Origin of the sequence: Polaribacter sp. IC073, from assembly GCF_007997075.1 — a bacterium.
Classification (GTDB): domain Bacteria; phylum Bacteroidota; class Bacteroidia; order Flavobacteriales; family Flavobacteriaceae; genus Polaribacter.
This window is the reverse complement of sequence record NZ_VORS01000009.1, coordinates 173,014-221,906: the sequence shown is the minus strand read 5'-3', so window position 1 is coordinate 221,906 and position 48,893 is coordinate 173,014. Positions and strand designations below refer to the sequence as shown.

41 protein-coding genes and 1 other RNA gene (1 of these 42 running past the window's edge) are annotated in these 48,893 nt (G+C 30.5%); 20 read left to right on the top strand and 22 right to left on the bottom strand.

Annotated features, from left to right (window positions below):
* Positions 1-119 precede the first annotated feature (119 nt).
* Positions 120-518, bottom strand: a complete 399-nt coding sequence (locus tag ES045_RS14155; protein WP_147116928.1) for a hypothetical protein — start codon at positions 516-518, stop codon at positions 120-122.
* Between the two features lie 187 nt (positions 519-705).
* Positions 706-2,550, bottom strand: a complete 1,845-nt coding sequence (locus tag ES045_RS14150; protein WP_147116927.1) for a leucine-rich repeat domain-containing protein — start codon at positions 2,548-2,550, stop codon at positions 706-708.
* 431 nt (positions 2,551-2,981) lie between these two features.
* On the opposite strand from ES045_RS14150, the gene ES045_RS14145 reads away from it, so the two are divergent.
* The 9 genes from ES045_RS14145 (at position 2,982) to trpA (ending at position 10,868) form a co-directional block, all read left to right on the top strand.
* Positions 2,982-4,373 (top strand): anthranilate synthase component I family protein, encoded by a 1,392-nt coding sequence (locus ES045_RS14145; protein ID WP_147116926.1) that lies wholly within the window; start codon positions 2,982-2,984, stop codon positions 4,371-4,373.
* Positions 4,374-4,581: 208 nt separating this feature from the next.
* The gene (locus ES045_RS14140) at positions 4,582-5,157 is read left to right on the top strand and encodes an anthranilate synthase component II (protein WP_147116925.1); all 576 of its coding nucleotides are present in this window, start codon (positions 4,582-4,584) and stop codon (positions 5,155-5,157) included.
* A 73-nt stretch (positions 5,158-5,230) separates the two neighbouring features.
* Positions 5,231-6,220, top strand: a complete 990-nt coding sequence (gene trpD, locus ES045_RS14135; protein WP_147116924.1) for an anthranilate phosphoribosyltransferase — start codon at positions 5,231-5,233, stop codon at positions 6,218-6,220.
* A gap of 1 nt (position 6,221) precedes the next feature.
* Positions 6,222-6,395, top strand: a complete 174-nt coding sequence (locus ES045_RS16465; RefSeq protein ID WP_189663113.1) for a hypothetical protein — start codon at positions 6,222-6,224, stop codon at positions 6,393-6,395.
* Positions 6,396-6,488: 93 nt separating this feature from the next.
* A complete protein-coding gene (gene trpC / locus ES045_RS14130) occupies positions 6,489-7,277 on the top strand; it encodes an indole-3-glycerol phosphate synthase TrpC (protein ID WP_147116923.1) in 789 nt (262 codons plus the stop codon).
* Between the two features lie 87 nt (positions 7,278-7,364).
* Positions 7,365-8,072, top strand: a complete 708-nt coding sequence (locus ES045_RS14125) for a phosphoribosylanthranilate isomerase (RefSeq protein ID WP_147116922.1) — start codon at positions 7,365-7,367, stop codon at positions 8,070-8,072.
* A 57-nt stretch (positions 8,073-8,129) separates the two neighbouring features.
* The gene (trpB, locus tag ES045_RS14120; RefSeq protein ID WP_147116921.1) at positions 8,130-9,314 is read left to right on the top strand and encodes a tryptophan synthase subunit beta; all 1,185 of its coding nucleotides are present in this window, start codon (positions 8,130-8,132) and stop codon (positions 9,312-9,314) included.
* A complete protein-coding gene (locus ES045_RS14115) occupies positions 9,314-10,090 on the top strand; it encodes a DUF3050 domain-containing protein (protein WP_147116920.1) in 777 nt (258 codons plus the stop codon). The genes trpB and ES045_RS14115 overlap by 1 nt, the downstream gene beginning before the upstream one ends.
* A 10-nt stretch (positions 10,091-10,100) precedes the next feature.
* On the top strand, positions 10,101-10,868 hold the full coding sequence (trpA, locus tag ES045_RS14110) for a tryptophan synthase subunit alpha (RefSeq protein WP_147116919.1): 768 nt from the start codon (positions 10,101-10,103) through the stop codon (positions 10,866-10,868).
* A 14-nt stretch (positions 10,869-10,882) separates the two neighbouring features.
* Here the strand turns inward: trpA and ES045_RS14105 are convergent, their stop codons facing one another.
* From ES045_RS14105 to ES045_RS14075, 7 genes are all read right to left on the bottom strand, one after another.
* Positions 10,883-11,521, bottom strand: coding sequence for a TonB-dependent receptor plug domain-containing protein (locus ES045_RS14105; protein ID WP_147116918.1), 639 nt, complete (start codon positions 11,519-11,521; stop codon positions 10,883-10,885).
* Positions 11,522-11,650: 129 nt separating this feature from the next.
* Complete coding sequence (locus ES045_RS14100) at positions 11,651-12,100, bottom strand: FKBP-type peptidyl-prolyl cis-trans isomerase (protein ID WP_147116917.1); 450 nt, start codon at positions 12,098-12,100, stop codon at positions 11,651-11,653.
* Between the two features lie 36 nt (positions 12,101-12,136).
* Positions 12,137-13,753, bottom strand: coding sequence for an amidohydrolase (locus ES045_RS14095; RefSeq protein ID WP_147116916.1), 1,617 nt, complete (start codon positions 13,751-13,753; stop codon positions 12,137-12,139).
* A 17-nt stretch (positions 13,754-13,770) separates the two neighbouring features.
* The gene (locus ES045_RS14090; protein WP_147116915.1) at positions 13,771-14,133 is read right to left on the bottom strand and encodes a MauE/DoxX family redox-associated membrane protein; all 363 of its coding nucleotides are present in this window, start codon (positions 14,131-14,133) and stop codon (positions 13,771-13,773) included.
* Between the two features lie 190 nt (positions 14,134-14,323).
* Positions 14,324-15,040, bottom strand: coding sequence for a hypothetical protein (locus tag ES045_RS14085; RefSeq protein ID WP_147116914.1), 717 nt, complete (start codon positions 15,038-15,040; stop codon positions 14,324-14,326).
* 38 nt (positions 15,041-15,078) lie between these two features.
* Positions 15,079-16,827, bottom strand: a complete 1,749-nt coding sequence (locus tag ES045_RS14080) for a TonB-dependent receptor (RefSeq protein ID WP_189663112.1) — start codon at positions 16,825-16,827, stop codon at positions 15,079-15,081.
* Complete coding sequence (locus ES045_RS14075) at positions 16,827-19,865, bottom strand: tetratricopeptide repeat protein (RefSeq protein ID WP_223267262.1); 3,039 nt, start codon at positions 19,863-19,865, stop codon at positions 16,827-16,829. Before ES045_RS14075 ends, ES045_RS14080 begins: the two co-directional genes overlap by 1 nt.
* A gap of 162 nt (positions 19,866-20,027) precedes the next feature.
* Here ES045_RS14075 and ES045_RS14070 point away from each other — a divergent pair, with 162 nt between their 5' ends.
* Genes ES045_RS14070 through ES045_RS14060 form a run of 3 tightly spaced genes read left to right on the top strand, consistent with a single transcriptional unit; the run spans position 20,028 to position 22,397 of the window.
* On the top strand, positions 20,028-20,714 hold the full coding sequence (locus ES045_RS14070) for a cell division ATP-binding protein FtsE (RefSeq protein WP_147116913.1): 687 nt from the start codon (positions 20,028-20,030) through the stop codon (positions 20,712-20,714).
* Positions 20,714-21,592, top strand: coding sequence for a glycosyltransferase family 2 protein (locus ES045_RS14065; protein ID WP_147116912.1), 879 nt, complete (start codon positions 20,714-20,716; stop codon positions 21,590-21,592). The genes ES045_RS14070 and ES045_RS14065 overlap by 1 nt, the downstream gene beginning before the upstream one ends.
* Positions 21,585-22,397: a 2OG-Fe(II) oxygenase gene (locus ES045_RS14060; RefSeq protein ID WP_147116911.1), complete on the top strand. Its 813-nt coding sequence runs from the start codon at positions 21,585-21,587 to the stop codon at positions 22,395-22,397. The genes ES045_RS14065 and ES045_RS14060 overlap by 8 nt, the downstream gene beginning before the upstream one ends.
* Here ES045_RS14060 and ES045_RS14055 read toward each other — a convergent pair whose 3' ends face one another.
* The gene (locus ES045_RS14055; protein ID WP_147116910.1) at positions 22,398-23,483 is read right to left on the bottom strand and encodes a glycosyltransferase; all 1,086 of its coding nucleotides are present in this window, start codon (positions 23,481-23,483) and stop codon (positions 22,398-22,400) included.
* 699 nt (positions 23,484-24,182) lie between these two features.
* Positions 24,183-24,576: a transfer-messenger RNA gene (gene ssrA / locus ES045_RS14050) on the bottom strand.
* Positions 24,577-24,734: 158 nt separating this feature from the next.
* On the opposite strand from ssrA, the gene ES045_RS14045 reads away from it, so the two are divergent.
* The 3 genes from ES045_RS14045 to ES045_RS14035 all read left to right on the top strand — a co-directional run bounded on the left by ES045_RS14045 (position 24,735) and on the right by ES045_RS14035 (position 27,115).
* Positions 24,735-25,940 (top strand): NAD(P)-dependent oxidoreductase, encoded by a 1,206-nt coding sequence (locus ES045_RS14045; protein ID WP_147116909.1) that lies wholly within the window; start codon positions 24,735-24,737, stop codon positions 25,938-25,940.
* Positions 25,940-26,164, top strand: a complete 225-nt coding sequence (locus ES045_RS14040; protein WP_147116908.1) for a DUF3820 family protein — start codon at positions 25,940-25,942, stop codon at positions 26,162-26,164. Before ES045_RS14045 ends, ES045_RS14040 begins: the two co-directional genes overlap by 1 nt.
* A gap of 75 nt (positions 26,165-26,239) precedes the next feature.
* Complete coding sequence (locus tag ES045_RS14035; protein WP_147116907.1) at positions 26,240-27,115, top strand: mechanosensitive ion channel family protein; 876 nt, start codon at positions 26,240-26,242, stop codon at positions 27,113-27,115.
* A gap of 534 nt (positions 27,116-27,649) precedes the next feature.
* Here ES045_RS14035 and ES045_RS14030 read toward each other — a convergent pair.
* Positions 27,650-28,222: a hypothetical protein gene (locus ES045_RS14030; protein WP_147116906.1), complete on the bottom strand. Its 573-nt coding sequence runs from the start codon at positions 28,220-28,222 to the stop codon at positions 27,650-27,652.
* A gap of 232 nt (positions 28,223-28,454) precedes the next feature.
* Here ES045_RS14030 and ES045_RS16695 point away from each other — a divergent pair, with 232 nt between their 5' ends.
* Complete coding sequence (locus ES045_RS16695) at positions 28,455-28,637, top strand: hypothetical protein (protein WP_223267261.1); 183 nt, start codon at positions 28,455-28,457, stop codon at positions 28,635-28,637.
* On the opposite strand, the gene ES045_RS14020 is transcribed toward ES045_RS16695, so the two are convergent.
* Together ES045_RS14020 and kdsA are read right to left on the bottom strand one after the other, a co-directional pair.
* The gene (locus ES045_RS14020) at positions 28,624-29,580 is read right to left on the bottom strand and encodes a transglutaminase domain-containing protein (protein ID WP_223267260.1); all 957 of its coding nucleotides are present in this window, start codon (positions 29,578-29,580) and stop codon (positions 28,624-28,626) included. The two genes, ES045_RS16695 and ES045_RS14020, sit on opposite strands and share 14 nt — an antisense overlap.
* A 116-nt stretch (positions 29,581-29,696) precedes the next feature.
* Positions 29,697-30,515, bottom strand: coding sequence for a 3-deoxy-8-phosphooctulonate synthase (kdsA, locus tag ES045_RS14015; RefSeq protein WP_147116905.1), 819 nt, complete (start codon positions 30,513-30,515; stop codon positions 29,697-29,699).
* A gap of 68 nt (positions 30,516-30,583) precedes the next feature.
* Between kdsA and ES045_RS14010 the strand changes: the two genes are divergently transcribed.
* Entirely contained in the window at positions 30,584-31,591 is a 1,008-nt protein-coding gene (locus ES045_RS14010; protein WP_147116904.1) for a M28 family peptidase, read from the top strand.
* Between the two features lie 4 nt (positions 31,592-31,595).
* A complete protein-coding gene (locus ES045_RS14005; RefSeq protein ID WP_147116903.1) occupies positions 31,596-32,105 on the top strand; it encodes a DUF4136 domain-containing protein in 510 nt (169 codons plus the stop codon).
* A gap of 55 nt (positions 32,106-32,160) precedes the next feature.
* Here the strand turns inward: ES045_RS14005 and ES045_RS14000 are convergent, their stop codons facing one another.
* Together ES045_RS14000 and ES045_RS13995 are read right to left on the bottom strand one after the other, a co-directional pair.
* Positions 32,161-32,640, bottom strand: coding sequence for a hypothetical protein (locus ES045_RS14000; RefSeq protein WP_147116902.1), 480 nt, complete (start codon positions 32,638-32,640; stop codon positions 32,161-32,163).
* Between the two features lie 108 nt (positions 32,641-32,748).
* Positions 32,749-39,201: an MG2 domain-containing protein gene (locus ES045_RS13995; RefSeq protein WP_147116901.1), complete on the bottom strand. Its 6,453-nt coding sequence runs from the start codon at positions 39,199-39,201 to the stop codon at positions 32,749-32,751.
* Between the two features lie 172 nt (positions 39,202-39,373).
* On the opposite strand from ES045_RS13995, the gene ES045_RS13990 reads away from it, so the two are divergent.
* Positions 39,374-40,726, top strand: coding sequence for a UDP-N-acetylmuramate--L-alanine ligase (locus ES045_RS13990; protein ID WP_147116900.1), 1,353 nt, complete (start codon positions 39,374-39,376; stop codon positions 40,724-40,726).
* Here the strand turns inward: ES045_RS13990 and ES045_RS13985 are convergent.
* The 6 genes from ES045_RS13985 to trkA form a co-directional block, all read right to left on the bottom strand.
* Positions 40,716-41,822 (bottom strand): nucleotidyltransferase family protein, encoded by a 1,107-nt coding sequence (locus ES045_RS13985; RefSeq protein WP_147116899.1) that lies wholly within the window; start codon positions 41,820-41,822, stop codon positions 40,716-40,718. The two genes, ES045_RS13990 and ES045_RS13985, sit on opposite strands and share 11 nt — an antisense overlap.
* The gene (locus tag ES045_RS13980; protein ID WP_147116898.1) at positions 41,812-42,951 is read right to left on the bottom strand and encodes a hypothetical protein; all 1,140 of its coding nucleotides are present in this window, start codon (positions 42,949-42,951) and stop codon (positions 41,812-41,814) included. Before ES045_RS13980 ends, ES045_RS13985 begins: the two co-directional genes overlap by 11 nt.
* Before the next feature lie 83 nt (positions 42,952-43,034).
* Positions 43,035-43,223, bottom strand: coding sequence for a hypothetical protein (locus ES045_RS13975; protein WP_147116897.1), 189 nt, complete (start codon positions 43,221-43,223; stop codon positions 43,035-43,037).
* A 28-nt stretch (positions 43,224-43,251) separates the two neighbouring features.
* The gene (locus ES045_RS13970; protein WP_147116896.1) at positions 43,252-45,345 is read right to left on the bottom strand and encodes a T9SS type A sorting domain-containing protein; all 2,094 of its coding nucleotides are present in this window, start codon (positions 45,343-45,345) and stop codon (positions 43,252-43,254) included.
* An 86-nt stretch (positions 45,346-45,431) separates the two neighbouring features.
* Positions 45,432-46,931 carry a TrkH family potassium uptake protein gene (locus ES045_RS13965; protein WP_147116895.1) on the bottom strand — a complete coding sequence of 500 codons (1,500 nt, stop codon included), beginning with the start codon at positions 46,929-46,931 and terminating at the stop codon, positions 45,432-45,434.
* Positions 46,932-48,278: a Trk system potassium transporter TrkA gene (gene trkA / locus ES045_RS13960; RefSeq protein WP_147116894.1), complete on the bottom strand. Its 1,347-nt coding sequence runs from the start codon at positions 48,276-48,278 to the stop codon at positions 46,932-46,934.
* Between the two features lie 151 nt (positions 48,279-48,429).
* Here trkA and radC point away from each other — a divergent pair, with 151 nt between their 5' ends.
* Positions 48,430-48,893 carry the 5' portion of a RadC family protein gene (radC, locus tag ES045_RS13955; RefSeq protein WP_147116893.1) on the top strand. It continues 223 nt past the right edge of the window, so only the first 464 of its 687 coding nucleotides appear in the window; its start codon is at positions 48,430-48,432; its stop codon lies off the right edge, out of view.

Below are 48,893 nucleotides of genomic sequence, written 5' to 3'. Positions count from 1 at the left end.
TGGTATAATACCCAAAGATTACATTCTAGTTTAGGATATCTCTCACCGCTAGAAATGGAAATAAAATTGAGAGGAATTATTAAAAAAGTAGCTTAAGAAAATAGTCACAAATTTATTAGCTACTCCACTACCTTAATTATTGATAAAAAATCTTCTTGATTAAGAGAGTTGTATTTAGGGTTATTATAAAGAATTCTCGTGTTTTCAATAATTTTTAGTTGTAGGTCAAATATTTCATCAGGAATTTCAATATTTTCATTTTTTAAACTAAGTTTTAAATCTGAAGTTTTTTCTGATTTATTTTGCAATTTTGTTAATTTATCAATAACATCATAATCAACTGAATTCTTTAATTCAGCCATTTTCGATGTTAGTTCAATATGCTTAGCAAAATACTCTTCTAATGTTTGTGTTACTAAATCTTCTGATATGTTATCTTGGCTACAAGATGCAAATAACATTAGTGAAGCAAGAAACATTGCAAAATATGGTTTTCTTAAAGTTTTTAAAACATTCATAATTTTTAGTCAACCTATTTCAGGAAAGTACATCTGTCAAATGGCTACCAACGTTGTTGTATAAGGTTAGTTGCGTGTTTTAAGCAACTAATTTAGTATATAAACCACGAACCAATAAAGTCCGTTTGGACTTTCGTAAATAGGGCTAAAACCAGCAATTAATTTTATAAGGTGTTAGCTGTAGTTTTTAATTCGTTATTATTCTTGTTGATGGCAACATTTGCTTAAGAGAGTTTAACTCATCATCGGAATAGTCATTTCCTCGTATTGTCAAATCGTTTAGAGTATCCGATAAGTTGATCATAGTTGACGGAAATAGACTAATATTATTATAGCTCAAATCTATTTCAGAAATTTTAGGCAAATCACCAAAGCTGTCTGGGATTGTAGTTATATCATTTTGGTATGCTTTAAAAGTTTTTAAGCTTTCCAAGTTTCCAAAACTGTCAGGTATTTCTTTTAGGTTCATACTATTTATCGATAACCATTCTAAATTTTTCAAATTTCCAAAATCTGTAGGAAGGTATTCTAAACTTCCATGTAATTGTAGGCTTTTTAAATTTGTAAGGTTAGTAAAGGAATTTGGCAAAGTCAAAAAACTTCCAGCAATCCTGACCTTTTCGAGACTGATTAAATTACCGAAGTTATCTGGCAACTGATTTATTGCACTTCCTCCAGTAATTTCCAAATCTTTGAGGCTAGCCAAATCTGCAAAGCTATTTGGTAAAGATTGATAATTTCCAAATAACCATAAAGTTTCTAAATTAGTAAGTTTCCCAAAATCATCAGGTAATGCTGCCTGCCCAGAATTTATAAAGAAAAAACAAAATTTTAGGCTTTCTAAATTAGAAAATGACTCAGGAATATTTTGGAGCAATGCAGGACCTCTTAAAGTTTCAAGTTTTTTCAAATTCCCAAAATTGTCAGGTAATTTATTTAGTATATTGCCTTCGAGGTCTAAATAATTCAGTTCGGTTAGATTGCTAAAACTTTCAGGAATATTATTTATTCCCATACTTGATAGCTTTAAATATCTCATTTTTGTTAAGTTACCAAAACTATCTGGTAAAGAAGGTAGTACTTTGCTATCTTGATTGTTGTAAATAATTAAAGTTTCAAGTTTTGATAAGTTACCAAAATTTTCAGGCAAACTACTTATTGCATTATGAGCCATGTCAAGTACTTCTAAATCATGATATTTTGAGGTTATAACTTCTGGAAAAACATAAAAACCATCTCCAGAAAGGTCTAGTTTTTTTAGATGTATAAGTGATTGTAATGCAGGGAAAAGATTTATGTCTCTAAATATCCACCCTCTACCATCTGCACTCATGTTTAATTCAATAACGTTACCATTATTATCTTTTTTATATCTCCATTCACTAGCATTTAAATCCTCAAGAGCTTCATCTTGTTGATACTCACCAGCGTTAAATGTGATTGTTGTTGATGCTGATTTACTTCCATACCAAGTTGTCCAAGTTAGTTTACAAGTTTTATTTTCTAAACCATAGAATCTTATTGCAGGAGAATTTATATCTTCCCATCCTGAATTATAGTAAAATGGATAAAATGAATGATAATCGCCCTCAAAAGTCCATTCTCCTTTGTCATAATATTTTGCTTCAAGTAATAATCTAGACTTATAAAATTCAGGACTAGTATTTATGATTTCTGTTTTTAAAGGAGCAAAGGTAACTGTTGTGGTATCAGTAGCTGTTTTTCCTAAACTTGTTAAACTCCAAACCAATTTATATTCTTCATCAGGAAGTCCGTGGAAAATAGTTTTTGGATTCTTATCATCATCGAAGAAAACTTTTTCATCAACTAATCCACTGTAAATTGTCCAAATACCACTTTCATTTGATTTCAATATATCTGCATTTAAATCGACCTCAAATTCATCTACATTAAAAAAATCGCTTCCAGCGTTAGTTAAAAAAGGAGGCTCTTGATTCTCAATGTTTTCGTCATCTTTTTGACAACTTCCAAAAAATATAATTGTGATAAATAATAATATGAATTTTCTCATTTTGTTTAAATTACAGCCAACACAAGTATATCATCATTGTAGATATACCACATATAGTTTATAACTCATAAGTTACTCTTTTCACTTAAGTTACACAAATCACTTTCTATCTATAAATAGTTGTATTTTCAAAAAGGTACTTCAGTAAATTATAAATAAATTCAAATTAAAGGTTGCTCAATTTAAAAATCTACCTTATTTTTGTAACTCAATGAAAAATACACAAAACATATCTTGGTGGTGGAACTCTCTTAATTTATAAGTGAGAATTAAACCTATATGTAATAAATATAAAAAAGGCTTATCTCACGATAAGCCTTTTCGTTTTTTAATAAACGTCATTACAAGGAGTTTACAACAAAGTAATCTCTTTATATAAACAGATTGTCGCAGCAAACGTAAAACTTGCTTCGCAATGAGATAATAGCATCATGAAAAAAATAAATTTCAAAACAATTCATAAAACAAAGATTGCAGACACAGTTACACCAGTAGGTTTGTACTTGCGTTTTAGAGACAAATACGCCAACACTTTATTACTAGAAAGTTCAGATTATCATAGTAAAGAAGAAAGTTTCTCATATATTGCTGTAGAACCAATTGTTACGATGAAAGTAGATGATGATCAGTTTTCTGTTACTCATAAAGGGGCAGAAATTGATGCACAGGCCATTAACAAAAACTTTTATCAGTTATTCGATAAGTTTACAAATTCTATTGATTTAGACTGTCCTGCGGAATTAAAGTCATTCAACGGTTTGTATGGTTATTCAACATTTGATGCTGTTCAATATTTCGAAAACATTAAATTCACAAACAAGAAAGCACCTTCTGCGATTCCGGAAATGCAATACAGTTTCTACCGATTTATTATTGCGATCAATCATTTTAATGATGAAATGACCTTGATAGAGAATATTGAAGAAGGAACGGAATCTCGCATTAAAGAGGTGCAAACAATTATTGATGCACAAGCATTCAATACACAAAAGTTTGAAACCGTAGGAGAGGAAACTTCAAATGTTACAGGAGAAGAGTTTAAAGAATATGTAAGACAAGCAAAAACGCATTGTAAAAGAGGAGACGTCTTTCAGTTGGTATTATCACGCCAATTTCAACAAAAATTTAAAGGAGATGAGTTCAATGTGTATAGAGCGTTGCGTTCTATCAATCCGTCGCCTTATTTATTTTATTTCGATTACGGTTCTTTCAAATTAATGGGTTCTTCACCAGAAGCACAGATTAAAATATCAGGCGGAAAAGCGACTATCAACCCGATTGCTGGTACGTTTCGAAGAACGGGTGATACAGCAGAAGATCTAAAGTTGGGTAAAAAATTATCCGAAGATAAAAAGGAAACGGCAGAACACGTAATGTTGGTAGATTTGGCGCGAAATGATTTAAGCAAACATGCCGATAAAGTTACGGTAGAAGTATTTAAAGAAGTGCAATATTTTAGCCACGTTATTCATTTGGTTTCTACGGTTAGAGGAAAAATTAAAGGAAATCCGATTGCCATTGTTGGAGACACTTTTCCTGCCGGAACGTTAAGTGGTGCACCAAAATACAAAGCAATGGAACTAATTAACAAATACGAAAATCAAACCCGTGGCTTTTACGGTGGTGCCGTCGGAATTATCGGTTTAGATGGTTCTGTAAATTTAGCGATTGCCATCCGTTCGTTTGTTAGTAAAAACAACGTTTTGTATTCGCAAGCAGGTGCAGGAATCGTAATTCATTCCGACGAAGCAAAAGAATTACAAGAAGTAAATAATAAGTTAGCAGCATTAAATAAAGCGTTAATTTTAGCAGAGAATATTTAGGGCGTTCGAGCGGGCTTTCCACTATATCTTTTTTCCGAAAAAGAAAAAAGTATGCCGTTTCAATCCCTAACGCAAAAGTGAGTATTAAGTCATTATTAGGAGTTTACAGAGTTTGTGCAGAGTTTGTCAAAGTAAAGTAATCTCTCATTTAATAACAGATTGCCACAGCAAATGAAAAATTTGCTTCGCAATGACAATTAGAAAAAAAATGAAAATATTAATTTTAGATAATTACGATTCTTTTACCTATAATTTGGTGCACATGGTAGAGAAAATTACAGGAAATTTTCCTGCAGTTTTTAGAAACGATGAAATCAGTATTGCAGCTGTAGGAAACTATGATATGATTATGTTATCTCCAGGACCAGGAATTCCTGAAGAAGCAGGAATCTTAAAAGAGGTAATTAAAACCTATGCAGGTGTAAAACCAATTTTTGGAGTTTGTTTAGGTTTACAAGCAATTACAGAAGTTTTCGGAGGAAAAATAATCAATTTAGAAGATGTTTTTCATGGTGTTGCTACAGAAATGCAAGTAACAGATAAAAACGCAATTATTTTTAAAGAGGTTCCAGAAACATTTTTAGCAGCACGTTACCATTCTTGGGTAGCAACAGACGAGGGTTTTCCAGAAGAAATACAAGTAACCGCAAGAGATGAAGATGGATTAATTCAAGCCATTCAGCATAAAATATTTCCAATTTCTGCAGTTCAGTTTCATCCAGAATCTATTTTAACAGATGTTGGAGAGCAATTGGTAAGGAATTTTATTAATGCGAATAAATAAACGTCAGTACGAGGTACGAAGCCATCTTTTAATGATGAGATTGCTTCTTGCCTCACAATGATAAGTAAGAATTATGAAAACAATTTTAAACAAATTATATAAGCACGAAAGATTGTCTAAACCTGAAGCAAAACAAATCTTAAAAGATATTGCTGCAGAGAAATACAATGACGCACATTTAGCGTCATTTATGACTGTTTTTATGATGCGTCCTATTACAGCAGAAGAACTGGCTGGTTTTAGAGATGCGTTAATGGAATTGGCTATAAAAATAGACGTATCAGATTATAACACCATTGATATTGTTGGCACTGGTGGTGATGGAAAAGATACTTTCAATATCTCAACCTTAACCTCTTTTATCGTGGCAGGAACCGGACAAAAAGTAGCAAAACACGGTAATTATTCGGTGTCTTCTCAGTCTGGTTCTTCAGATATGTTAGAAAGTTTCGGGTACAACTTTACCAATGATGAAGGCGTTTTAAGAGAACATTTAGAGAAAGCAAATATTTGCTTTTTACATGCTCCTAAATTTCACCCAGCAATGAAAGCTGTTAGTGGTACAAGAAAAGCATTGGCGTTAAAAACATTCTTTAATATGTTAGGTCCTTTGGTAAACCCAAGTTCACCCCAAAACCACATGTTAGGAACTTTTAATTTGGAAATTGCACGTTTGTACAATTACATTTTACAAGAAGAAGATAGCAATTACGGAATTATTCATGCATTAGATGGGTATGATGAAATCTCCCTAACAGGCGGGTTCAAGTTCTTTACTAAAAACGGAGAACAAATTATAAATCCAGAAGATTTAGGACAGAAAAGAATTCAGCAATCAGAAATTTTTGGAGGAAACTCTGTTGCAGATGCCGCGAAGATTTTTAAATCGATTTTAGAAGGAAAAGGTACAGAAGCACAAAACAATGTGGTGTTAACAAATGCTGCGTTTGCGTTAACTATTGTAAACGAAACAAAAAGTTTTGATGTTGCTTTTGAAGAAGCAAAAGAGTCACTTTTTGGGTTGAAAGCGAAACAAACATTAGATAAATTAGTAAGTCTTTAAGATGGCAAAAAAGAAAAGTAATTTAATTTCAATCATACCTGCATTCTTTTTTATGGGAACAGCAATTGGAGTTCAAGTAGGGGATATTATTAAATATTCTATTGTTGGATTAATCGTTGGAGTTATCGTTTACTTTTTTTTGAGCTATAGAAATAAAAGAATAAATAATAAATAAAAAGTTGTCATTCCGAAGAATTAACGACTGAAGAAATCTTTAAGTTAAAAGAACAGATGGCTTCGTTCCTCGCAATGACAGAATATATAAGAAATGACAATACTAGATAAAATAATCGCGTTTAAAAAGAAGGAAATAGCAAAGATAAAGGCAGAAGTTCCTATCAAAAAATTAGTTGAAAGTCCGAATTTTGCAAGAGAAGTTTTTTCACTAAAGAAATCTTTATTAGAAGTTGGTTCTACAGGTATTATTGCAGAGTTTAAGCGTCAATCACCTTCCAAAGGTATCATTAACGACAAGGCAACTATTGCGGAGGTTACTAACGGATATTTAGATGCAAACGTTGCTGCACAATCAATCTTAACAGATACTTCTTTTTTTGGAGGCTCGATGGCAGATTTGATGGAGGCGAGAATCATCAATCAACAAAAACCAATTTTAAGAAAAGATTTTATTGTTGACGGTTTTCAAATTGTAGAAGCAAAAGCAATCGGAGCAGATGTTATTTTATTAATTGCTTCTTGTTTAACTTCCGAAGAATTAAAAAACTACGGAAACTTGGCAGCAGATTTAGGTTTGGAGGTTTTGTATGAAGTGCACACGCAGCAAGATTTAGATAAAATTAATAATTTAGATAATAAAATTATTGGAATTAATAATAGAAATTTAAACACTTTTGAAGTTGATTTAGAAAACTCTATTAAGTTAGCTGGTCAAATACCAGATACTTGTATAAAAGTTTCTGAAAGTGGAATTTCTGACCCGAAAATTATTACAGGATTAAAAGAGTTTGGTTTTCAAGGTTTTTTAATTGGAGAAAATTTTATGAAAACGGAAAATCCAGGAGAAGCTTGTCAGGAATTTATAAGTCAGATTAGATAAAAGTGTAACTGTGTACTTGTTAAATTGTGTAAAAGGCAGTTTCTAAAGATTGAGTAAAAAGAGTTAAACGATTAAATCATTTTCGGTATGAAACTAAAGGTTTGCGGAATGAAATATGTAGAAAATATCCAAGAAGTTGCAGCACTGCAGCCAGATTATTTGGGATTTATTTTCTATGAAAAGTCAAAACGAAATTTTGAAGGAATTATTCCAGAGCTTTCAAAAGCTATCAAAAAAATGGGTGTTTTTGTAAACGAATATCCAGAGATTGTAATTTCTTTAGTAGAGGAGTACAGTTTAGATGCCGTTCAATTACATGGCGATGAGTCTGTGGAGTATGTGAGAGATTTAAAAAAGCAGCTAGCAGAAAGAAGGGCTTTATTTATTGAAGAAAATAAACAGATACAGAAGAAAAAGAACCAGCATTATATTGCTGATAACGAAGTTGAAATTATTAAAGTTTTCGGAATTAAAGATGAATTCAATTTTGATGATTTAAAGCCTTATTTAGCGCATGTAGATTTCTTTTTGTTCGACACGAAAGGAGAAGAAAGAGGAGGGAACGGAACAAAATTTGATTGGACAGTTTTAGAAAAATATCCTTTTGAAAAACCATTTTTTCTAAGTGGAGGAATTGGATTGGAAGCCGTTGAGGAAGTACAAAAAATAATGAAATTAAATTTACCAATTTATGCTTTAGATGTAAATAGTAAATTTGAAACTGCACCAGGCAAAAAGAATATAGAAGAATTAAAGAAGTTTAAAATTAACGTCATTAAGAACAGCGTGAAGTAACCTGCTAATTTATTAAGAGATTGCTTCGTTCCTCGCAATGACAGAATTATATAAAATATGAAATCAAAATTTCACCCAGACAAAAATGGCTATTTCGGACAATTTGGAGGTGCATTTATCCCTGAATTATTGTATCCAAACGTGAAAGAATTAGCGGATAATTACATTCAAATTATCGAGTCAGACGAGTTTCAAAAAGAATACAAATCTTTATTAAAAGATTATGTTGGCAGACCCACACCGTTGTATTTGGCCAAACGTTTATCAGAAAAATATGGCGCTACTATTTATTTAAAACGAGAAGATTTAAATCATACAGGAGCGCACAAAGTAAATAATACGGTAGGTCAAATTCTAATTGCTCAGAAATTAGGAAAAACGAAGATTATTGCAGAAACAGGAGCAGGCCAGCATGGTGTTGCAACGGCAACAGTTTGTGCTTTAATGGGGTTAGAATGTACTGTTTTTATGGGAGAAAAAGACATTGTTCGTCAGGCACCAAATGTTGCTAGAATGAAAATGTTAGGGGCAAAAGTAGTTCCTGCTACAAGTGGTTCTAAAACCTTAAAAGATGCTACGAATGAAGCGATAAGATATTGGATTCAGAATCCAGATACTTTTTATTTAATAGGTTCTGTGGTAGGTCCACATCCACACCCAGACATGGTTGCTCGCTTACAAGCTATCATTTCAGAAGAAATGAAATGGCAATTAAAGGAGAAAACAGGAAAAGAAAATCCGGATACAATTATAGCTTGTGTTGGTGGAGGTAGCAATGCTGCTGGTGCTTTTTATCATTATTTAGATGATGAAGATGTAGAGTTAATTGCTGTAGAAGCTGCTGGTTTAGGAGTAAATTCTGGTGAAAGTGCTGCAACTTCTCAATTGGGAGAGGTTGGAATTATTCACGGAAGTAAAACCATTTTAATGCAAGATGAATACGGCCAAATAGTAGAACCTTATTCTATCTCTGCTGGTTTAGATTATCCTGGAGTTGGACCTTTGCATGCATTTTTATATGAAAGTAAACGTGCCAAGTTTATGAATGCAACAGATGAAGAAGCTTTAGCAGCAGCTTATGAATTAACAAAAATAGAAGGAATTATTCCTGCTTTAGAAACAGCACATGCGTTGGCTGTTTTATCAAAAATAAAGTTTAAGAAAGACCAAGTTGTGGTAGTGAATTTATCTGGAAGAGGAGATAAAGATTTAGAAACGTATATTAAACATTTAGACGAATAATGAATCGTAATATCGTACATATTGAAAAAGAATTATTTGGTTTAAGAAACGAATTAAAAAACCATTCCTTATATAAGAAGCTACATACTTTAGAAGATGTGCAGCTTTTTATGGAGCTTCATGTTTTTGCCGTATGGGACTTTATGTCGCTTTTAAAAGCTTTACAAATTAATTTAACCTGCGTTTCTATTCCATGGGTTCCTGTTAAAAACGCGGAATTAGCTCGTTTTATTAATGAAATTACTGTTGCAGAAGAAAGTGACTATGACGCTAATGGAGTGATTAAAAGTCATTATGAAATGTATTTAACAGCAATGTTTGAGGTGGGAGCAAAAACAGCTAATATTAATAACTTCATTAATGAGCTAAGGGGAAATGGTTCAATTGAAAAGCCCCTAGAAAACTTAGAAGTTCCAACGGCAGTAAAAGAATTTTTAAACTTTACATTTGAGACTATAAAAACAAATAAAAATCATTTAATTGCTGCTGCATTTACCTTTGGTAGAGAAGATGTAATACCAGATATGTTTATTAATATTATTGAGAAAGCATCCTTAGAAAACAGAAAATCGTACGATAGCTTTACGTATTATTTAAAGAGACACATTGAATTAGACGGAGATGAGCATGGACCTTTATCACTAAAAATGATTGAAGAATTATGTGGAAGTGATGCAGAAAAGTGGAACGAAGTTTTAGAAACGGCTAAAAAAGCGTTGCAAGTTAGAATGAACTTATGGAGTTCAATTGAGCGACAAATAATGAATAGAAATTAAAATTATTGATATGAATTCAATCCAAGAATTATTTCAGAAAAAAGATAAAGATTTATTATCCATTTATTTTACTAGTGGATATCCTAAGTTAGAAGATACAACTAAAGTAATTTCATCCTTAGAAAAAAACGGGGTCGATTTTATTGAGGTTGGCTTGCCGTACTCAGATCCTATAGCAGATGGACCAACCATTCAAGAAAGTAGTCAGATAGCCTTAGAAAACGGAATTAATTTAGATATAATCTTTGAGCAGTTAAGTACTATCAAAGAAACGAATACAACTCCTTTAGTTTTAATGGGGTATTTAAATCAGTTGTTAAAGTATGGTGAAGATAAATTCTGTAAAGCATGTGTAGCTTGTGGTATTGATACTGTAATCATTCCAGATTTACCAATGGTAGAATTTGAGAATCATTATCGAGCGTTATTTGATAGCTACGGAATTACAAACGTATTTCTAATTACACCTCACACATCTGAAGAGAGAATTAGAAAGATAGATTCTTTTACGAAAGCATTTATTTATGTTGTTGCTTCTGCGTCTATAACTGGCGCTAAGGGAGAAATTTCTAATCAGCAAATTGCATATTTTGAAAGAATAAAAGGAATGAATCTAGAAAGTAAACTAATTATAGGTTTTGGTATTTCTGATAAGCAAACGTTTAACACCGCTTGTAAGTATGCTAACGGAGCCATTATAGGATCCGCTTTTATAAAATACTTAGGAAGCAATGGCGTTGATAAAATTAATAATTTTATAAAGCCAATTATTTCCTAAGCATAAAATTGCAATTAATAAGTTGTAATTTTTATAACTCCAGCGGCACCTCTAACTCCGTATAAAGAAGCTTCAGAACCTTTTAAAACTCTGACGCTTTTAATGTCGCTTGGGTTAATAGATTCTATATTGTTTTTACTAATAACAGCATTGTTTAATACAAATAAAGGTTCACTTGAGCCTAATAAACTAGATGTGCCTCTAATTATTATTGTATTGTTAGGAAATACTTGTACACCTGAAACGCGACCTCTTAAATAGGCATATATATTAGCATATCTAAATCTATTCGGGTTTTCTTTTTCTTCTTTATTTAAAGCAGCAAATTTAACTTTTAACTTAGAACTCATTTTATTAAAAGTAACATCTATGTTTCTTGAGTTGTTGTAATCTACCTCAGTAAGCCCATAGTTAGGTGCATAAAAAGTAATTACTTTAGGTGTTTTTCTTAGCTTTAAAGAGTAATAACCTTTTCTATTTGTTTGTTTATTTTGTTTTTTATTGTCGATAAATATCACACAATCTTCAATAGGTCTATTTAATGAATCTTTAACAAAACCAGAAATTTTTATTTTTACTTTTTTCTGAGCAAATGAAGAACTTGCAGCAGTCACAGTAAATAATACTAGCATTACTTTTAAAATATTTTTCATAGTAAGTTTTTGTTTGAGTTTAAAAAGAATCAATAATTATACCAAATTTAATGTATTATTACTCTAATTGTTGAACGGTTCTGTGTTAAAAAAAAGTAAATATTATTTTCAAGTGATGATACTTTCGGTTTAATTAACACTAATTAATTTGATATCAAAAACTAAAACGGCTCCTCCAGGAATACTTCCACGCCCATTTATTCCATAGCCTAAATTAGACGGAACTAATAAAATGCCTTCTCCACCTTCTTTAAAATAAGGAATACCTTCTGTCCAACCACGAATAACTTGATTCAACCCGAAAGCAATGCCATTTGCACTACTTTGATCAAAAGTAGTTCCATCTAAAAAATATCCTTTGTATGCTACGGTAACATTAGAGGCACTGCTTGGTCTAGTTCCTGTACCTTCGTTGTTAATTACATAATACAAGCCAGAATTGGTTCTGGTTGCGTTAAGGTCATTGTCTTCTATATATTTAACAATATCAGCTTCTGTTTGTGGATTGAAATTTGAATTATCACTAGCACAAGAAGCGAACATTAGTAAAGAGAAAAAAGCAAATAGGTACGATTTCATTTGAGTTTTTTTTAATTTTAAGCGAATATACTCAGGTTATTTAGAATAAACCATTTCTCCATTTAAATAAGTTGAAACGGCTGTTGTTTTATGAATTTCTTTTCCTTTAACTTGCATAATATCTTGATTTAAAATCACAAAATCGGCAAACTTACCAACTTCAATAGAGCCTTTTTCATCTTCTTCGAAATTAGAATATGCAGCCCAAATTGTCATTCCTTTTAAGGTTTCTTCTCTTGTTAAAGCGTTTTTCATTTGAAATCCGCCTTCGGGATAATTGTCAACGTCTTTTCTAATAGTTGCTGCGTAAAATGTTAAAAACGGATTTACTTTCTCTACAGGGAAGTCTGTTCCCAAAGCAATTTTACCATATTTATTTAATAAATCTTTAAAAGCATACGCACCTTTCATTCTTTTTTCACCAATTCTATCTGCTGCCCAATACATGTCTGAAGTTGCGTGTGTTGGTTGCACAGAGGGTAGAATATTATTAAAATGATCAAAATCTTCTTCGGAAATTATTTGTGCATGTTCAATTCTCCAGCGTCTGTTTTTAGCATCTTTTAAAACCTCTTTGTAGGTTTTTAGCATCCAAGTATTTGCAGAATCTCCAATTGCATGCGTATTCATTTGGTATTCTGAAGCGGCAATTTGTTTTGCAATTTCTTGATATCTCTCTGGAGCATAAATGAAAGCACCAAAATGATTTTCTCTATCTGAATATGAAGTACGCATTGCAGCTCCTCTAGAACCCAATGCGCCATCACCATAAACTTTAAAAGAACGCACATTTAACCTGTCTGTTTTTATAATTCCTTTATTTATATAGTAATCTAGGTTTTTTTGTGTTGCAGAAACCATTGCATATACTCTCATTTTTAAAGCACTTGCTTGCTGTAAACTATCAATTAGCTCTATAGTGTTTTGTCCTAGACCAGCATCATCAACAGTAGTTAAGCCATAAGAAAAAGCTGTTTTTTCGGCATCTAATAAACCTTGAATTGCTTCTTTTTTTGTCTCGTTAGGTACTTTTATAAACCCCATAGCAGCATCAATTAAAACACCAGTCATTTCTCCGTTCTTAACAATAATTTCGCCACCAGAAACCTTGGTGTCTTTTGTAATACCAGCCAAATCAATTGCAGCCTGATTCACTAAATACGCATGCCCATCGACTCTTCTTACCGCCACAGGAATTGTAGGAAATAAAATATCTAACTTTTCTTTAGTAGGGAATTCTTTAACCTCCCAATCGTTTTGATCCCAACCACGACCTGTAATAAAAGTAGTATTTTTCTCTTTCTGAAAAGCAACAAGTCTTTCTAAGACTTCATCATAACTTTTAGTGCCTTCTAAAGAAACTTTTTGTTGTTGCATTCCCATACCATAAAAATGACAATGAGCATCAATCAAACCAGGAACAATAGTTTGCTTATTGGCATCTACTGTTGAGGTAGCGTTATATTTTCCTGTAATTTCTTCATTTTTACCAACAGCAACAAAAACCCCGTTTTTTACAGCAAAAGCTTCTGCTTTATCAAAATTATTGTTTACTGTGTAAGTGTTCGCATTAATTACAATTAAATCTACTTTTTCTTTACTACATGAAAGAAGTGAAAGTATAATGGTTGAGTATAAAAGTATTTTATTCATTTTTTAAGATTCTTTATTTATGAGTTTTTGTAAATAATATAAGCGCAATACATTAATAAAAATTGAAGTGGAACTCTAATAAAAGCAATTTTTTTAGAGCCAATTGCAGGTCTAATTTTAGTAGCATCCCAAATATGAATTGGTAGAAAAATAATCATTAAAATAAAAATTCCCGTTGCGGCATTTTGTACTGTTCCAGAGAAAAATAAACCCAATCCTAAAAAGAATTCAATAGCACCAAAGATATAGTTAATAGTACGTTTTGGTAGGAATTCAGGAATAAAGTGCTTAAATATCTTTGGTTTTATAAGATGCATAATTCCTGCAAAGCAGAAAAGTATTCCGAATAAAACTCTTAAAAAAAGTATGGTGGTTTCCATGAAGTTAAGATATCATCAAATTAAAATTGAAAGCCTTATTATATAATGTATCTGTTTTTACTTCGGAAGAAAGTCGCTTAATTTTACTTTTTGTTTTAGTAGTATAAAAATATGGAAGTAGAAATACATTCATGCGTGAAGCGTTTAGTTCGCTTTAAATTTACAAAAAGGAAATGAGAAAGACTATTTTTTACATTTCATTTAATTTTTTGGTAGCTTCATTATATAAAGAGCTGTGTTTTCTATAGTTTTCTTTAGACATCGATTTTAATTCATCAATAATTTCTAGTAAGAGTTCTTTCGCTTTCTCTTTTTTATTATTGCGAATGTAAAATTCAGAAAAAGAAAGTCTTTCTTTATAATTAGAATACCTTTTATCAATTTTTAAAAGTTCATTTTCTGCTTTTTCGGAAAAACCTTTTTGTTCTAGTGCTAGTCCGTAAAAATAGATCGTGTCTTTAAAATCTTTTTCTAAATTTATTTTTTCCGAATATGAAATTACTTTGTCATAGTTCTTCGTTTTAAAATAACAGAGAATTAATTTATTTAGCGTATAAGGTTCGTCTTTAAAGTTACCTTCTAAAGCTTTTTCATATTGAAGAATTGCATTTTCGAAATCTTTGTTTGCTAGATATGCATCTGCTAAATTTATTTTATTCTGAAAGGTATTAGAAAAGGTCAACTCCTTTTGTAAAGTGTTAATTCTCTTGGTAGGATTTACAATATTTGTAATTTCAGAAGCTACAGAACTCACCTCTTTTTTATTGATAACTTGGGTAATTAAGTATACAATACAACCTAGTATCGGAATAAAAAAGATGATAAAATACCAATAATAACTATTTCTGTTTTTATACGCATGGAATAGGCAGTATGCTTGTAAGCCAATAATGAAGTAGTATAACATAAGTAATTTAATTAAAATGTTTAATTATTGATAGCTTGTTAAAAATCAAACTTATAAGTAACTCCTCCTAGAACTTGAAAACCTTGCATATCAAAATTAGCGAAACGTTGGTATTTTGTATTCAATATATTATTTAGTCTTAAAAAAGCAGAAAACTTATCATTAAAATGATAACCTCCATTTAAGTTTACGTCTGCAAAAGAATCTAAAGTTTCTACACCTTGTAAACTTGATGGAAACGTTGCATTATATAAAACATCTTTACGTTCATCTTCATAAAAAATAGCAGCGGTTGCATACCATTTTTCTACTTTATATTTTGCCGAAAGTGCTCCTTGTAAACTTGGTAAATTATAGCTTTCTAACGCATTTGTAGTGCTGTAATTGTCATATTTAATTTGTGTAGAGAAGGTTAGGTTTTTATCAAAAATATATTCAACTTCTGTAAAAATTGAAGTTGAGTTCACATCATCATAATAAATGCTGAAAGAATTTCCGTATTCATACCCTTTAAAACCGGTAATATTTCCATTAGATTTAGAATTATTTCTTAAAAAAAGTGGTTTGTCTTCTTCTTTTTTTGTACTTACTTTAATATTATAACTAAGATCTCTTGAAATATTTCCTCTTACACCAATAAAAAAGTTTGACGTCTCTGCCGTTTGTGTGATAAACAAAGTTGGTGAAACATACGGATTCTCTTCTGTGAATTTTTTATAAGTATTGGTTTCTAAATTCCCTGTAAAACCACCATAAGCGTTTATATAATCTTTTAAGACGGTTGTCTGCAAAAATAAATCTGGAAACAGGAAGAAATTAGTAGCATCATTTTCTGGGTCTAATGAAACAAAAGTTCTTAAACTGGCTTTCATTGAGAAGTCTAAATATTCGAGCGTGTATTCTGGTATTATCTTTACAGTAATTTGATTGTAGTTTATTTCACCAGCATTGTCATAGCTTTTCTTAAAAGAGCCTTGCAAGAACTCTACTCCGGTTTCTACAGAAATTTCGTTTAGATTGTTACTTAAGAAATCTAAAGGAAAAACTAATTTCGAATCAAAATTTACGATTACTTCTGAACTGTTATATTTGTCTGTAAAATAAGAGGCAGAAACCTCGCCAAAATCAATGTAAGAATCTAAAAACTCTAACTTTCCGGCTAATTTAAAATAGTTGTAATTCTGTTCTTCATCAATTGCATTGATTACATTTTCTAAGAAAATTTTATCTTGAGGCAAACCATACCAATTGTAATTATTTCTTTCGGTGTCTAAACTTACTTTCCAATCAAAACTTCTTGTTTCTTGTTTGTAAAAAGCAGTAGCATTAAAATTTAAAAAACTACTATTTAGAAGGGTGTTTTTAACATTCTCATCTGAAGCGTTATATTTAGCATGCAAACCAAATTCATTGTCAAAACGAGTGTTATTATAGATGAATAACTCTGCATAAGGACTTGCATAATTACCAAAACCAGCAGCCAAGTAATTATTGTAAATCCTTTCTTTTACACCAGCATTAATCTCTTTTGCAACCCCTGTTTGAGGTGTAAATGTAGAAGCCACGGGCGCAGAGGAAATAGTGTATTTTAATTTTTTCTTTTCACTTTTTTTTAGCAACTTAATTGCGGGATTATTTTTTATCTTTTTAGCATCTGCAATTTCAGGATTGTATTTTGTTACCACGTTTACAACCGCTGTTTTTACAATAGTATCTCTCTTTTTTTCTTGCGCATTGGCAGAAAAAATACCGATTAAAATAATGTAAATAAGAAAACCTTTTTTCATTAGTACTGTTTTTCTGGAGTTACCGAATTGTTTGTTTTTGCTTCGTTTTTCTTGATACTGTCTAGCTCTATTTGTGCACTTTGTATAATGTCTTTAAACTCCTTAAAGTTTTTTATTACATTTTCTAACACAAAAGTTGCTTGATATACATCATCTAAACCGTAGTAGTTTTTACCCATTACCACATAACTTTTTACAGCCCAATATTTATAAGTAGCATTTTCTGCAATTAATTTCTGAACCACTTTATTAGACGCTTCATATTCTTTTTGCTGATTTTTAAAATAGGCGTTGTAATACAAAGCCTCTGCTTTTAATTCTTCGTTTGCCGTTTTTTCTATTTCAGAATAATATGCTTCTGCAGTATTAAAATCTGCTGTTTTAATAGAAGACCTCGCAATAATTGTTTTGGCATCATTTTCTATTGTAGTATCAATTTTATCCCTTTGTAATATTTTTTTAGCGTATACTATAGCAGGTTCGTAAGCTTCTGTCTCATAATAGCCTTTCATTAAATTACTTTGCGCAAAAAGGATATTTTCTGAAACGTAAGCTTCTTGTTCTAATCGATCTAAAAGCGGAAGTGCTTCATTAAAGTTGCCCTCTTTTAAATAGATTTGAGACAATTTGTTTAGAGATTCTTCAGTATATTCAGAGAGATCTCCATTAATTATAAAATCATAATAAGTTATTGCTTTTTTAAATTCCTTAACCTTAAAGAAAACATCTCCTAAATAATAATTTGCTTTTATTTGATGCAATCCTTCAGGAAATTCTCTAAGATATTTTTGAAGGCTTGCAATTATTTCTTCACCAACTTTAGAGGTTATATATTTTTTTTCTGCAATTGCAAAAGTGGTGTTGTCTAATTCGGAATTGGTAACATTTATAAATTTTAAAGTAGCAATCCAATTTACGTAATCTTCTAAACTTCCTTCTTCTATATAAACATTTCTTGCATTGGCAACAGCTTCCAAAGCATCTGGAGAATTAGGAAACCTTGCTGCCACATCTTTATATTTCATTAAAGATTGCATGTTTTCATTATCATTAAAATATAACAAACCTTGTCTTAATAAAGAACGCGATAAGAATACACTTTTAGGATGTTTCTCTACCAATCTATCATAAGCAATATGTGCGTTTTTATGATCTTTTAATTTCGAGTATGTATTACCAAGTTGGTATAAAGCATCATCTTTTAAGTTAGAAACTTGGTGCTCATTAAGTACTTTTTTAAGAAAAACTATTTTTGCCTCATTGTCATCTATAAAACCATAACTCATTGCTATTTGATATGCCGCATAATCTGCACCGAAATTCAAATGATTGCTTACTATTTTATAGGTAGTAATGGCATCTCTATAATTTGTTGTTGCAAAATAACTATCTCCTAAACGAATTAAAGCATCATATTTTATGGGATCTGAAAGCGCATTGTTTTGTAGAAATTTAGAAAAAGCAGCAACCGCTTTTTCATACTCTTTTAATTTAAAATGACTGTAACCAATATTATAATCGATAAAAACAAAATCATCTGTTCTATCTAATTTTAGAGATGAGTTTAAAAGGATAAATTTTGCTAATGCCTCTCTATAATTTTCTAATCTATAAGTAGTTTCAGCTTCCCAATAGTGCGATTTTTGTTTAATTTCTAAATATTCAGATTTCTTACCCTCTGTAAAATAAGAAAGCGCATCTTGGTATTCATTTTTATTAAATAATTGAATTCCTCTGTAAAAAGAAACTTCTAAACTTAACGCTATATTTTCTTCGGATTTTTTTTCTGATAAAAACGTTAAAGCTCCTTCATAATTTTTCTGATTTAAGAATGATGAAACCACCAATTCATTTATTTCTTTATATGCTTTAGATTTCGGATAGGCTTTTAAGTAGTTTTGTAAAACCTCTGAAACGGGTTGAAAAGGATTGCCTTCTTCATAACTTAATTTCGCATAACTTAAGGCAGCATCTTCTTGTATGTTTTTATCAAAATTCATTTCAGCAGCAGATTTAAATGCATTCAAAGCAGCTGCTTTCTTATCTAAATTTATATAGCATTCGGCTAAATGATAGTAGGCATTTTGAGAAACTTTATTCTTTTCATCAATAATTTTATTGAAACTATTAATCGCAGTTTCATAATCGTTTTGTTTGTAATATGCGTATCCTAATTGATAAAAATCGGTGTTATTCCATTTTCCTTTTGTGCCTTTGTAGCCTTTTAAATAAGGAATGGCTTCAGTATATTTTTTAAGATTAAAGTAACTCTCTCCAATAATTTTAGAAACGTCTGAAGTAAATTTTTTATCTAATGTTGGCAATAATTCTAGACCAACAGCGATACAGCGCTCAAATTTACCCGCTTTAAAGCTTATGTCTAACAAATAGTAAGAAATTTCTGCTCGGTAAGACTCGTTATCTGCAATTTCTTTTAAAGTGGATTCTGCAACACCATAATCTTCTAATTTGTAAGAAATAAAGCCAAAATAATACCTAGAATCGTTTCCATATTTAGCATCATTAATTAAAGGAAGAAAACGCGCTTTGGCTAAAGTTAAGTTTTTGGTAACTAAAAAACAATATCCCATTTTAAAGTTGAGTTCTTTTTGATCTTTTTTAGAAAGCTCATCTGCAGCTACTTTTTGAAACCACTTTAAAGCATAAGCAGCTTTTTTATTTGCAAAATAATAATTTGCTACAGTAAAAAAAGCAGTGTTTTTTTTATTGCTGTTAGGGTTTTCTTCAACAAAAGAAAGTATTTTGCTGTCTGCATCTGGTTGATTTAGCTTTACAGCACACAAAGCGTCATAATAAGAAGCATCGGCTTTTAAATTAGAACCAGTAGAAGCCTTCTTAAGAACGCTTTCGAAAGTTTTTTGAGCAGCAGCATACGCTTTTGTATTGTATAAATTCAACGCATTATTATACGCTGTTAAATCTGTTGCATCTGCAATTGTTTGCTGCGAATAAGAGTTCATTGCAGCAAAAGAAAGAGCTAAAGAAAGAATCAGTTTTTTTAAAAAATGAAATTTCATATATTTATTTTTATTCTCAATAATAGTTAACGAACAATTTTTTAATTTGTTGGGTAGGGGAACAAAATAATATTGCAATTCTAGTCAAAAATAAGAATTGTTAGCAATTCATAGTAAAGAAATCATCTAAAACTTTTAAGTTTGTAGAAACTACGTAATATTATGAATAATCTTGTTTTACAATTAGAAAATGCAGACATCTATCAAAGAGATAATTTAGTGCTTTCTAAAGTGAATTTAACCATTAATAAAGGTGATTTCTGTTATTTAATAGGAAAAACAGGAAGTGGAAAAAGTAGTTTAATGAAAACATTGTATGGAGATTTACGCTTGCAAAAAGGAACTGGAAGTATAGTAGGTTTTGATTTAAAAAATTTAAAAGAAAAGGAAATTCCGTTTTTAAGAAGAAAAATAGGAATTGTTTTTCAAGATTTTAAGTTATTAAATGACAGAAACGTCTTCGATAATTTAAAATTTGTACTAAAAGCAACTGGTTGGAAAGATAAAGAACTTATGAAAAATAAAATTCACGAAGTTCTAGATAAAGTGGGATTAAAATCTCAATATTATAAAAAAACGTTTGAACTTTCTGGAGGAGAACAACAAAGAGTTGCTATTGCAAGAGCACTTTTAAATGACCCCGAATTAATTTTGGCAGATGAACCAACCGGTAATTTAGATCCGAAAACTTCTATGGAAGTGATGGAGCTTTTAAACAAAATTCATAAAAGCGGAAAAACCATTCTAATGGCAACGCACGATTATCCGTTAATTGTAAAGTTTAAACAAAAAACATTAAAATGCGAAGGCGGTGAGTTGTTTGAAGTTGCCCAACAAGCTACTCTTTAATGCTTTCTGTACTGATACCAACATATAATTACAATGCTTCTTTTCTGGTGGAGGAAATGCATCAACAATTAACTTTAGAAAATATAATTTTTGAAATTATTTGTCTAGATGATGGCTCTAATTCATCTTTAAACAATAAAAATGAAAAGATAAATAAATTTTCTTTTAGTAGTTTTAAAAGTTTAGAGCACAATATCGGTAGAAGTGCAATTCGTAATTTATTAGCAAAAAAGGCATCCTATACTTGGTTGCTTTTTTTAGATGCAGATGTACTTCCTGCAAACGCTACTTTTATCAAAAAATACATCGCTTGTATTAAAGAAGAAAAAACTGTTTTTTGTGGTGGAATTTTATATCAAAATAAAAAAGAAAATTTTAATTTGTTACGTTATAAATACGGTAAAAAGCACGAAGAAATTCCTCTAGAAAAGAGGATAAAAAATGCTAAAAAGTATTTTTTTACTTCTAATTTTTTAATTGAAAAAGTGATTTTTGAGAGTGTACTTTTTGAAGAAAAATTAACCCAATATGGTAGAGAAGATCTGTTGTTTTCTCTAGATTTAATCAAGAAAAAATTCACTATCAAGCATCTCTCGAATGAAGTATATCATCTAGGCTTAGATAAAAATACTCTTTTTGTTTCGAAAACCAAAAAAGCTATGGAAAACCTTGTTTTTATTGAAGATAATGAATTTATTACAGAAAAAGAGTTGCCTATCTTAAAACTTGTTGGTAAGTTTTCTAAAATTAAAATGACTAGAATAGTTAGTAAGCTTTATCCTTATTTTGAAAAACTGTCAATTAATAATTCATCTGTCTTCTTTTTAAATTGTTTGAAAGTAAGTTATCTGTGTCACTTAAAAGCGAGGCATGAATAGAACCGAAATAGCACAGATTATTTTTGATAATTTAAATAGTAACAAAGAGGTTCTAAAAGCTCAGTTTTTAAAATCTAAAGAAACTATTGGTTATTTTTTTATTGATAATTTACTGCCAGAAGATTTGGCTTTAGATATTCATAAAAAATTTCCAACAACAAAAGAAGCGGTAAAAAAGAAGAATTTAAGAGAATTTAAATTCACGGCGTATCAAATGGATTCGTATCATCCTTTTTTAGAGGAAGTAATTTATGCTTTTCAAGATAAACGAGTAATACAATTGGTGTCTGAAATTTGCGAATTGGAGGAAGTTTACGGTGACGAATATTTGTATGCTGGCGGATTATCATTAATGAAAAAAGATAGTTATCTGAATCCGCATTTAGACAATTCTCATGATAAAGATAGAAACAGGTGGCGTGTTTTAAATCTACTTTATTATGTAACCCCAAATTGGAAGCTAGAAAATGGAGGTAATTTAGAAATTTGGCAAAAAGGGTTGCAACAAAAGCAAACTACTTTAGAAAGTAGGTTTAATAGATTGGTAGTGATGACAACGCACCAGAATTCTTGGCATTCTGTGAGTAAAGTTGTAAAAGAGGGAGTAAGGTGTTGTGTGTCTAATTACTATTTTTCAAGTACACCTATTTTAACTTCAGATACATTTCATGTAACAACTTTTAGAGGAAGGTCTACCGAAAAAGTAAAAGATTTTTTCTTAAGATTAGACAATGTTCTGCGTTCTAATATACGTAGTGTTTTTAAAAAAGGAGTTAGAGAAAATCCGCATCAATATAAAAAATAGTTATTTTAAATTGCTGAATATAGATAGTAATTTGGGCTCTTGTTTTTCCCAAATTAAAATCTCTTTCGCTAGTTTAAGTTCCTTGGAAAAATCCTTGTTTAAAATTTCTTCAATTTGTTTGGCTAGTTCTTTCGGATTAGTGTTTTTTACAATTTCTCCCACTTTATAACATTTAATGATTGCGCTCATTTCGGGAAGGTTAGAAACCAATATAGGTACTTCAGCTTGAATATAGTCGAAGATTTTATTAGGTAAAGCAAACCTATAATTAAGACCTAAATCTTCTTCTAAACTAACACCTAAATTTGCAAGTGGTGTTAATTTATGTAAATCAACCGGAGCAATTTTACCTAAGAAAATAATTTTATTATTTAGTTTTTCTGAAGAAACTTTATCTTTTAAGATGTTGTAAATATCTCCATCTCCAATGATAACCAAAAGATGATGTTCTAGAAAGTGCATTGTTTCTATTAAATTTTCTAAACCACGCCCAACATTAATAGCACCTTGATACAAAATTATTTTTTTATCACTAGATTCAAAAGGAAAGTGACCTAATTTCAATTCTTTTTTAGTGGGAAGATTCATAATGGTTTCAAAAGAGCTGTTGTATTTGTTTTTATAATAGCGTGCAATACTATTGCAAACAGTATAGTTGTTTTGTAGTTTTGGAAGCAGCCATGTTTCTAGAATAAGCCAAACTTTTTTTACTTTAGGTCTGTTTACTAGTTCTGGGATTTCTGAAAAAAGTTCATGGCTATCAAAAACTATTTTTTTTCTCTGAATTTTAGCAACCAAGTAATTTGGTAGCAGAGTGTCTAAATCATTTGATAGTAATATGTCTTTTTTTGTAAATAATAGATAGAAGAATAGTCGAAAATTATACTCAGCGAAGAAAAAAAATCCAGTATTAAAAAGTAATCGAATCCTTTTGGTTTGATATTTTCGATCTAATTTTTTACTATTTTGTAGCTTTCTCCCAACTAATAAAACGTTAAAATTATTATCAGCTAAAGTATCACAAACCTTAGCCACTCTTTGGTCTGTATATAAATCATTGGTAACTGTAACGATAATTTTTTCCAAATTAAACAGGTTTTGTGCAATATAAAAACAATAAACTTAATTGTAGTTTATTTTTGCTTTTCAAAAAATAAATAACTGGTTTCATTTTTACCGTTGTTGATTTTTTGTACTTATAAGCTAAAGGACAATCTTTTTTTAATAATTTATGTTAAATTAACGTTAATTATGTAAGAAATATAATTATATTTGATATAATTGTTGTGAACTTTAACAATAACAATAATATTATATTACTAAATCTCTCAAATAAAACGGTAATACTGTTTTTCTTATTCTAGTTATAGAAAAAGATTGCGTTAGGATATAACTTCATACTGAATTCACCTCTTATAAACACTTTTTCGCTAAAGCAGAAAGGAGTTTTTTCTAGTTTTTAGATTTTATCATAAAAAAGAGAATTATACGATATAATTCTAGTTATTAATTGAATATTAAAGTTTAAAATAAGTTTAGTTTAACAGCAAAATATACAATACTTATGAGTAAATGTCCTTCTTGTAAATCTGGTTCTAAGAAAAGAATATCTAGTGGTTCGCTTTTAAAAAATATTTTTAGAACAAGGATTTATAAATGCTATGAATGTAAAGTTAAATATATTAGAGTACCTTTTTTATTGTCATCAATAATTATAAAAAAGAGAATAGAAAAGATTAAAAAAAAACCTCAACAAATTGATTAGCAATGAGTTGAGGTGTCATAAAGTGGAGACGCCGAGAATCGAACTCGGGTCCAAACAAGCAGCCAAGAAGCTTTCTACATATTTAGTTCTTTCTTAATTTTCGATCAAAGGCTGATTAAGAACAATCCACCTTTAACTTATCTTCTTTAGTTTCAGAAACCCGTCAAAGTACCAGATTTCCTATATTTACTTTTACGATATCCAAAAGTGAAACGCCGTAAATCAAGGCTGTTCGTGGACATAAAGCTTGCACACCTAGTGTGCCGAGGCCAATCCTACTATAATTCGGATTATGCAGCTAAAGCGTAGTTATCTTCGCCGTTTAAAAAGTTGAAATTAGGTTTTACGAGTGTTATTTCATAACTCGATATGCTTACAAATTCACTGACCTTGCTGTCAAAACCAGTCGTCCCCATAATGTCAAAGAAGTATTTTTCTCTAATAAAATAAAAATACCGTTTGCAAAAGTATAAAAAATACAGTTGTTTATCGTAATAAATTCTAATATCTTCGAGGAAATATTATTCCATTAACGCTGAGCCTGTTTCAGTACCATATAAAAATAGAAAAACATGAAGTTTGGCATTATAAAAGAGCGTAAAAATCCACCAGATAGAAGAGTTGTTTTTTCTCCAAGAAAGTTAAAAGAATTCAAAGATAAATTTACTGCTGCTAAAATTGTTGTAGAAAGTTCTCCTATTCGAGTTTTTTCTGATGCTCAATATAAAGAAACAGGTATAGAAGTCACAGAAGACATGTCTAATTGTGATGTTTTATTTGGTGTAAAAGAGGTGCCGATTGATGCTTTAATCAATAATAAAAAATACTTTTTCTTTAGTCATACGATTAAAAAACAACCCTATAACAGAGATTTATTAAACGCAATTTTAGAAAAAAACATCGAATTGTATGACCACGAAACCATTACTAAAGAGAATGGTGCACGTTTAATTGGTTTTGGACGTTATGCAGGTATTGTAGGTGCTTACAATGGTTTTAGAGCAATTGGATTGAAAAATGAATCCTTCAATTTACCTAAAGCAGAAATATTAGATAGTCAGCAAGAGTTAATTGCAGCGTTGCATAAAATAAAATTACCTGCCTTAAAAATACTTTTAACAGGAAACGGTAAAGTAGCTTATGGGGCAAAAGAAATGTTAGATGCGATGCGTATCAAGCAAGTTTCTGTAGATGATTATTTATCCCAATCTTTTAATGAACCTGTATACTGTTTGGTAGATGTTTTAGATTATAACAAACGTGTAGACGGTGAAATTATAGATAATTCTGATTTTTATAATAATCCTGAAAAATATATTTCAGATTTTATGCGATTTGCAAAAAGTACAGATTTTTTTATTGCAGGTCATTTTTATGGAAATGGTGCACCCTATTTATTCACGAGAGAAGATGCAAAATCAAATAATTTTAAGATTAAATTTGTAGCTGATATTTCTTGTGATGTAGATGGGCCAGTTGCTTCTACATTAAGAGCTTCTACAATTGCAGATCCAATCTATGGTTATAATCCTAACACAGAATCTGAGGTTCATTACAAGGATAAAGAAGCTATTGTTGTTATGGCGGTAGATAATTTACCTTGTGAATTGCCTAAAGATGCTAGTGAAGGCTTTGGAGAAATGTTCTTAGAAAATGTAATTCCAGCTTTTTTTAATAATGATAAAGATGGTGTTTTAGAACGTGCTAAAATGACTGAAAATGGAAAGCTTACAGAACGTTTTTCATATTTACAAGACTACATTGAAGGGAAAGAATAATGATGGAAGATAGACAGTTTTTAATCGATTTAGCAAAAATGAAAATGCCTTTTGGTAAATACCAAGGTAGATTTCTAATAGACTTACCAGAGCATTATATTGTTTGGTATAAAACAAAAGGGTTTCCTAATGGAAAATTAGGGAAACAAATGGAGTTGGTCTACGAACTTCAATTGAATGGTTTAGAAGATATTATTAGAAAAATTAGGCAAGATTATACTTAATACTTCATTCCATATAAAATAGAATATATTTGTTTCTAGAAAACTATCTAACTTCTATAGTTTTGCTAACAAAAAATGAATATAAATGAGTTGGTAAATAATCCGATTTTCACAAAATCGGCATCTATATTTTTTCTTTTTATAATTGTCTATGTAATTGTAAAAATTTTACAAAAAGCAACTTTTAGAGTCGCAAAAGACAATAGTTCTAAGTACAAGTTTAGAAAAATGATTAATTTTCTGGGCTATGTATTATTTGTTTTCGGAATCTTATATATTTTTAATACCAAACTTTCTGGTATTGGTACTGCTTTAGGTGTTGCTGGTGCTGGTATTGCTTTTGCCTTACAAGAAGTAATTGTGAGTGTAGCAGGCTATATTACCGTCTTTACAAGTAATTTCTATAGAGTTGGTGATCGAGTAAAATTAGGTGGTATTAAAGGAGATGTTATAGATATAGGACTATTAAGAACCACTTTAATGGAAATTGGAGACTGGGTAAATGGCGATTTATACAATGGTAAAATGGTTAGAGTTGCGAACAGTTTTGTTTTTAAAGAACCTGTTTATAATTATTCTGGCGACTTTCCTTTTCTTTGGGATGAAATAACGGTTCCTTTAAAAACAGCAGGAGATTATCAATATGCAAAGGAAATTTTTGAAAAAATTCTAGAAGAAGAAGTTGGTGCTTTTGCAGAAACGTCTCAAGTTGCATGGGACAAACTCATAGGGATTTACAGCATAGAAAATGCAAGAGTAAAGCCGATGGTTTCTATGGTTTTTGATGAAAACTGGATGACTTTTACCTTGAGATATGTGGTAGACTATAAATCTAGAAGAGGGACAAAATCTATTTTGTTTGATAAGATTTTAGCTGCAATTAAAGCTTCTAAAGGAAGAATTGAAGTTGGTTCTGCGGCTTTTGAAATTACTGCTTTTCCTAAAAATTAATTTACATAATTAATGATACTTAGATCATCCATTCGTCATCTTTTTTGATGTCATAATTTTAAAGGGCATCTTTTTTTGAGTTGCAATTTTAGAAAAAATGGAGCTAACTTTACATATTTCTGTAATACTTGGCTATGATGTAACTATTGGAAAAGTGATACAAACTTTAGTTAAGGGTGCAAAAAACATGGATTAGATTCTAGAAAAGCAGAACCCTTTTGTTTTGGTGAAAACCTTAGATAATTTTTACATTAATTATCAAGTTAACTGTCACATTAAGAATCTATAAGAAGGCGCGGTAATCTATTATTTAGTACATGAAAGTGTTCAAAATTAATTATACGATGCTCGTATCTTATAATATTGTCTCCACATTTTAACAGATTAGAGATGCGGATTTTATAACTGCTCCACCAGAAAATGTTCCAAAAGGATATGTGAAACCAAAATTTAAGATAGGAAATTGGAAGTTGTTTTTAAGAGTATTTTAATAGATACTAGAAACGCTCTTGTAATTCTTTTGTTCTATTAAAATTATCTCTCTACAATACCATACGTAGCATGTGCAATTGCTAAAATAGTAAGGGAAGAATACCAATATCCTGGAATTACAAAACAGTAAATCCCCAAAAGTAAAGACAAACCGCTTAAATAAAGAAGGTTTTTACGTGCGTTATTTTTAAAAAGGAATAGAAATAGTGCGTATAAAATTAAAAAAGAGGGAGTAATAAAATCAATTAATCCCTGATTCATCAGAATAATTAGAATAGAAAAAATAATAAGTATTCCTGTAAAGTACTTTCTAACGGCAGCTTTTGTTTTACCATTCCATAATTGTTGTTGAAACCTATTTACATTTCTTTTGCCACTAAAAAACATAGAAAGAGAAGAAAATAGTACAAAAACACCAGCCAAAGAAATGAAGATAATCTCAATAATTTGTATAGATAGTAAGCCCAACGCATGATCTTCAATCAAAAAACTATCTAATATATATTTGTAAGCATACGCTAAAAGGAAAAAATAGACGCCAATAAGTATGCTTGTAAATCCTTTTAAAGTAAAATTGACTTCAAAATTATCGTGTAAAATTGTATTTTTAACCATATTTTTTTATAACTTTCGTAAAGATACAAAAATGAAAAGTAGTTTTATTTAAAATAATGAAGCCAGCAGAAGAATACATTTTAAATCAGCCAGAATCATTCGAATCTATTTTATTGCATTTGCAGATTTTAATCGAAACTACTTTTCGGGAAGTAGATTTGCAGTTTAAATGAAAAACCATTTTCACTTAAATCCTTCTAAAAAGAAAGGATTTGTAGCTGTTGTTTTTTAGGTGTCTGCACATTTAGCAAAACACAATGAATTCTTAATTATAGAAAATAGAAAAGTGGTAAAATCTTTGCGTTATTTTAAGATTGATGGTATTAATGAAGAAATATTATTGTCGGTTTTAGAAGAAGCACATCAACTTAAAGAGAAAGGTTTTTTACAAAAGAAAACAACTACTTTATTTTAAACTTTAATGCGGTTTGTCCGTTAAAATAAACATACAATTCATCGTTTTTAGGAGGCTTAATAATGGTTAAAATGGTGGTCTTTCCTTCAGTTTTAAAAATAGGTTTTTTAGCGTATTTATTTCCTTTGAAATTATAAATAACTTGATGTTTTTTATCTAGATTATTAAATATTAGCTCAATATTCCCACCTTTTTCTATGGATATAATTCCGTTTTTAGGAGAAATTAACGCAGCATTAGAAGCAAGAAATTGTTGTCCGTAAATTGGTTGGTTGTAAAATTCTTCTATGGTAATTCTTCCAAAACGTAGAATCCAAATTGAGTCATCAGGAAAATGTGTTTTAAAAATTTTCTCTTTTGGAATGTCGTAAAAATAGGGGTTAAATCTTTGTGTCCATTTTCCGTTTCGTTGAAAACCAGCAGCCCAAGTAGCATCTAACAAAAGCCATTTTTTATGTAATTTTACAGCATTCCAAGCATGATTAGAGCTTCTTTTTGGCTTGCCAATTTCGGCAGCAGAGTTTCTAACAGATCCCGTTACAACAGCGGCTTCAATGTTTAGTAAATCGCATATTTTTTTAAAAGATTGTGCATATTCTTCGCAAACACCCCTCTTTGTTCTAAAAGCGGTATGCACAATTTTATCTTTAGCTGCCTGAATTTTTTGCAATCTTTCGGTCTCGTTAGCATACCTAAAATGAAAGGTTCTATCGGTAGGATTGTAATATTCTTTTAAATTATATCGAATGTTTGTTGTCAACCAAAAAAAGGCAGCACGTACTTTTTCTTCATCTGTAGAAAAATCTTCTTTAATTCTGGAAGCTAAATCTTCTACTTTAGAAAACGCAGGATATTCTAAAACGAGAAAATCAACTTTATTAAAATTCTGACTTTGAGTTGTTGCTGTTATAAGGAGGAGTAGCAATAAGGTTTTTTGTATCATATTAAAAAGGTAAACAACATTAACCAAACAATTATTGTGCATTTCAGTTTTTTAATGTAAAAAAAAACCATTCAAACTTTTAAATTTGAATGGTTTATATAGGGTTAAATATAATTTTAGAAGTTATTAATTGTTTTTCTAATGGCAACTAAATTTGTTAAAAGTGCTTCTAAATTGTCTAAATGTAACATGTTTGCACCGTCAGATTTTGCATTTTTAGGATCGAAATGTGTTTCAATAAACAAACCATCTACATTATTCACAATTCCAGCTCTCGCAATTGTTTCAATCATTTCTGGTCTTCCTCCAGTAACTCCTGCAGTTTGATTTGGTTGTTGTAATGAATGGGTAACATCTAAAATTGTAGGTGCAAATTCTCGCATTTCAGGTATTCCTCTAAAATCTACAATCATGTCTTGATAGCCAAACATAGTTCCCCTATCTGTAATCCACGCTTTATTAGAACCGGCATCTTTAACTTTTTGCACGGCGTGTTTCATCGCAGACGGACTCATAAATTGTCCTTTTTTTAAGTTGACCACCTTTCCTGTTCTTGCAGCAGCCACTACTAAATCTGTCTGGCGTACTAAAAACGCAGGTATTTGCAAAACATCTACGTATTCTGCAGCTTTTGCAGCATCAGAAACTTCGTGAATGTCTGTAACTGTTGGTACATTAAAAGTTTCTGAAACTTTACGTAAAATTTTTAGTGCTTTTTCATCTCCAATTCCTGTAAAACTGTCAATTCTACTTCTATTTGCTTTTTTAAAACTTCCTTTAAAAATATAAGGAATCTTTAACTTGTCGGTAATAGAAACTACTTTTTCAGCAATTCTTAATGCCATTTCTTCACTTTCAATAGCACAAGGTCCTGCTAATAAGAAAAAGTTATTAGCGTCTGTGTGTTTTATATTCGGAATTTCAGATAAAATCATTTGTTAGAATTTTCAACAAAAATACGAAATTAATTTAGCTATATTTATGCTTTTAAAACTCAAATAGAATGAAAAAAGTAATCGTAGCAATTTTAGCCTCAATAAGTATAATTTCTTGTGATAGTGCTAAAAATTCATCCACAAAAAAAAGTGTTTCTTCGCAAACAACTTCTTCAGAAAATATAATGTTAATAGATTCTAACACAGTTAGAAAGCATTTGTACACATTAGCAGATGATGATATGGAAGGAAGAAAATCTGGAACCCCAGGAATTGAAAAAGCAGCAGTCTACATAGAAAATGAATATAAAAAAATTGGTTTATCTACTTTTGGCGATTTAAAAAATTACAGACAAACATTCACTTTTAAGGATAGAAGAACCAAAGAAGACATTACTTCTAGTAATATTTTGGGTGTTTTAGAAGGGAAAAGTAAAAAAGACGAATACGTAATAATTTCTGCACATTACGATCATTTAGGAATGAAGCAGAGTGGAGAAGGAGATTTAATTTACAATGGTGCAAATGATGATGCTTCTGGTGTAGCTGGTGTTTTGGCTTTGGCTGCGTATTTTAAGACAGTTGGTCATGAAAGAACCATTGTGTTTGCAGCTTTTACTGCAGAAGAAATGGGCTTAATTGGCTCTACTCATTTCGGTAAAGGAATTGATGCGAGTAAATTTGTAGCGGGAATTAATTTAGAAATGATTGGTAAAACACCAAGTTTCGGACCTAATACGGCTTGGTTAACAGGTTTTGAACGTTCAGATTTTGGAACTATTATTCAGAAAAATTTAAAAGGAACAGGATATCAATTATTTCCTGACCCTTATAAGAAATTTAATTTGTTTTTTAGATCAGACAATGCATCTTTAGCAAGGTTGGGCGTACCTTCTCATACCTTTTCTACAACGCCAATAGATGTAGACAAAGACTATCATCAAGTTTCAGATGAAGCAGAAACCTTAAATATGACAGTGGTTACGCAAACAATACAAGCAGTAGCAAAAGGGACAGAAAGTATTATTAACGGAAAAGACACACCTACAAGAGTAGTTATCAAAGAAAATAAATAGTCTTATGAAACAGATTAAATTTATTTTTCTATTTATTATAATAGGTTGTTCTTCTTTTTCTAAAGTAATTACAGACTATAATGCTAAAGAAGATTTTTCTAAGTTTAAAACTTTCGATTTGTATGAAGATAATGGAGAAAACTTAAATGAATTTGATGTAAAAAGAATTACTAAAATCATTCAAGAAAACTTAGAGAAGGTAGGTTTAAAACAAAATAAATCGCCTGATTTTTTTATTTATTTTGATACAAAGACAGTTGAAAGTCAGCATAAAAATACCATAGGAATTGGTGTTGGAAACGGAGGCGTAGGAATTTCTGGAGGAATACCAATTGGTGGTAAAAAATTAAATGAAAAACTGATTATTAAGTTTATCGAAGCTAAAACAAACGAGTTATTTTGGGAAGGTTCTTTAAACACTGTATTTAAAGAAAACAGAACGCCAGAAGAAAGAGAAACACATTTAAAGAAAGTGGTTCTAGATATTCTAGAGCAATTTCCACCAAAAAAGTAAAAAAAAATCCTCTAAAAATTAATTTAGAGGATTCTTTTAGTATAAAATATGCTATTTAAAATTGGTATCTAATACTAAATGCGATATCGCTACCATAGTTATCATAATAAGTGTCACCAAAACCAATTTCTGGTCTTAAATCTAAAGAAAGTAAAATTGGAGCATCTGTAAAATTATATTCAATACCTATATCTCCAGCAGCAAAAATAAATGTTTCAGAATCATTATTCTCTTTACCACTAAAGTTACCTAAACCACCACCAACACCAGCGTACCAGTTAAATCCTCCTTCAATATTCCAAACCCACTGGTAAATACCCGTAGCTTTAAAACCATCATAATTTTTATTATCTCTTAAGCCTAAATCAATTTCTAATCTGTTATTACCACTTAATGCTCTTTGGTACGAAATTTCTGCTCCAAAACCATCATTATCTCCCAAACGCAATCCGATTGCATTTTTAGATATACTCTGTGCATTTGCTGAAAATGCACCAGCTACTATAAGTCCAATAATTAAAAGTGTTTTTTTCATAATTTATATTAATTTGTTTCTAGAACGAAATTAGACTTATTCTTTGATATAAATGATCTCAAATAAGTTAAAAATTGATTCAAATGAAAGATATTTTTTGTCCAAATTTTAGAGGCCTATTTTTAAACGAACGCCTTTCGAGTGACTGCTAAACTCCGGTGCGTACATACTCTGTATCGTAGTAATTCCGTTGCTAAAGTCACCAGTATTGTTAACCCTAACGTCATATTCAAAAACATAAATTCCTTTAGGTAAACGATCAAAAAAGAAATTTGTTGCTGCATCTTTTGTACTTTCATAATACCCTAAGTTATCTTGCCATTTGTACTTAGAAAGTACACTAATTGGTTCTACACCAGAGGCTCTCATATCTTTCATGTGAATAAATTCCATGTCTCTATCTGAGCGTAGTTCTATTCTTACTGTAATTAAATCGCCAACATTTAATTGTGTTTTACTGTTGATTTCTTGTAACTCTTTACCGGTATCAGAATTTATCTTTAAGAATAATTTTTTATTTAATTTTAACGGAGTTTCTGCGGAAGTAATTTTGTCTAAATCTTCAAAATATTGCCAGTACAAACTTCCCCAAGCAATTCCGTTTCCTTTTTTAGAAAGAGTTACAGTTGCCATTTCTTTTTTAATATCACCACCATTCCAAGAAGTTTTAAAATACCCCGTTCCAGCTTCTACTTTTACATTTTCTAATTTTGTTGGTTCAATTTTCTCATTTCCAATCTCAATATCTACCATTTCTGTGATAGAAACCCAATCGCTTCCATTTAATAACAAAGCATACACTGCTTCTGTTGTTGCTTTCGTGGTTTTCCAGCTATTGGTTTGTTTATTCTTTAACAACCAAATTTTAAGGTTATCAATCGTTTTCTTGTCATTTTCTATTTCAGCAAAAGTTTCAATTAATAAAGCTTGTGTTTCTACAGGTGCTTGGTAGTATTTAAATCCAACTGTATTCGTTTTCCAATACATTCCTAATTCATCTGAAGTGATTGAATTTTCTTTTAAAGATTTTAAAATTTTATTTGCAATCGCTTTTTTATCATTTCTAAAAAGTGATAAAGCAATTTGTCCTTTTGCATATAAATTATAAGTATTCCAATATTTTTCAGATTGATTACTGAAGTATGAAACAGCTTTTGCTGTCTTTATGTTCATTGGAATATTTGCATAAAAACTTCGCATGTATAAATACTGAATAGCAAAATAGTTTAAATGATTTTGTGCTAAAAATTCTTCATATTTCTTATTTCCTTTTTTATTTTTGATGCTTGCAGCTCTTTCTAAAAGTTTTTCATAATGTTCTAAGACTTCTTCATCAAGATATTTCACAGCCTTTTCAATCATTACTGTTGTTGATGAATTAAAGGTTGAAACTCCTAATTTTTGTAAATGTCCGAAACCAGTAGCAATGTGTTGTGTAATAAAAGTGTTTTCGTAGCGACTGCCCTTAAACCAAGGAAATCCGCCAGAATTCAACTGAATATCTTGTAACTTGTGCAACGCTTTTTCTTGCTCATTCTTCATTTTATTTAAATCGAATAATAAGGCAATTCTTTTCTTTTGTGCTGTTTCAGATTGCGCATCTCTTAACCAAGGTGTTTCTTGAATAATCAACGATTTTAACTCTTCATTCTTCTCTAAATTACTTAACAAAGCATCCGAAGATTTCCACGCATTAAAAACTTCTTGAATTCTAGGATTTGAATTTGCTATAAAACTCGCCAAGGTATTTGCATAGTATTTAGAGAAGGTTTGTTCTGCACATTCATAAGGATATTCCATTAAATACGGTAAAGACTGAATTGCATACCAAACAGGGTTCGAGGTCATCTCTAACGTTAATTTGTGGTTTTTTAAAGTTGAAGACGTATTGTTTTTTAATTTATCTAATGTAAAAGTTTTGGTTTCGTTAGAACGAAGCCACATTGGTAAAGTTTCTGTAACCAACATTCTGTTAGATAAAACGGGTAAAACGTTTTGTTCTCCGTCAGAAAAATCGCCAGCTTTTGCTAGTATTTTATACTGAACCGCTTGCACTGTTTCTGGTATCGATAAATTCCAAGAAACACTAGTATTACTATCTTTATTTACCGTGAATTTTTTGGCTGAAGTTAAATTTTCTAAATCAGCATCAATTTCTTTTCCTGTAATTGCATCTGTCAAAATTAATTTTGCAACACCAGATAATTGGTTGTTCGTTAAATTTGTAATTTTGGTACTCAACGTAATTTTATCACCTTCTCTTAAAAAACGTGGTGCATTTGGTACGACCATTAATTCTTTTTGAGTAACGGTTTGCAATGTTTTAATAGACGATTTTAAGTCTTTGGTATGTGCTAATAATTGCAATTTCCATTTTGTTAATGCTTCAGGCATTGTAAAAGAAAAACTTACTCTACCATCTTTATCTGTTTTTAATTGTGGAAAAAAGAAGGCAGTTTCTTTGAAGTTTTTACGTGCTTGAATTCCATCAAAAGAAATTTCTTTATTTTTCTCTGATACTTTGTCAACAGTTACAACTTCATCTAAATTACTTTCTGAAGGAATAATCACAGATTCTTCAAGTTCCATTTCTTCTTCTACTTGAACTGAACCAGTTAGAGATTGTCTTTTCTGAGTTCCATAACCAACTACAACAACTTCATCTAAAGATTGTAAGTCTTCTTTTAGAGCGATATTTAATTCAGAAAAATTTGCTATTTCTACATCTAAAGAAGTGTAACCGATGTAGCTAAAAGTTAAAATATCACCTTTTTTAACTTCTATAGAATAATTTCCGTCAAAGTCTGAGTTCTTACCGTTTATAGATCTACCAATTAAAATATTAACTCCTGGCAATGGTTCATTGTATTCATCAGTTATAACACCGTTGATGGTTCCATTAAATGTTCCTGATTTTCTGATTGCAACCTTTATTTTTTTAGGTTTAAACTTATACACTAACTTATTCCTGTAGTTATTATTAAGCCAGCTGTTATTATTAAAGCTAAATCCAAACCAATTATAAGTAGCATTATTTATAGATGGATAATTTGCGTAATTTCTACGATCATTTTTTATTTGAAAATTATTAATTCCGAAACTTTGATTCGCGTTACTCGTTTGGTAAGAATAATACCTTCTTTTATTTGAAATAGGATTGAATTGCCAATTGTGCAACCTGAACTCATCTAAAGAGGCATCATACATAGAAGCCAACATTTCTGCCACAACTTTGTCATTTTTATCATCTTTAATGGTAAAACTCCAAGTTTCTTTAGACCCTGGTTGAAGTTTGTCTCTAAAAATATTCGTTTCAATTGCGATGCTACTTTTTGGTGCTTCAGAAACGTTGATAAGTAAACTTCCGCTTTTAAAATAATTGTAATTTACAAAGTGATATTTTACTGCAAAACCACCAATATCTTTTTTGTTTACTGGAATTTTAATCGTTTTTGTCTTGTTGTTTAATTTTATGAAACAAGTTTCAATAATTTTATGGTTCTTTTCAATTTGAACAACAACTGTCATGTCTTTTGAAGCAGTACCAATTTGAATTTCTACAACATCATGAACCTTATAATTATTTTTATTAGTATGAATAACAAACAATTTATGGTCTGAAACTTGATTTTCTTTTGTTGAAAAAAGACTGAACTTTTGTTCATCTTTTACCTCTTGCCCAAATATATCTTCACTTTCTAAAACAGCAATGTATTTCCCAGAAAGCCAATTTTTCATATTTTTTAACTGAATTTCTTTAGCCTCTTTAGTGTCAAACCTTTTTGTAAATACCAACGCTCCTTTTTTCCAATTTTCTTCATTTTCTTCTGCTTCTGAATACGGATCATTAGGAAATAATTTTCTGAATTCATTTTCAGAAATATCTTGATAATCGGGTGCAGACCAAGGTCTCTCTCTCATCGGATTTTTAGGCGCTTGTAATTTGTAGATTTTTATAGTTCCATTAGCCGCAACAAATTCGCCATTTAAATTTTTTGTATCGATATTTAGAGTCGTTTCTTGCTGGTTTTTATCGATGTTTGCATCCATAGAAATAGTTGCCAGCAAAGAATGGTACCCAACTTTTACAATGGTTGTAGCACTTCTAGTTTCTCCATTAACATCGGTAACATCTGCCGTAATCTCATAAGAAAAAATAGGGTTGTTTTCTTTAGAAACAGAAGCATCGGGAATTGCTTTAAATTCTATAGAAAAAGCACCAGAATCGTCTGAAGTCATTTCTCCGCTTATTATTTCTTGCGCTTCAGAATTAAAATTAGGTCTTCTCCAATAATACCAACTCGGATATTGCACTTTTCTATGAACTCTGTAAACTACTGTTGCATCTGTAATATTCGCACCAGAAAAAGACTTGGCAAATCCTTGTATTTTAACAGTGTCATTTACTTTTATACTTTCTGTAATCGGTTTAAATTCAGTTTTAAATTTTGGTCTTTTATATTCTTCAACAGAGAATGAAATATAGCCACTATCGAAATCTATATTTTCATAAAAAGTTTTATTACTACTGCTACTTTCATCAATTTCTATAGAAAACTCTCCAGTTAAACCATTATTTGGTAACATAAATTCACCTGCCACAGAACCAAATTCATTTAATTTTAGTTCTAATGTTTTTACAACCTGATTGTTTACATCGTTTAAAGTTACTTCAATAAATTTGTCTTTTAAAACCTCTAATTTTTCTAGTTCTTTTTGAAGGACTATTGCTTTAAAATAAACAATTTGTCCTGGTCTATAAATGCTTCTATCCGTAAAAATAAAAGCTTTTATGGTCGTTTCTTTATCAATATTATTGTTATTGTTTGAGGTAAGATTGTACATATAAGAACTACCGAAACTAGCTTTATCATTCTTTGTTGTTACAGTAATTATTACATTAGAATAGCGATTTGTACTTTTAAAAGAGGCAAAACCATTTTTGTCTGTTTTTAGGGTTTTATCTATCGGAGCGCTATATCTATGATTTGTATTATGGTTTTTAATATGGATTTCTGCATTTTTAATTGGCTTTCCATTATTTCTATCCACAATTTGATAATTATAGCTATCATCAAAAGTATTTGTAACCAAGGTTAAATTAGTCGTTTGAACTATTGTAGTTCCGTAAATAGAATCATCTGTAATTTCCTTTTTTTCTGAAGCTAGAATTAAATACACTCCACCTTCAAGTTTAGGTACAAGTACTTCTGTAGTATGTTTTAAATAATCAGTTTCATCTCTTAGTGTAGTTTTCCAAGCATTTACTTTTTGCAATTTTTCTAAGAACGAAACCTTCTCTTCACTTTTATAGATTTTATTAAAAGCGATTTGTTGTTTTTCTGATATTTTATACGCACTAAAATAAAGTTGATCGATGTTTTTATAAGAAACCAGAACCCTAGAATTTGTATTGATAGGAATGTATTCTTCTGCTCTTATAGAAAGTGAAGTATCTAAAATTTGCGCTTTTAAAATTGCAGATTTTTTAGCCCCCAAACTCTTTGGAAATTTTTTGATGATTTCATTAGAAAGGGCAAGCGCTTTTCTATTTTTAAAACGGTCTTTTTCTTCTATTGAGTTTTGAGTTTCAGTTGCTTTTTGATGTAGTATTTTGGCAATTTCAAAACTGTACAAACCACTAGATTCATGATCTATATTATTTTTTCTAGCGTTTTCTAAGGTTTTTAAAAATAATTCTTCTTTATTACGGATGGTTGCATTGTTCTTTACAAAATGCAATCTTTCTAAATCTACTGCAGCTAAGGCATTTTTATTACCTTCTTTTATGTGAAATTTGATTAATTTTTGATACGTTTTTAAAGCATTCAATTGTAAAGAAATACGATCTTTTGATGTGATTTTTATAGTTGAAAAGATACTGGCATTATTTATATAATCTACATGATCAATGGTGAATTTATAAGAAGGTCTTACAATAGAAGTTTCTGATGATTTGTAGAAGTTTAAAGCATTATTTGCTAAAAAATCATATAAAGTCGGACTATAAGTCTTATTCTCTTTTTGAAGTTGAAGAATCTCTTGAAAAGCACCAATAGTTATTTTTTGAAGTTTCGATTCGTTTGCCAAAGAAGCATTAAAATAATACTGAATTTCTTTAAAAAGTGTGTTCAAATCCCAAGTTCTAAAATCACCAGAATTCACTTTGTTTTTTGTGGCAGTTCTATTGTAAAACTGGTATTTATGCTGAGTAAAATATTGCCAATACAGATTTGCCAATACATTTTCTAAGACATTTTTTGTAGGAAATTTACTCTTAGAAATATGATGTTTAAATTGATGAATTACTTTTAATTGTGCATCTTCTTCTAAAATTAAAGAAAATTTACTTTTGTAAAAAAGCGCTTTAATTATCTGAGGAGAATTTTCTTCTTTGTTTGCTTTTACATAAATTTTTTCAACAATTTCTAAAGCCGATTTAGGTAAATTATCAACCTCTAACTTTTCGACTTCTATCCAAAGCTTCTCAAAGTTGTTTTGAGAGTTTGTGGTTAAAGAAAAGAAGGTGGTCAATAAAAGTATTATTGTTGTCTTTTTCATAATCAATATGTTTAATGTTTTCAAAGCATGTCAAAATTAGGTTGCATGTCAATTAAAAATTAATAAAATGGCACCTTTTGTGTATAAAAGTACTTTTTAATTGAGTTTGGTTCTAAATATAATCAATATTGTAAAGAGCTTTTGTATTTTTGCTTTTTTAAAATTTTCTCAAATGAACATTCATTTTATTGCCATTGGCGGAAGCGCAATGCACAATCTTGCAATCGCTTTATACCAAAAAGGATACCAAGTTTCTGGAAGTGATGATACAATTCACAATCCGTCTAAATCTCGCTTAGAAAAATACGGATTATTGCCAAAAGAATTTGGATGGTTTCCAGAGAAAATAACATCAGATTTAGATGCTATTATTTTAGGAATGCATGCGAAAAAAGACAATCCAGAATTGTTAAAAGCACAAAAATTAGGATTGAAAATTTATTCTTATCCAGAGTTTCTGTACGAGCAGTCTAAAAATAAAACACGTGTTGTAATTGGTGGTTCTCACGGAAAAACTACCATTACTTCTATGATTTTACATGTGTTAAATTACCATGAGAAAGAAGTAGATTATATGGTTGGTGCACAATTAGAGGGTTTTGAAACGATGGTTCATTTAACAGAAGAAAACGATTTTATTGTTTTAGAAGGAGATGAATACTTGAGTTCGCCAATAGATATGCGTCCGAAATTTCATTTATACAAACCCAATATTGCATTGTTAAGTGGTATTGCTTGGGATCATATCAATGTTTTTCCAACATTTGAAAACTATACAGATCAATTTAGAATTTTTACAAATTCGATGGTACATGGAGGCAGTATGATTTACAATGAAGAAGATATAATTGTAAAAGATGTTGTAGAATCTTCAGAAAATCATATTAAGAAATACCCTTATACAACTCCAAAACATTTTATAGAAAACGGAATTACGTATTTAGAAACATCAGAAGGTAACTTACCTTTAGAGGTTTTTGGAAACCATAATCTTCAGAATTTAGCAGGTGCAAAATGGATTTGTCAACACATGGGAGTAGATGAAGATGGTTTTTACGAAGCAATTGCAAGTTTTAGCGGTGCAAGCAAACGCTTAGAAAAGATTGCAGAAAATAAAGCTACTGTAATTTTTAAAGACTTTGCACACAGCCCAAGTAAAGTTGCAGCAACTACAAAAGCAGTTAAAAACCAATATAAAAGTAGAACCGTTTTAGCGTGTTTAGAATTGCATACATATTCTAGTTTAAATGCAACGTTTTTAGCAGAGTACAAAGGTGCGTTAGATCCGGCGGATAAAGCAGTGGTTTTTTATTCTCCTGATGCTGTAAAAATCAAACAATTAGAAGAAGTTACCAAAGAACAAATTGCTGCCGCATTTGAAAGAGATGATTTGATAATTTATACAAATCCGCAAGAATTTAAAGACTTTTTATATCGTCAGAATTTAGATAACACAGCGCTTTTATTAATGAGTTCTGGTAATTATGGTGGATTGGATTTAGAGGAATTGAAAACTATGATTTAGTTTTTTTAATTCTTAATTGAATTAATTTTTCTCTTTGCCAATTTTTATCTGAAGTTCTATTCATTAACCACTGTCTGTACTCTTTATTAAAAAGTGATTTTTTAATAATATTCAGTCTGGTTTTTATAAATAATTTTCTATCTATTTTTACGTATTCTTTCTTCGTTCTTTCTTGATGCTTTAAATCATTTAAAAATTTAGAGAGATACGCCTCAGTTTCTTTAGTCTTTTCGTATTTTAAAGATTGTACGCTACCAAAAACAATGTGACAAGAAGCTGCAAAACAATTTAGAGGGTTTTTTAATGTTTCAAAATGATCAAAAGCATTGATAACAGGTGTTTTTTTAGACAGTAAAAAAACATCGTAAGCATTTCTTAAAGCGATATTTTTGTAGTGAATTCCGCCATCATTTATTTGTTTAGCGATGATAGATAGCGACAGTTGATTTTTAAAACTCATCACATTCATTCCGTTTATTATTTGGGAATCAGCTTTGATAAGGTTGTAATTAAATTCGAGCGCATATTTTTCTAATAAAAGCTCTTTATGCACTTCAACAGCAGCAATTCTGTCTTTATGAATTAACCTTGGTTGATGTTTGAATTGCGGAAAACTATAACCTTCATCTGTTACTTTGTTATAATTGTTATTTTGAAGCAATTCATAAGATTTTTCATAGTCTTTCTTAGCAACGATAAAATCGATATCACCAACCATTCTTTCTGAAATATCATCATACAAACCTTCTAATAAATTCCCCGTTCCTTTTAAGAAAATGGGAGTAATATTATTTTGTACTAAAAGTTGATGAACCGCTTTCGCTTGTATTATAATTTGTGTGTTTCTATCCCTATTTAAATCGGTAATATGAATCATGTAATTCACCAATTCTTCAGGTAAAAAATGAAGAAATCCGGCTCTTTTTAGATTGCAATATAATGCAGGAAAAACATAATGAGCAGTACTTAATTTTACAACAGCATCCCAATCAATTTCTTCAGTTTTTAATTGGTTTTCAATTTCATTTCTGTTTTTTTCTTCTAAAGAAATAGTTAAACATTTTGCAACGAAAAATAAGCTTTCTTTATAGTTCATCATTAAAAATTTTAGACACAGTTGCAATCATTTCTTTGTTTTCTGAATACGTTATTTGATAACAGTTTAGAGTATCAAACCAATCTAAAAATACTTGTGCATTCTCTTTTATTGGTGACAACCAAGAATCAGGTACTAATTGTTGAAAAGCATCAATTTTAGATATTTCATTACAGATGATATCCGCATCTTTTTCATACTTTATAAAGATCAAATCGTTACAAGTTAGATGCACGTTAAAATCCGTGTTATTTGGTTTCAAATACCGAACAACTTTATTTAATCTTTTAAAATGATACTCTGCAGAACTCTCTAATTCAGGATAAAGTGGAAGTAATGTTTTTAAACTATTTTTTTTGATCGAGATTGCAGCAGGAAAACTATATACTTCTTTTTTATGAACATCCATTGGTACAAAATCATCTGCTAAGCAAGTGAAACCGTTTCTTTGCAGTAACGCTAGGGAAGTACTTTTTCCGTTGCCAGAATCGCCTAAAAATAAAATAGATTTTTTTCCATTAGAAACTGCAGATGCATGAAAAACACCCAACCATTCGCTTTCTTCTTTTTGATGAATTTTCTGAATCAATTCCATAGAAAATTTTCCTTGAAAAAAATGGATTTCTTCTTTATTCCAAGCACCAATAAAAGCGTTGTCTACATAAAAAAAAACAAAATTATTATTTAAGAAAACTGTAAAAGTAGAAGAGATATCGCTAGGATCTGTAACCTCTAAATGTGCAAATTTAGGGTGTACCAAATACAATTCATATTCAGATGAGAATTGAACCTTAAAAATAAGTTTGTTTACCTTGTAATATTTTGTGAACTCGTACTGTTTAGGTTTTTTTATATCTCTATAGTCATTAATAATTGTAGTTTCTTTCACTAATTTAGGAGCATAAATTTTCTTTTCTAAATCTAAAATAAAATCAATTGTTTTTTCTAGAGGCACTGCTAATTTTTTAGCTAATGTGGTTGCTATTTCTTTTACAGAAACACCTTTACTTAATCTTTCTAAAATATCTGCTGTTGTATTCTCTAATACCAAATATTCATTCGATTTTTCAAACCAAACAATCGTTTTATTTGCTACCGTTTTATGTACTATAGAATGCTCTTTATTCATAAAAATAAAAGTAGTCAATTTATTATTTAAACAAAAAAAATACCTCAAAAATTGAGGTATTTTTTTAAATATATTTGAAGTGCTTAAAACATTGTTCCTGGAGCTCCAGGAGCTCCTGGACTTTGTGCTTGTGCTTTTTGTGGATTTAAAATCATGTAAGTACCTAGTGCAGTTAATGCTGCATATTTACTATAAGACCCTATTTTTTTAAGCGCATCTTTACGCGTAATTTCCTGAACTTTATCTTGCGTTTTTTGTATCTGCTTTTTCATATCGTTTCTTTATTTAAAATTCTCGTTATTACTCTAAAATAATTTTCTTATTCAGTTTTCCTATTTCCGTTTCTAACTGAACAATGTAAACTCCTTTCGCTAATTTGGGTAAAGAAACTTCTTCAATTCCGTTAGCAGTAAAAGAGGTTTTCATTATTTGTTTTCCTAGAATATTAAATAAAGTAATGCTTGTAGCCTCTTGCTGTAAACCAACTATTTTTAGTGTAGAATTATCTAATTTATAAATGCTAATCTTTTCTAAACTTACGTGGTTGGTAGATAAAACCTTTTGCGCGGTATGTATGTAAAATCTTCCTATACCTTTTAAAGTTTTAGTTAAAGTAATTTTATAAACAGATTTTGCTTCGTCTAAACGATTAAATGTATTGGCTTCTCTATCCTCTAGAAATACTTTTAGATTTTTAGGTAGATTCGAAACTTCCGCAGAGAACATTATTTCTTTGCCTTTTTCAGCATTTACACCAACAGGAATTATTGTGTTTTCATAATTATCGTTTGATAGCGATTGAATTTGATAGTTTTTACCTAGATTTTCTGTTACTAATTGTGTGTAGACTGCAAAAGGATAATTTCTAAATAATTCACCATCATAGCCTGCATCAAAAGCAGTTGTAGCATTCTCTAAATAATAAATTTTAGCATATTGGTTTATGGTACCATCTGTAATAGATATTTTAATTTGAGTGTTAGTAGGCTTTTTTTGAAAAGTATCAGTGCCTGTATTATGACTTTGATTCGCTTTAGAAAAATTAAAAATACCACCCGCTGTATTTGCTTTTACAAAGAAACCTTGCCCCGGAGCGATCATAAAATTACTTCCAACGCCTTTAACTTCATAAGCGCCATTAGTACCTAATGTCTGATTCCAAATCCATAAAGTTTTGGTTTCAGAAATAGCATTTTCATTATTTAAGAACGTAGCACTATTTATAAATGCAGTATACGGGTTACTTAAAGCATTAAAACGGTTACCATCTTTTATAAGAGTTACATCTTCACCTGCATTTGCCGTGTGTATTGTTCCTGAAAAAGAAATAGTACCAGTTGCTGTTCCTTTTTTTAATGAATACCCTTTACCAGTGATAAATGAACCTGCATTCGTATTATCATCGAGCAAATAACTCCAAGAGTCTGAAATGGTAGTATAGGTTGCAATTCCTCTTTTAGAACCACTTGAGGCTAAAGCATGAGACGTTGCATAAGCTTTATTATATATTTGACCAGAAACAGGAGCTCCAACGAGGTACCATCCTTTTAAATTCCCAGAAACAAAATCGATAGTTCTATTGTAAGTTACATTTCCAGAAATAGTAGCTGTGCCTTCTGCGATTAAACTAGCTTCAGAGTCGATAACAATTTTATTTACAATGACATTACTACCACTGGAAATTGTTGGGTAATTCGTTAACCCTGCAGGAATACTGACATTATCTGTTGCAATAGGAATTGAACCTGAAGTCCAATTTCCAGTTGTTAACCAATTATTACTTAGACTACCACTCCAAACTAACGTAGAATTTATTTTTCCTAAACTAGCAATACCTTTAATAAAGTCTACATCATCTGTATTTGTACCATTAGGAATTCTTTGTACAGACTCATTTGCGGCGGAATCTGCAGAGCCTTTAGGGGCTTCACCTGCGGCAATACCCAAGGTTACGGTGTCTATGATTGTACCAATATTATTCTTTAAGTTAATTGTAATACTGTTACTCATTTGAGCACTACCTGTAAGGTTTCCTAAAATTAGAAAGTCTCCATTTTTTGTACTTGTGAATGTTCCTCCGTTATTAGAGATGTAGTTTGAAACATCAAAAGCTCCACTATCTGTTAGATTACCAATTATATCCGAACCATCGATTAATTCAATAGTCCAATTTGTTAAATCTAACCCATCCGTTTTTATGAATAGTTCAAGCCATTCATCTGTGTTTGTAATCGAATTTGTACCGGGGCTTCCATTAAAACCATTACTGCTCCAATCTTGTTGTGGGTCTGTTACAATTTCATTAATTACAATGTTTTGTGAAGTTGTGTTAGTGATGCCAAACGTTAAAAATAGGGCACACCAAATACTCGTTAAAATTTTTTTCTTTTTCATATTTTTTTTCTTAGAACCCTAAAGTAATAAAAAAAAATTAAAATTAGAATGTTACAAAGTATTAATTAACAGAAGGATAGCAGTTTTTAGTTTTTACGCCAAAAAAACGGAGTAAATAAAATAAGTACTGTAAATAATTCTAAACGACCAATTAACATCAGAAAAGAACAAAACCATTTGGCACCGTTAGACAAATGTGCAAAATTATCTACAGGACTTACAGAGCCAATTGCGGGACCGATATTACCTAAAGAAGATGCTGCTGCACCTATTGCAGACATAAAATCTAAGCCAAATAATGTTAAGATTACAGAAGAAATAATAAAAATTAACATGTAAATAATAAAAAAAGACAAGATATTAAAAACGATAGTTTTGTTTACTGTTTTTCCGTCATATCTAACAGGAATGATTGCATTTGGATGCAATGCTTTTTTAAATTCTAAAAAACTATTTTTTAACATAATAATATGTCTCACAACTTTTACACCACCACTTGTAGAGCCTGCAGAACCTCCTGTGAAAAATAAAGCAAAGAAAACACCAGTAGCAAAGAAGTTCCACATTGTAAAATCTGCAGAAACAAAACCAGTTGTGGTTACGACAGACACAACCATAAAAAGTGCATGTCTAATAGCACTTTCTGTTTTTCCGAATACTTCTGGGTGTGCTAAAACAGTTTCTAAATTTGGATCTTGAAAAAAGATGATAACTATTGCGATAACAGCAGAAACTCCTAAGGTACCGAATAAATAATACTTAAATTCTTCACTTTGAAAAACTTTCTGAACTTTCCCTTTTAAAGCGAAATAGGTTAAAACAAAGTTTGTACCTGCCACAAACATAAAGAAGATGATAATGTATTGTATTAGTGGTTTGCCGTTATAAAAAGCAATGCTATCTCCTTTTGTAGAAAAACCACCTGTACTCATTGTTGCCATGGCATGATTTATGGCATCAAACCAAGTCATACCAGCAAACTTCAATAAGAAAAATTCAACTAAAGTTAAAATAACATATATTAAATATAATCTTTTAGCCGTATCGGTAATTCTAGGGTGTAATTTATCTGCGGAAGGTCCGGGGGCTTCTGCCATAAAAAGCTGCATTCCTCCAATTCCTAAAAGCGGTAAAATAGCAATGGTTAAAACAATAATTCCCATTCCACCAATCCAATGGGTTGCGCTTCGCCAAAAAAGAATTCCTTTAGGCATATTATCGATATCCGTTAAAATAGATGAACCTGTGGTAGAATACCCCGAAATGGTTTCGAAAAAAGCATCGGAAATACCTGGTATTGCTCCCGAAAGTAAATAAGGTAACATTCCTGTAAAAGAAAGTGTTAACCAACCTAAAGTTACAATTAAATACCCTTCTTTTTTCTGAATATTTGTATTTTTAGGTTTGTTTAGAAAGAATAATAAAACACCAATAAAAGTGGTAATGATTCCCGCATTTAGAATTCCCCATTTTTCAGGTTCATCATAATACATGCTAAAAGGAACTGTTAAAAACATAAACAATCCATTTAACATGGCTGTAATTCCTAAGAAGCGGTAAATTATTTTTGTGTTTAAAGCTCCCATTTATCTAAATAGACTTTCTACTGTGTTAACAGCTTCGGGTAAACAAAATACAATTACTTTATCTCCGCTTTGTATTTGCATTTCACCAAAAGACATATAAGGTTTTCCGTTTCTAATAACGCCACCAAAAACAGCTTCTCTAGGAAAGTTTAAATCTTTAATAGGTTTCTCTGTTACTTTTGCATTTGGCTGTACTTCAAACTCAAAAACTTCAGCATCTATATTGTGTAAATTTGCCAAGGCTAAAATTTCACCTTTTCTAATATGTCTTAAAATATTACTTGCAGCAATTAATTTTTTATTGATTAAAGACTCAATACCAATTGTTTGAGAAATTTCAATATAATCCATGTTTTCTACTAAAGCGATTGTTTTTTTAACTCCTTTAGATTTTGCAACCAAGCAAGACATAATATTTGTTTCAGAATTACCCGTAACCGCAATAAATGCGTCTGTTTCTCTAATGTTTTCTTGTTCCAATAGTTCTAAATCGGTACCATCTCCATGAATTATCAAAACCTTTTCTAGCTCTTCAGCAAGACTTTCTGCTTTTTCTCTATTTTTTTCTATCAATTTAATATCGAAACCTTCTTGACAAAGATTTCTTGCCGTTTTTTCTCCAATACTACTTCCACCAAGAATAATCACATTTTTTATATCAAATTTTGTCTTCCCAATTATTGGGTACAAATCTTTCATATTGTAACTTGGTACAGAAAAATATACTTGATCATTTAGTTGATACGTAGTGTCTCCTCTAGGAATAATAGTTTGAGAAACATTGGCTCTTTTTATGGCAATTGTAATAAAGTCGACATGTGAAAACTTCTGTTTGGCTTCTTTTACGGTTAAGTTTACTAATGGAGATTTATAACTTAAAGCAGTTCCCATCACATTAAAAAGTCCACTTTCAAACTCTACAGTGTCATTAAAAGAAGACTGCTTTAACAACATCTTTATTTCATTTGCCGCTAGCTCTTGAGGCGAAATCATAAAATCTAAACCAAATTGTTTAAAATCTACTTCGCACTCATTTAAAAATTCTGGGTTGTCTATTCTAGCAATTGTTTTTTTAGCACCTAAAGATTTACCAATTACAGAAATTGTGAAATTTGTATTCTGACTTTCTGTAACAGCAATTAATAAATCGGCAGAACCAATACCAATCTCTTTTAAAAGTTTTATAGAGGTTGCATCTCCTTTTTTGGTGATTACATCTAAATGATTGTTAATATAATCTAACTTTTCACCATCAAAATCGATAACATAGGTGTCTTGAGATTCGTAAGAAAGTAATTTTGCTAAATGAAAGCCAACATCTCCAGCTCCTGCTATAATAATCTTCATGTGTAAAATAGAATAGAATATAAGGAGCAAAGGTACGAAAGTCTTCAAACTGATTTTTATAAATTGATTTTTCTTTTTAGACTCGCTTTAGTGTCGTAAATAAGTGTAAAAAGCTTAATTCCTATTTTGTACATTTATAAAAAAAAGACACATGGAAAAATTAACGATAAAATCTTGGGCTTTAGATGATAGGCCGAGAGAAAAATTAATAGCCAAAGGAAAAGCGGTATTGTCTGATGCTGAATTGATTGCGGTCTTAATAGGTTCTGGTAATAGGGAAGAAAGTGCTGTTGCATTGTCTAAACGAATTTTACAATCTGTAAATGGTAATATTCATGAACTCGCAAAACTATCCGTAGAAAAACTAACAACATTTAAGGGAATTGGAGAGGCAAAAGCAATAAGTATAATTACGGCCTTAGAACTAGGAAAAAGAAGACAATTAGAAGTTGCTCTAGAGAAACCAAAAATTACAAGTAGTAAAGATGTTGCAAACGTAATGCAATCTATTATTGGCGATTTAGAGCATGAAGAATTTTGGGTGTTGTTTCTAAATAATTCCAATAAAGTAATGGCAAAATCTCAAATTAGCAAAGGAGGTTTAACGGCTACCAT

Coding starts and splice junctions, on each gene's coding strand:
- ES045_RS14155 (WP_147116928.1), bottom strand. CDS start 518: ATGAATGTTTTAAAAACTTTAAGAAAACCATATTTTGCAATGTTTCTT.
- ES045_RS14150 (WP_147116927.1), bottom strand. CDS start 2,550: ATGAGAAAATTCATATTATTATTTATCACAATTATATTTTTTGGAAGT.
- ES045_RS14145 (WP_147116926.1), top strand. CDS start 2,982: ATGAAAAAAATAAATTTCAAAACAATTCATAAAACAAAGATTGCAGAC.
- ES045_RS14140 (WP_147116925.1), top strand. CDS start 4,582: ATGAAAATATTAATTTTAGATAATTACGATTCTTTTACCTATAATTTG.
- trpD (WP_147116924.1), top strand. CDS start 5,231: ATGAAAACAATTTTAAACAAATTATATAAGCACGAAAGATTGTCTAAA.
- ES045_RS16465 (WP_189663113.1), top strand. CDS start 6,222: ATGGCAAAAAAGAAAAGTAATTTAATTTCAATCATACCTGCATTCTTT.
- trpC (WP_147116923.1), top strand. CDS start 6,489: ATGACAATACTAGATAAAATAATCGCGTTTAAAAAGAAGGAAATAGCA.
- ES045_RS14125 (WP_147116922.1), top strand. CDS start 7,365: ATGAAACTAAAGGTTTGCGGAATGAAATATGTAGAAAATATCCAAGAA.
- trpB (WP_147116921.1), top strand. CDS start 8,130: ATGAAATCAAAATTTCACCCAGACAAAAATGGCTATTTCGGACAATTT.
- ES045_RS14115 (WP_147116920.1), top strand. CDS start 9,314: ATGAATCGTAATATCGTACATATTGAAAAAGAATTATTTGGTTTAAGA.
- trpA (WP_147116919.1), top strand. CDS start 10,101: ATGAATTCAATCCAAGAATTATTTCAGAAAAAAGATAAAGATTTATTA.
- ES045_RS14105 (WP_147116918.1), bottom strand. CDS start 11,521: ATGAAAAATATTTTAAAAGTAATGCTAGTATTATTTACTGTGACTGCT.
- ES045_RS14100 (WP_147116917.1), bottom strand. CDS start 12,100: ATGAAATCGTACCTATTTGCTTTTTTCTCTTTACTAATGTTCGCTTCT.
- ES045_RS14095 (WP_147116916.1), bottom strand. CDS start 13,753: ATGAATAAAATACTTTTATACTCAACCATTATACTTTCACTTCTTTCA.
- ES045_RS14090 (WP_147116915.1), bottom strand. CDS start 14,133: ATGGAAACCACCATACTTTTTTTAAGAGTTTTATTCGGAATACTTTTC.
- ES045_RS14085 (WP_147116914.1), bottom strand. CDS start 15,040: ATGTTATACTACTTCATTATTGGCTTACAAGCATACTGCCTATTCCAT.
- ES045_RS14080 (WP_189663112.1), bottom strand. CDS start 16,827: ATGAAAAAAGGTTTTCTTATTTACATTATTTTAATCGGTATTTTTTCT.
- ES045_RS14075 (WP_223267262.1), bottom strand. CDS start 19,865: ATGAAATTTCATTTTTTAAAAAAACTGATTCTTTCTTTAGCTCTTTCT.
- ES045_RS14070 (WP_147116913.1), top strand. CDS start 20,028: ATGAATAATCTTGTTTTACAATTAGAAAATGCAGACATCTATCAAAGA.
- ES045_RS14065 (WP_147116912.1), top strand. CDS start 20,714: ATGCTTTCTGTACTGATACCAACATATAATTACAATGCTTCTTTTCTG.
- ES045_RS14060 (WP_147116911.1), top strand. CDS start 21,585: ATGAATAGAACCGAAATAGCACAGATTATTTTTGATAATTTAAATAGT.
- ES045_RS14045 (WP_147116909.1), top strand. CDS start 24,735: ATGAAGTTTGGCATTATAAAAGAGCGTAAAAATCCACCAGATAGAAGA.
- ES045_RS14040 (WP_147116908.1), top strand. CDS start 25,940: ATGATGGAAGATAGACAGTTTTTAATCGATTTAGCAAAAATGAAAATG.
- ES045_RS14035 (WP_147116907.1), top strand. CDS start 26,240: ATGAATATAAATGAGTTGGTAAATAATCCGATTTTCACAAAATCGGCA.
- ES045_RS14030 (WP_147116906.1), bottom strand. CDS start 28,222: ATGGTTAAAAATACAATTTTACACGATAATTTTGAAGTCAATTTTACT.
- ES045_RS14020 (WP_223267260.1), bottom strand. CDS start 29,580: ATGATACAAAAAACCTTATTGCTACTCCTCCTTATAACAGCAACAACT.
- kdsA (WP_147116905.1), bottom strand. CDS start 30,515: ATGATTTTATCTGAAATTCCGAATATAAAACACACAGACGCTAATAAC.
- ES045_RS14010 (WP_147116904.1), top strand. CDS start 30,584: ATGAAAAAAGTAATCGTAGCAATTTTAGCCTCAATAAGTATAATTTCT.
- ES045_RS14005 (WP_147116903.1), top strand. CDS start 31,596: ATGAAACAGATTAAATTTATTTTTCTATTTATTATAATAGGTTGTTCT.
- ES045_RS14000 (WP_147116902.1), bottom strand. CDS start 32,640: ATGAAAAAAACACTTTTAATTATTGGACTTATAGTAGCTGGTGCATTT.
- ES045_RS13995 (WP_147116901.1), bottom strand. CDS start 39,201: ATGAAAAAGACAACAATAATACTTTTATTGACCACCTTCTTTTCTTTA.
- ES045_RS13990 (WP_147116900.1), top strand. CDS start 39,374: ATGAACATTCATTTTATTGCCATTGGCGGAAGCGCAATGCACAATCTT.
- ES045_RS13985 (WP_147116899.1), bottom strand. CDS start 41,822: ATGAACTATAAAGAAAGCTTATTTTTCGTTGCAAAATGTTTAACTATT.
- ES045_RS13980 (WP_147116898.1), bottom strand. CDS start 42,951: ATGAATAAAGAGCATTCTATAGTACATAAAACGGTAGCAAATAAAACG.
- ES045_RS13975 (WP_147116897.1), bottom strand. CDS start 43,223: ATGAAAAAGCAGATACAAAAAACGCAAGATAAAGTTCAGGAAATTACG.
- ES045_RS13970 (WP_147116896.1), bottom strand. CDS start 45,345: ATGAAAAAGAAAAAAATTTTAACGAGTATTTGGTGTGCCCTATTTTTA.
- ES045_RS13965 (WP_147116895.1), bottom strand. CDS start 46,931: ATGGGAGCTTTAAACACAAAAATAATTTACCGCTTCTTAGGAATTACA.
- trkA (WP_147116894.1), bottom strand. CDS start 48,278: ATGAAGATTATTATAGCAGGAGCTGGAGATGTTGGCTTTCATTTAGCA.